This is a genomic window from Spongiimicrobium salis, from assembly GCF_043678055.1.
Lineage (GTDB): Bacteria > Bacteroidota > Bacteroidia > Flavobacteriales > Flavobacteriaceae > Spongiimicrobium > Spongiimicrobium salis.
Map to the genome: position 1 here is coordinate 975790 of NZ_JBHEQA010000002.1, position 57671 is coordinate 1033460.

A 57671-nucleotide genomic window follows, 5' to 3' on the forward strand; every position below is an offset into this window, starting at 1 on the left:
TTTCATTCTTCTTGTGCACAGAATTAGGGTCCACTCCTTCTTTCACAGATTGTTTGCGATTAGTGAATAGTTTATATTTAACTTCAATATTTTCTAAGTACCTGCACAACAGTTTTCTTCTTTACATTGGCAGTACTTTTGGTTATACAAATGCAACAATATCAGACCAATAGTGGGAAGGAAAATAACTTCCTCCTTAAGCTCCATTAAAGCGAATCGTTCATTCAAAATGATGAAGGCCAATAGCACCCAATTGCCCCATAAAGTATAGCCTATCCACAATTTAGAACTTTGGGTCACCGACCTGAATACGGCCAAAAAAGAAATCCCTAGGAAAATGATGTCCAAGCGGCTCCACCATAATGCATAATCCATTTTAGTGACAGACGCATTGGTATACCAGGTAAAAAACAAGGGGGTTGTTAAACAATGTATAAGACAGAGTGCACTAGTTGCACTGCCCCATATATTTGCTTGTTTGGTCCATTTTGTACGTAAAAGCATAATCATCGTATTGAAGATTTCAGTTTTAGTTTTGTTTTCTAAGGTTTCAAGGTGACGGTGCGTGTTACATCGTTAAAGGGTCCGGGAAGGGTATTCCCCTGGGCATCTATAAGTTCCAGTTGAATGCTTATCTCCCCCATGGGTAAGCCTTTTACAATATGGGGAGCCCATTCCGTAATTAAGAATTCTTCTCCCTGAATGGTAGCACGCACCTTATTTCCCGAAGGGGAAAGGGTAGTATTCAATACAAAAAAGTCCAATAGTACGCGCTCCGCATCCTTGCCGGTATAGGTGCCTTTGGGTCGACTATAAATCAAGGTAGGCGCGTTCATGTCCAGTTCCAAAAGATCTTCAGGATTATCCCCTACCACCAATTTCCGCACAACCACCGAGTTTTCATTCTTTACAGATTCATGGTATGAACGACTTAAAAAAGCAACCAAGTGATGAACACCTTCAGGCATTTCCTTTTTAAAAGTAGCATCGTAATGTGCTGAATAGGGCTGGTTATCCAGGATAAAATGGATGTGTTGTCCTTTGCCCGAATTCGCCAACAATGCGGCATTAGGCCCAGCGGTTTGTGCTTTCAGTTCATAATTTTTCACTTCAAATTCAAAATCGGCCTCCCCGGCTTCAGGGATGTTCATAGTTTCCGGAGTATCGAGCTTCAAAGCAGCATTCTCGTATGCGGGCGAAGTCGTTAACTTTTCCAGGGTAATTTTAGTCGTTTTCGCCTGTTCGGCTACTGGGGTTTCCTCTTTTTCCGTTGGCTGTTTTTTTTCCTGTTTACAGCTGGTTACCATTACTATGGTCATTAGAGCAGATACACTTAGGATTTTCATATTCATTTTCATCATTGTTGGATTTTAAAATTTAATAGATGTCTTTATAAAGTTCATGAAGGCGCCATATCGATTCAAAGCCGGTATTGGTAATCGTAAGATTCCCAAATCGCACCATACTGTGATCCGGATTGTTCAGTTGGCAATCAATTCGCGTAATTCTGCTAAATGGTATTGTGGCAGAGGGTTTCAAACGAAGCGTTATATCCCCGCTATCAATCGTAAGGACATCCACTTTTCTTTGAAGTTGTCTACAACCTAAATGACGCATTTCTTGTACAATGCGTTCATAATCTTTAAGGGTACAGACCATAGATATCGCAGTAATGCATTTAAAAAGCCGTTCCCGAGCATAGGTTTTCTGAAGAAAAGCCTCTCGTGTATATGTTTTGTTTTTTTGACCATACAAACGATCAAGAAAAGTTGGATTATAAAAAGCATACCAAGTATGTAGGGCCGTTCCCGCGCTGGGGGTATAGAAGGCCTTGAACCAGGTTTCTTGCTGATCTTCAATAGGCATACGCACAGTCTCCGTTGCGCTGAGAAAAGCTGTAGAATCTTTTTTTAATTTAGGTGCCACCCCCAAATGAAAGTGCTCTTCGGTTCTGTTTTGTAATGAAAACCCGATTCCACTTTTGCCTACAGGTTCATTATAGGAATTCTTTGGTCCCAAAATTTCAATATAATGTTGATGTCCTCTCAGGTAACAGGTAGTTGCAGCATGATCTAAAGGCGAAAAATGCGGTAAACCCATATCCATCTGCGCATAAGCGTTATGCCATTTGGGGTTTTTAGTGAGTTGGTCGTAGCTAATACTATCCAACACTAAATAGAGATGGTTAAAAAGCAATTGGGAGACATCCTTATGAAAAAGAGCATTGATTTTCTCCTTATCTATAACAGGTTTTTTGATCGTCTGCTTGCCATCCTTACAGGAAATAGAAAGTAAAAATGAAAAAGCAATACCATAAAAAATAAAACGCGCCATGCATCAACGGTTTAAAACGTATAATTGTTAATCCTTGAAAATGAAACGATATCATTTGCCGCTTCTTTTCATTCAGAGATGATAGGTCCTTAACGCTTCGTGGATTGAATATTGAACTTCTTCCAGGGGTAATAGGTAATTGTATGATTACACAATAACCCATGCCAAACAAACTAGCATGCTATTAGAAGAAAATCTGGGAAGGAAAGACCTTCGGAAGTATATATTATAGATGTGGCGGGGGCCTGGATAAGAGCGTACTCCAATTGTCGGAGTTTTTGTAGTTAATGCTCTCAAAATCTTCATTCAGGCTGAGTTCCTTGTATACGGGAGTTTCATTTGCTATGGCAACGGCAGGCACCAAAACTTCGGCCTGCTGACTATCAAGTGTCAATACACAAAGCTCACAGTGATTGCTATCATCTGAGGTTTCTTCATGTTCATACACATGAAACGCAGAGGATTTGATCAGCAGGAGGCTGATCAAAAGAAGCGTGCCAAAATGTTGCAAGAAATTTTTCACGTCGAAACAAAACTAAGGCTTTTTTTTAAATTTCTTACTGTTAAGAAAATCATAATATCCAAAGAATCTTAGAAATCGTATGCTATTGAAGAAAGTGCCGATCAATAGGTGCTTTTCTAGCGTAGCTGCTTTATTTGTTTCAACTCCTTACCTATAATGTTTGGTGGAGTATTTATTTTTTTACTAATAAGGCAGTGACGTCTATGGCAAACATCACTGCCCTTGAAATACTGTAATCTATACCACAAATCGTGTCACAAAACCATGATTGGTCATATCCATATACTGACCATGGGTAATGTCTGTATTACTACCTCCCGTGGTTGCTGCCATGAAATTGGAGTTTGGTCCGGTATGATTCAATCCTAAAAAGTGTCCTACTTCGTGTGCAACAATAATCCCCATGAGACTTCGTCCGCTTCCTGTAGAAAGATCTATTCCAGCCATATTAATGATGACCCCAGATCTACTTCCCCCTTTTCCAGTGGGACCATTCACCGGAGAGAACCCGCCTACACTGGCCGCACAGGGAGGCCCGGATAAACTCTCTACGATCCATACATCCAGCCAGGGGTCGTTCGGGGAACTCCAGTCATCGCGTAAATCATCAGCTTCGTCACTTCCCGCCGTACAATCACTATCCTTATTATCGTCCATCTCTATATCCCTAAACCTATGGAAATCGGCATGTGTTGAAGGCAAGTCAAAATTGGCACTTTCACTTATGTACAAATTTTGCTGCTCATAAATGGCACTGGCTTCATTGTCCACAACACTTTGGAATCGGTTTTTGGTGGTTCCTGAAAAATTCCCTACATAATTCAACGCTAACTTCACCTGTGCCATCGCGGCCCAAACATGGGAATCTATAACATCTCCTTCCGAGGTCTGTACGGTAAGTCGAATAGTGACATCCCCATAATTTTTGAATACATTATAAGTATTCCCTCCGAAAGACATATAAATCCCTATGTTTCTTGTGCTATTGGCGGGAATAGTAACCGTACTGATGGTAAAGGAGAAATTATCCTTTTCTGTTCCCCCATCTGTTACCCGGGCCCATACCAAGGGGCCCACCGTGACACTATGTTCAAAACCATTGGTGATCCGCAAGGTGGCATAGCAATAAAACCGGTTTTCAGCACCATTAAAATGTGCAGGACCTTCCCCAATGGTTCCCGAAGTTGAGGGCGTTACCGTCATCGAAATGGGATTGGGAGGCAAAGCATCCAAGGTGGTCTTATATTTTGAGGTATTGCCGCTGGTGGTATACAATTGTGCCTGCATCTCAATGGCTCCTGTAGTTGCAGCTACAAATCCTTCAATATATTTTTCTCCCTTGACAATATCTTCTTTGGTGAGCGTAAAATAACGCTCTTCCCAATTTGCTTTTGGAAACCTTGTCTTTAGCCGTAAACAAGCACCTTCTACGGCCTGTGGAATATGGAATTTTATACGGACACCAAACTTATTTTTTGCCCATATGATGCGGTCTTTGGCCGATAATTCCAAGATTACAGGGCTTGTAGTCGTTTCGGGAATCCAATATACATCTTGATATTTCCTTTGATCGCATTTTAGGCTCAAATTGAGCTTCCTTCCTAGTTTAGGGTGATACCCTTCATCATATTCCAGTACAAGTTCATTTTCATGAATACGATACACTTCAATATGGGGTTTTTCGCAAATAGAGTTTCCGATTGCCCTTCCTCTTAATTTTAATCGCAATTTCTTTGAGGCATGGTTAGGCAACACTTCATAAGACAAGGGATATACTTCGGTTTCCGTCGCCATTTCGGCAAGAATTTGATTGGCCACCACATCTTCTCCTCCAAAAGTGGACAACTCCACTCCTTTTACACTATTGGGTGTCGTTTGGGGGGGTACTCCCGTATGGCGCCCCAAAGGTTTTACAATATTCTCAATAGCCATGGTAGTCTGTGCTTTTCCTTTTTTCCTTGGACGCTTGGGCAATTTGCCGGTTTCTATTTGTTCAAGGGCGGCCGAAGCTCTATAACGCACTTCCACATCCGGGTCGCTTTCTACAATTTTACGCAATAAAGGGATGCTTTCCCGAATCCTCATATTTCCAATACCCCTAATAGCCTTTTCTCGAATAATGGGCAGTGGGTCGTCCATCAATTTTTCAATGGTCAAAGCTGCTTTTCGGCCCATTAATCGTATTAAGGATTCAGTGGCGTGTCCACGCACCTCTGGACGTTCATTGGGATTCAAAGCGATTTCCGTTATCACATCGGCAGTTCCAAAAAATGATAGGGCTCCTAGATACGATATTGCCCCTGAACGAAGACGTACATCTGTCTTATCACCTTCTTTAAGTAAAGCCAGTAATGCATCCTTAATCTGTTTCCTATAGGCAGTTAGGTCTTTCTGTGCAATGCCAAGGCGCTCCAAATTATCTAAATTTACGCCTTCCATACTTTGAAGGGCTTGCTCTATGATAATTCTGGCCCCAATACCCGGATGTTTATACCTATCAAAATCTTCCCCTTTGGGATACTTGTGTGCCGGAGCCTTCCATTTTGGCTCATTGTAATTAAATTCTGCTTGTTCCTTCATTTGTTGCTGTTTATGTTTTTGTTTACATTTTTATTGGGGGAAAACGCAATGATAGCGCCTATCATTTGGACTGGTCAGTAACCGATCAACACGGTTTTTTTATGATATATAGGGGGATATTTAAAACAAGATTTGTTTTAAATTGACAGAAAATACTACTATAAATTTATAGGAAGAATTCCCTTAGAAATACTGTAGATGTATGGATTGCCCTAATTCCTGTATAATTAGCACCTTATGATTTTCTTCCTTGGAAAAAAACATGGCAATTTCCGATATACATGAAAAATAAAATAGTCTCAAATATTTTAAAAAATTGATTATCAAGCATTTAATTATAAAAAAATACAATCGTTTTTCTATGTTCGATTTGTTTTTAAAATATGCCAAGGCTTATCTTTAACGGTAAGTATTCCCTGTAACCCCATTTGATATTTTCTTCTTGTTTTGGTTCTTTTGATTTCATTTTTACACGGAAGCCCCCACTAGGCTAATTATTGTGTCGTTCGTCGATTATCCTACTGTTTTGGCAATATAAGCGATAGGTTTATGTTACATAAACTCATAAGAAAACTAAACCAATTTGATTTTAGGTCTTGGTTTTTGCTTTTTCTAAAAAATTATTTTAGAGATAGCTTAAAACTCAAGTGCTTTTTTAGAAATCATGAAAAATACAATTCGACCAATTATCGGCAATTTGCTCTCTGCCACCCTTGGTAATTTTTTTGTCCTTGTACAACCACAAAAGGCCGATGAATTATCTAAAAAGGGAATGACGTTGATGCTGAACAGTTCTGACCTCAGCATCAAAGAACGCCTCATGCGCAGGGCCATTCTAAAGAAAACTGAAAAAAGGGGAAATCATGATGCCTTAGCATCTTTTCATCAAAATTACTGGATCAATAAAGGGCATGATTTCTTTTTGCGTAACAGGAAGAAACAGGAGCATATTTTTTTACCTGATTGTGAATTTATCTTCGATTTGCTTCAAGAACAATTGAGCAAAAATCCAAATTCATTTAACACTTTAGTAGAAATTGGTACGGGTGATGGCAATGTATTACAGCACTTAAGTACTAAATTCCCCCAAATAGAGCATTTTGTGGGCATTGATCTGAGTGAAGTGCAAACGGAGACCAATACCCAAACCTACAAAGAAAATCCAAAATTGCAATTTGTAGCCGCTGATGGTTTTGATTGGATCAAGGCCAATGGCAGCGCCAATATGATTTTTGTCACCTTTATGGGCGTTCTGGAATATTTTACAGAACAGCGTTTACAGCAATTTTTTGATATGTTATATGCTTTGGGGAATATCATGCTGGTAGCCATTGAACCCAATGGATTAGATCATGATTTTAGTAAGAACCCCAATTCCCAAACCTATGGCTTTGAGCGTTCTTTTTCGCATAACTATCCAATGCTCTTAAAGAATTCTGGTTTTGAGCTTTGGCACAATTCGAAAAAGACCTTAGAAGAAAATACAAATTTTATACGCTTTATCGGTGCAATGAATTAAACCTAAAGATGTTCATAAGAACATGAGCCATCGTAAAGTCCCCCACCCCGCCTAAACATTGGTTTGTTAAGGCCCTTTGAGAACCTAAATGAAGAATGTACAACGGATTAAGTTCAAAGAATAGTATTCTGTGGACAGCATAAACAATAATTAGAGAAATATAGTTACACCATCGTGAAGGATCAACAACAAATAACGCTTTTTAACAAAACCGATCTCGCTTTTCCCAAAGATAGGACGATCGTTGACTTATTTTTAGACCAAGTAAAACAGGTTCCGGAACATACTGCCGTGAAATTCAAGGAGCGCGAACTTAGCTATAAGGAATTGGATGCGTATTCCAATCAGTATGCCCATTACCTGATCAATACCCATCACATACAAAAAGGAGATTTCGTTGGATTGCTCCTAGAACGAAGTGAGTGGCTGATCGTAACTATTCTTGGGGTACTCAAAGCAGGAGCCGCATATGTTCCCATAGCAACAGATTATCCAGAGCAAAGAAAAAGCTATATCCAGAAAGACAGCAATTGCAAGCTTACCGTTGATGCTGAGATAGTGGAAGATTTTCGGTTAAAAAGAGAACAACTCCCTCTTACCCTACCCACAGCGCAAAGTCCAAGCCCAAATAGTCTTCTATATATTATCTACACCTCAGGGACAACTGGAAACCCTAAAGGAGTCATGGTTGAACATCGTTCTGTGGTTAACCTTATTACTTCCCAAACGCAGCTTTTTGGAATTCGTGATTCCGAAAGCATATTGCAATTCTCCAATTACTTTTTTGATGCTTCCATAGAGCAATTTTTTCTTGCCTTGTTGAATGGAGCTGCCTTGGTCATTGTTGGCAAAGAGGAATTGAAACATCATGAATTGCCTTCTTTTATGGAAAAACACGGCATTACTCATTTGCATGCTACACCGAGTTATCTGGAAACCTTGAACACGCTTTCCAATGTAAAAACACTGAAAAGAATTATTGCAGGAGGAGAACGATGCACTTTAAAACTCGCAGAAAAACTCGGAAGAATCTGTGATTTTTATAATGAATACGGCCCCACGGAAACTACGGTCACTTCTACAGTATATCACTATTCCAAAAAAGATGCTACACTAAAGGCACTGCCTATTGGAAGTCCAATAGGCAACACTCAAGCCCATATTTTATCCGAAACTCTAACCTCAGTGCCCATTGGGGAGGTAGGAGAATTATGTTTGGCTGGAGAAGGTCTGGCCAGGGGATATTTAAATCTTCCGGAACTTACAGCCGCCAAATTTGTAGACCATCCATTTGAACCGCATAAAAAAATATACCGTACTGGAGATTTTGCAAAATGGCTTCCCGATGGAAATATAGCCTTCATTGGCAGAAAAGACGAACAGATCAAAATCAGGGGGTATCGCGTGGAATTGGGAGAAATAGAAGCAGCGCTCAATGCCCTTCCAGAAGTGAAACGGGCAACGGTGGTGTTGAGTGACTATGGCGTAAAAGAAAAAAGATTGGTGGCTTATATCCAATCTACAGCAGGCAATACCGATTCTAACCTCTTTCGCAAGCAATTATTGGATGTGCTTCCAGAATATATGGTGCCTTCGCTATACATTCCTATCGCTAGTTTTCCCATGACCTCCAATGGTAAAATTGACAAAAAAAACTTACCTGACCCCGTGTATTCCAGACCAGATTCTGCCCCTGTTCTAAGAAAACCCAGGACGGCAATCCAAAAAAGCATTGCCGAAATATGGAGCGAACAATTGGGTATTCCAGAAATTGGCATTGACGACAATTTTTTTGAGATGGGGGGTACTTCCCTATTGACCCAAAAGGTCGCTGCCCTGTTGCGACAAGAACTTAAATTAGAGGTTCCAGTTACTAAAATATATCAATATCCCACCATTTCGGCATTATTGGAATCTTTGGAATTGAATTTAAATGCTGCGGAAAGAAAGGATATTTCAGCAAAAAAGAAGAAAAGACTAAAAGGAGATGTTGCCATCATTGGTATGGCGGGAAGGTTTCCCGGAGCATTATCGATCCCCGAATTATGGGAAGTACTCAGAGAAGGTAGAGAAACCATTTCTTTCTTTACTCCTGAGGAATTGGACAAGAGTATACCGGAATCTTTACGCAATGACCCTCTTTATGTTGCTGCTCGTGGCATTGTACCTTCGGCAAAAGAATTCGATGCCAAGTTTTTTGGCATCAACCCTAAAATGGCCGAAGCAATGGATCCCCAGCAGCGCTTGTTCTTGGAAATCGCTTGGGAAGTATTGGAACAAGCAGGACATTTACCTCAACATTATTCAGGGAGTATCGGTGTATACGCTGGTAGTGGTACCAATACCTATTACATTAACAATGTGCTGCCTAATACAAAACTGGTAAATCAGGTAGGCCCCTTTCAATTGACTACGGTCAATGATAAAGATTATATTGCCTCCCGTATAGCGTATCACCTCAACTTAAAAGGTCCTGCCGTAAGTGTTCATTCTGCCTGTTCCACTTCGCTGTTGGCCATAGCTGAAGCTGTTGAAGCTATTAGGAATGGCCAATGCGATGTTGCCTTGGCAGGGGCTTCGAGCATTACTTCACCAATGTATAGTGGTCATCTTTATCAAGAGGGCTCCATGCTCAGTGCAAACGGTCATTGCCGTTCCTTTGATGCGGAAGGAAAAGGAACTGTTTTTAGTGATGGTGCTGGTGTAGTCCTACTTAAAGGCTTGGAAGATGCACAAAAAGATGGAGATGTTATTCATGGTATTATCAAAGGTATTGGCGTAAATAATGATGGGGGCAACAAAGGAAGTTTCACAGCACCTTCCGTAGAAGGTCAAGCCGGAGTGATTCGCGGGGCATTGGCCGATGCCGGAATCGCAGCTTCCGATATTACCTATGTGGAAGCCCATGGTACGGCTACTCCCCTAGGCGACCCTATTGAGGTTGAAGGTCTTCATACCGCCTTCGGTGAACAGCCTTCTAATGCCTACTGTGCCCTAGGTTCCATCAAAAGTAATATGGGACATCTTACTGCAGCTGCGGGTGTGGCCGGACTGATCAAAACGATACTCGCTATGAAATACGGGGAGATTCCACCTTCCTTAGGATTTCAAAATCTCAATCCTGTCATTGATTTAAGCAATAGCCCATTTTTTGTAAACCAAAGCTTAAAAAAATGGGAAGCTGTTGGTCCGCGCAAGGCGGGCATCAGTTCCTTTGGTGTAGGGGGTACCAACGTACATCTTGTCGTGGAAGAATACAAAGCAAAGGCGGTTCACACTACCCCAGGGCGCCCGGTACAACTATTGACTTGGTCCGCAAAAACCGAAAATAGTGTAAACGGGTATAAAAATGCATTAAGAGATTTCATGCAAAACTCCCCTGAGGTACCTTTGGCAGATACCGCTTACGCCCTCCATACGACACGGAAATTCTTTAGTCATCGAAGTTTTGTACTTGCCGATAGTGTCACCGATGCCCTTGAAAATTCATTGTCTAAGGAAAAAAATACCGTCAAGACCAATGCCCTAAAAGTAGTGCCCAATGAGCTGGCGTTTCTTTTCCCCGGACAGGGCTCACAATATGTAAATATGGGGAAAGCACTTTATGATGGTGAAATCGTATTTAGAGAGGCTGTAGACCAGTGCGCAACCATTTTACAAAAGGAATTGAATCTGGATATCAAGGCTATTATTTTCCCAGACAGCCATAACCCCAATGCCGAAGACGATTTAAAAGACACAAAATTTACGCAGCCTGCCCTATTCGTTATCGAATATGCACTTGCACAATTATGGATGAGTTGGGGATTAAAACCCACGGTATTATGCGGTCATAGCATTGGAGAATTTGTAGCTGCACATGTAGCCGGTATTTTCACCTTGCCCGATGCCTTACGTTTAATTACCATACGTGGACAGCTTGTTAGTGCACTACCAGGAGGAAGTATGTTATCCGTACGAACTACTGTGGATATGCTCATGAATTTCCTTCCTGATACGCTTTCCATTGCTGCGGTAAATTCAGATCGTTTATGTGTGGTCTCTGGTCCAGATGCGGATGTTGAAAATTTTGCAGAAACCTTGAAATCCAAGAGTATTGCCCATATGCTGCTCTTTACTAGTCATGCATTTCATTCTACCATGATGGATCCTGTTTTGGAGGTATTCAAAAAAGAAGTGGAAAAAGTGAGCTTACATGCTCCTCGTCTGCCTATGATTTCAACCGTAACAGGTACTTGGCTTAGTGAGGCTGAAGCCACTAGTCCTGATTATTGGACAAATCATTTACGGGCTACGGTACGTTTTTCCGATGCCATGGAGACCGCTCAAGGTCTTGAAGATGCCATTTTACTGGAAGTTGGTCCCGGACGGGCGCTCACTACTTTAGCGCATCAAAAAAAGGGAGAAAAATCCCTACAGGCCATCGCCAGCTTACCCATTCCCAAAGAGAATGAGAACGCCTATCACAGCTTGTTGACCGCCCTGGGACAGTTATGGTCAAAGGGGGCAAGTATAGATTGGAAAGCATTTTACAAGGAACAATCAAGAGAAAAAGTGGGGTTGCCTTCCTATGTCTTTGATCGTAAACCCTGTTGGATTCCGGCTCCTTCCGTTGCCAAGGCCGGATTACATGATCGTGATGTTTCTAAAACCAGTACTCCTTTGGCAACGCCTGCGGTACAAACTGAAGACCATACGCAACAAATTCCCAAAACCACGCTTATGCGAAAAACCATTATCCTGCAAAAAATTTCAGAAATTATCATGGATACTTCCGGAATAGAACTGGAAGCTACAGATTATGATTACAGCTTTTTAGAACTTGGTTTAGATTCCCTGGTGTTGACACAAATGTCCATCACCTGTAAAAATGAATTTGGGATTCCCATTACATTTAGACAATTGAATGATGCCTTGGGTACGCCAAGCCTTTTGGCAGAATTCCTGGATGAAAATTTACCTGCGGAACGGTATGCACCCCAACAGCTTGCCACACCGCCAGCGCCACAAACAGAAATGCCTCAGGCGCCTACTATTACAAAGCTTGATCTTGTGCCCCCTCATCATCATCAAGATACGGCCTTAGATCTTATAGCACAGCAATTGCAATTATTGGGAAAACAAATTGCGTTATTACAAGGCAATGGAACTACCCAAGCGGTTCCCAGGCCTCAAGAAAAGATCTCAGCGCCTACCAATGATGCCGCTGTAAAAATACTATCGGAAGAAGAAAAGGAAGCCCATAAAAAACCATTTGGTGCCGCTCCAAAAATTGAACAACAGAAAGCCGATATAAGTTCCGAAAAACAGGCTTTTCTAGAACAACTGATTCGTCGTTATAATAGAAAAACTGCCCGAAGTAAGGCCTATTCACAGCAACATCGGGCTCACATGGCCGACCCTAGGGTAGTTTCGGGCTTTAAACCATTGACCAAAGAACTGGTTTACCCCATTGTTATAGAGAAGTCCTCGGGCAATCGCCTTTGGGATCTGGATGGTAATGAATATATCGATACCTTAAATGGTTTTGGCTCCTGTCTTTTTGGACATCAGCCCTATTTTATTAAAGAAGCACTACACCAACAGGTAGATCTTGGGTTCGAAGTAGGTCCGCAACATCCGTTGGCCGGAGAAGTTTGTGAGTTACTCTGTGAATTTACCCATCATGAGCGTGCTGCATTGTGCAATACGGGCTCAGAAGCCGTTTTGGGTGCTATGCGTATAGCACGTACGGTTACCGGACGTTCCTTAATCGTAGCGTTCTCACGATCGTATCACGGTATCAATGACGAGGTCATTGTGAGAGGCTCTCGTAAAATGAGAACATTCCCTGCTGCTCCCGGTATTCTCGCTGGAGCGGTACAAAATATGCTGATTCTGGATTATGGAACAGAAGAGAGCTTGGCCATCATTCGCGAAAGGGCACACGAATTGGCTGCCGTCCTTGTGGAACCTGTACAGAGCAGAAGGCCAGAATTTCAACCTATAGATTTCCTGAAAGAAGTACGGGAAATTACCCGGGCATCAGAGACCGTACTTATTTTTGATGAAATTATTACCGGATTTAGAATGCATCCAGGGGGAGCACAAGCCTTATTCGGTATTAAGGCCGATGTGGCTACCTACGGAAAAGTTATTGGTGGTGGGATTTCCATTGGCGCAATTCTCGGAGGAAAAAAGTACATGGACGCCCTTGACGGTGGGTTCTGGCAATATGGAGATGATTCTTTCCCTGAAGTTGGTGTTACGTACTTCGCCGGTACTTTCGTACGTCATCCATTGGCATTGGCAACAACCAAGGCATCACTGCTGCACATGAAAGAGCAAGGAGCAGATTTACAGGAGAAGCTAGCTGTCATGACCGAAGGTTTGGCTACGGAACTGAACACTAGCTTTAAAAAGCAAAGCCTTCCTCTTGAAATCACCTATTACCGCTCCCTTTGGCGTCTCAAGTTTTTGGAGGAGATTCCTTATGGTGAGTTGTTGTTTGTACTCTTAAGGGAAAAAGGGTTTCATATCTGGGATGGCTTTCCATGCTATATGACGGAAGCTTACAATGAGGAAGATATTGCACAACTTATCAATGCTTTTAACACCAGTATAGCAGAGCTCAATGAAGTAGGCATTTTTAGGTCCGCCCTACCTGATCATACCATTGAAAAAGATAAAAAACGTTCTACAGAAACATTAAACCAGCCTCCAGTACCAGGTGCACGCCTAGGTCTTGACGAACTTGGTAGTCCGGCCTGGTTTATTGTAGATGAGAAGAAAGACAATGAATATATAAAAATTGATCTTTAAAAAGCGGCTATATCATATATGTCACTTTTTAGGAAATATAACCTGTTGCTGAATGAAACAACCAAGCATCATAAAACAAAATAAAAACGCCTTTGACCCTTTTGCTGGGCCTGCTATTGAACGGGTGATGTATACCACACAGGCTCAGGCAGAAATATGGATTGCATGTAAATTAGGGGGAGAGGATGCCAATAGGGCTTATAATGAGTCCGTATCCCTTGTTTTAACAGGAGCGCTTAATCAAATTATCTTAGAGCATTCCGTAGAAGAACTTATACAGCGCCATCAGGCTCTGCGAGCAACCTTTAGTGCGGATGGACGTTTTATGTGTGTCTTTAAAGAGGTTCCCATAGACATTGTGAATCAGGACTTTTCTTCACTTCCAGAAAATGAAAGAGAAAGAGCCCTTGCCGCGTATCTATTGGAGGATGCAAATTATGTCTTTGATTTGATCAGGGGGCCATTGTTCAAAGTAGGTTTGCTAAAAATAAATCCCTTTGAACATCGATTGATCCTAACGGCACACCATATTATTTGTGATGGCTGGTCTACAGGAATCATGCTTGAAGAGTTGGGAGGTTTATATTCCGCCTATGTATCCAACAAAATCCCCACATTGCCCGAGGTGGATTCTTTTGATTCTTTTGTAGATGAACAACAGTCATTTATTGAAAGTGACGCCTATAAAAAAACCTTACGGTTTTGGCTTCAGCAATATGAGTCTTCTATTCCGCAACTGAGTTTACCGACAGATTTTCCCAGACCTGAGTTGAGAACCTATAAGAGTGAGCGGCTGGATTTTGCCATTGACCGAGACCTGCTCGCGGCCTTGAAAAAGACTGGGGTCAAGGCAGGTTGCAGTTTTGTAACCACATTAATGACAGCTTTTGAAGTATTTTTATACCAACAAAGTGGTCAAGATGATATTGTATTGGGCTTACCTTCGGCCGGTCAATCTGTACTGGGTAAAACGCAATTGGTCGGGCACTGCGTCAACTTATTGCCTTTGCGCACGAAGATTTCCCAAGATATTTCTTTTACCGATTATCTAAAACAGCGAAAATCGGCAATTTTTGATGCGTATGATCATCAACAATTAAGTTTTGGGCAATTACTTCAAAAGCTTTCCATTTCCCGGGATCCCTCGCGTGTTCCATTAGTGCCGGTTATTTTTAATATCGACATGGGAATGACCAACCAGGTTTCTTTTACCGATCTTTCCTATAAATTGATCAGTAATCCAAGAACATATGAAGCTTTTGAACTATTCCTAAATGCTACAGGAACCGAAGATGCGCTCATTTTGGAATGGTCTTATAATACTTCGCTTTTCAAAGCCACAACTATTGAACAAATGATGGTTTCTTTTAAAGAAATACTGACTAAAATAGTTGCTGCTCCCCATGCTGCCATTGGTACTATTGCCAAGGCCGATGATACCGCTTATCGCAAGCTAAACCAGACACAAGCTTCTTATCCGCAATTGTCCTTGCATGAATTACTGGCGAAACAGGCGCAACGATTTGCTAAAAGGCGGGCCATTATCTATGGTGAAACCGAGATTTCCTACGAACAATTTGAAGAACGGGTAAATCAATTGGCCCATTTGCTCACACAGAAGGGAGTTGCTACAGGGACCATCGTTGGGGTATCACTGCCCAGATCCATAGAACTTGTCATCACCTTGACTGCTATCATGCAGTGTGGAGGCGCTTATTTGCCTTTGGATCACAGTTACCCAAATCAACGTTTGGAATTTATGATGGACGATGCCGATGTGGGTGTTTTGATCAGTTCAAATACATTCTCGTCGACTCCAAAAACGGAGGCAACCACATTTTTCATAGAAGATCTATTTTCAAATCTCCATACTTTGCCTACTACTCCTTTGGCAAAAACGATTCCGAATGATCAATTGGTGTATATCCTTTATACTTCTGGTTCTACGGGGAAACCTAAGGGAGTTCCCGTAACCCATAAGAACTTGCTCAACTTTCTGTATAGCATGTTGGAGGAACCGGGCATTACGGAAAATGACAGATTACTTTCCATTTCCACCATATCGTTTGATATTGCCGGTTTAGAACTGTTTCTTCCACTTTTAAAAGGAGCAGAACTGGTCATAGCCAATGATGAAACGGCAAAAGATAGTCGTCTTTTACTGGAACTTCTTGTGAAAGAAGATATTACCATACTACAGGCAACACCTACCTCCTGGCAAATGCTATTGGATGCCGGTTGGGAGCAAAAACTACCCTTAAAAGCACTTACTGGAGGGGAGGCACTCCCTATGCGTCTGGCCAAGAAAATATTGAACCGTGTAAATGAACTTTGGAATGTATATGGACCTACAGAAACTACCGTTTGGTCTACCGTAAAGCAAATTACGCTAGACGATGATATCATTACCATTGGCCATCCCATTACCAATATGCAATTTTATATTGTTAATGAACAAGGGGTGCTCGTAGCACCGGGTACCATTGGGGAAATCTGTATTGCCGGGGATGGCGTTACCGAAGGATACTGGAAACGACCTGATCTGACCTTGGAAAAATTCATCCCAAATCCATTTAATGCTGCCCTTGGAACTACCTTATACCGTTCGGGGGATTTAGGACGATTACTTCCCAATGGAGAATTGCAATGTTTAGGGCGTATTGATCATCAAGTGAAGATAAGAGGACATCGTATTGAGTTGGGTGAAATTGAAGATGTTGTACATCGTTTGGAAGGGGTTCATAGCGCTGTGGTCCTTGTACATGACAATCGTCTCGTGGCCAATATTGTACCTATTGCTAAAGAAGAGCTGCCCGAGAACCACATGGTGCTTTGGAAACAGGAAGTCACAGCACAGCTTCCTCCTCATATGGTTCCTTATGACTTTAAGCTGTTTACGGAATTCCCAACAACCTTAAATGGAAAAATAGATCGGAAAGCACTATTAAAATCCGATTCGGAAACTACCGAAAATCATTCTTTTACCGGCCCTAGAAATAAAACTGAGGCCTTGCTCAGTCGTATTTGGGAAGAGTGTCTGGAAATGGAGAAGATTGATGTTTTTAGCGATTTCTTTGAATTGGGAGGACATTCCCTTCTCGCCTTAAGGATTATGACCCAGATAGAAAAAGAAACGGGAAAACGCCTGGCTATTTCTTCTTTATTGGAATATCCAACCATAGCGAAATTGGCTTCGTTCATCGCTATTCATGATGAACCAACCGCTCTGGATTCTCTGGTTCCCATAAAAGAGGGAGGTAACAAAACGCCTCTTTATATTGTGCATGGGGGCGATTACAATGTTCTCATTTTTCATGCCTTGGCAAAAAACTTGGATGATGACCAACCGGTTTATGGATTACAGGCCAAAGGTCTTAACGGCATAGATGAACCCCATGATTGTGTGAAGGAAATGGCTTCTGATTATATTAAAGAAATTATGAAGGCAAATCCGGAGGGTCCTTATGCTCTGGCAGGCTATTCCTTTGGGGGAGTCATTGCTTTTGAAATGGCGAGACAACTTACTGCCCAAGGAAAAAAAGTAAATACAGTTGCCTTATTGGACAGTTATGTATTTCCAAATTATTACTACGCCTCTCCTTTGAAGAAAAAAATGGTATCCGCATTGTATTTAGTAGGGAAAGTAGGTTTTGCTATAAAAACCATGTTTTACAGTGTATCACATTTTAAGCGAAGAATGCGCCTGCTTAAAAATGGCCTATACCATCATTATCTAAAACTTAAACACGGGAAGGAAAAACATCATGAAATGTTGTACAATTGGCCTTTGAAATTAGATACCATGCACCATCAGGCCATTTGTCGTTACCATATGGTTCCACAGGATATTGAGGTGGACCTATTCAGGGTCTCTACCAATGATATTTACTTTGCACATGACCCTAAGTATCTCGGTTGGAAAAAATTTGCCTTAAAAGGAGTTCAAAAGCATATGATTCCCGGAAATCATCAGGATATGTTTTCGTCTCCCAATGTGGAAACCATGGGAAGAACAATGCAAGAGATTTTAGATGTGCGTGATGGCAAAACCAAAGATAAAAGATAGTTATTTCATTCTCTTTTTTCTATAAAATGTGAAGCCTATGAGTATGGATGTGACTATCACTATACTTCCTATTAAAAATAGGTTATAACTCCTCAATGAAATCGAAGCATTATCACCTAAAATGTAAAAACTTCCCCAGTAAAAAGGATGGGACCTTGAAGAGGAGGCAGTATCAAGAAACGTTAATTTTGCATTTTGGAGAGCTTTTGATTTCGTGTATCCTTTCCTCAAGTTCTGGTAAAACAATTTCATCAATTCCGGAGCTACCTGATCCGAAACCTCCCAACTACTTAATAGTAAACTTTTGGTTCCTGCATATTGGAACGTATTTCCGAGACTCATAATACCTTCTCCCGAACTTACTTTACCCGTACCCGTATTACAAGCACTCAATACCGCTAAATCAGCAGGTAAATCCAATGCAAATAATTCATGACTGTATAAAAAGTTATCTTCAATGGTATCTGCACTTTGCGTAAAGTAAAGTTTGGAATTCTCTGGATTTACATGATCTACCTCTCCGTGCAATGCTAAATGCAATATCGCATATTTAGAAGCTTGAGATTTAAAATTAGCTTCTACCGCCTCTTTACCATAGTAATATGTTCCGTCAATAATTTTAGCGATTTCCTTTATTTCCGCTCTTGTACCTGGAAGATCGTCTCCGCTATCCCTTAAGGTGGAAAGCCTTAACACACTTCCTGAATCCACTTCAGTAAGGTCCGAAAAGGAGAATGCCAAACATTCGTTGGAAACACTCTTTTCCCTTTGAAAAGATCCGAAAAGAACATTCGCTGAATTACCATAGCTAATAGGAAACCGTTTCAAAAAATAAGAAAGTTCTTTAGGGTTGTTGGAGATATCCATTTGGGTTAACAGCAATTCGAAATTCAAGTTCCACAGTACTCCATCCGGAACAATAATTAATTCTTCCCCCCTCACTTCTTGAACAATGGGTTCCACTAGCATACGATATAATTCATGTCCTACCTCCTTGAACAGAACGATATCTTTATTTGTCATTGCATTTCTGAAAGATGTTATCTTGCTTTCTAAAAACTCAGTGTTCAACGCTTTGACATGAAATGCGTCTTTAGATACAACAAAAGCATAGGAAATACTATCTATTTGCACATATTCCAACAAAGAAGTTTTTGGAGGAAGTCTTTTTTGAATTTCATGTGGTCCCAACACATCATTCTTATATTTAAATTCAAAGTAATTGGGATATTGCACCTGAATACTTTCTAAAAGAGAATCGTGGCTACGATTGATTTTAAACAATTGTTCTTGATAACCTTTTAAGCTTTCCTGCTCAGAGGTGGAGAGCGGATTGTTCATGTTGACAATCTTTGAACTGTAATATGCTCTTTTCTTTTTTAAATTAAGTTCCGTTTCCAAAACTGTACTGGGCATGCCAGCAAAGGAACTAGCAGCATCTTCTTTAAGCAATTCCTTTAAAATATTGAATTTGCTTTTTTCTGCATAATAAAAGGCGTTTAGATTTGCCGAGTCATTTTCGGTACGGTTCATTAGACTGGTTCGTATGGCACTATGATAGATAAATTGCGTCTCTTTGGCATACCGTATTTTGTCCGAATACTGGCTATAGTATTTCCGCATATTATCAATTACCTCATCCGCCTTTCGATATTCTTTTAGTGCTTTATGAAGCATTTCAACATTTCCATCCTTTAGGTAGTTTTCCAAATGAATTTTTGCAGTTAACTTGGACAATTCAAGGTATTGTTCGTTGTAAACATACCTATCTTCGTCGCCATTATGTTCCAAACCTTTAAAATTTGAATGGGCTAATTCTACACTAGCCGTATCCAAATGCATTTTGGCTTTTGAAAATTGTTTACGTTTTAAATAACTGTGCCCTACTATAATTTCACTTGCAATACGCCTAGGATTTCCCTTAGGAAAGAGTTTTTTATTCATTTCTAGGCTTTTCTCCCAAAATATTTTGGATAAAGAATCTTGACTAAGATCATCATAACTTAACGCAAGCCCTTCATATATGCCTGCAATTCTATAATGCCCATCCGGATACTTATTTTTATAGATGTCCAATGCCTTTTCATAATAGGTTATCGACCTATTATACTGCTTGTTTTCTGCATAATAGTTCCCTAAATAATCAAAAGCGGATGCCGTTTTTTCATGATGTTCCCCAAGGGTTTTTCTATTCAATTCCAAAGCTCTTAAGGCATATGCAATAGCCTTATCAGTATCTCCCAATTCATGGTATATAATGGATAGGTTTTTTAGGGTGACTTCTGCATCAAAATGATCTCTACCATATATTTCATGCAACAAAGTCAGTGACTTTTCAGCGTATTCCAGCGCGTTCTCATATTGGTTTATTTTCCTATAATCATTTGAGATATTAATATATATTCTTCCTATAAAAGGATGTTTCTCACCATAAGCAACCAAACCTACTTCGAGTGCTTTTTTATTAAAAGCTATTGATTTTTTGTAATTGGAAAGGTTTTTATGCAACGCTCCCAAATTCATATAATTATCGGCTATTTTAGGATGTTTGGGTCCAAAAATTTGAATATTGATTTCATTTGCCTTTTCGAAATTCGGAAGGGCTGCCTCATAGTTTCCAAGTCCATTGTACGCAATTCCCAGGTTTGAATATAGATTTGCCTTTTGTCCATCGTTATCTATTTGCTTTTCTTCTAAAAGATGAATACCCTTGATAGAATATTCAAGTGTTTTTTGGAAATCCCCTTTGCGAATAGAGATATACGCTATATTGTTGATTTCTCTAACTACCGCAAGTTCTTCATTGGGCAACTTTTGAAATACTTCCAATGATTTTTCTAAATATTCCTCGGACGTATCAAAATCGGAAAGATCAAGTTCGTAGTAATATGAAATTAGGTCATATGCTTGACCTTCTTCATACGTTAATCTCCCTACCTCATTTTTAAGCGTTTTTAAACTTGTTCGCAATCTCGAATATGCCTTCTTATAATCGCGCGTATTTAGATAACAGTTGGCCTCTCCATTATAACATGATGCCCCTCTCTCCCATAATTTTGATGAAATATACCCATCAGCAGCTGTATTATATAACTCGGCTGCTTTTCTATACTTTCGTTCCTTGAATAAAGAATCAGCCTCCTTTTTCATGTTAAAAAATGGAATTGTATCCTTAGCGGTTTGGGCTTGGCTGCTTACCATACAATACATGAAGGTCATTAGCAGAAAGCTCAACCTATTTCTAGTCCGTTTATTCATATCAATTTTATAATTTTCAAGGTATTTCAAAGGCTATAAACCTCATAAAACAATAGAATTTACACTCCTTAAAATCACTTTTTTTATGCTATTGGAGATTTTTCATAAGCACTTTATACTGCAATGTTATTTTTAAGAAATGTATTCTTCTCAAAAAACTCATTACATTGATCTATTAATCAATGGTAATCAGCAATATAAAGATTAGTAATCTGTAAAAGTTTATCTCATTTTTTCAGATTAATCGTGTTGGGGTTGCGTTGATATCATACCTTATAATAAGAAACGAAGGTAGTGAATAATCTATAAAAAATGCCCGCTACATTAAATATGTTCTGAATATCTCCTCTATAAATGAACCTATTGTTTTTCTTCTTGTTAAAAATTTTCGCACGACAATTCATGGGTTTTAATTTCCTCCTTTAGCGATCCAGCCATAGTTTAAATTCTTGCGCCCTGCTATTGGAGGTAATCAAAGTGCTTTCCATAGTCCTTAAAATCACCTCTACCCTATTTTTTACATAGGGCCTGTATTGTATAATAAAATTGATGTTCACAATTTCACTGCGATTGATTTGAAAAAAATCTTTCGGATCCAATTCCAATTGGATATGCCGTAGCGATTTATTGATAATATGTTTCTGCTGTTGCTGATCAACGGCAAAGACAAAATCGCCTTGTGCTTGAAAATATGCAACCTCTTGTATTTGAAGAATATGTACTCCACTTCTTTTTTTTATTAAATAGGTATTTCTGTAGGTCCGTCCCTCCCCTTTATTTCTCATTATTTTGTTCAAATCTGAGATAATTTTGCCGTGTTCTCCTGAAAACAGTGTTTCATACTTATTCCAAATACGTAAAAACTCTTCTTCACTATAAGGCTTAAGTAAATAGGCGATCCCATTAGAAGTAAAGGCCTTTTGAAAATAGGCATTGTAGGCTGTTGAAAAGATAATGGGGCACTTTAAGGGATAACGGTCGAGCAGTTCAAATACGTTTCCATCCAATAATTCAATATCAGAAAAGAGGATGTCAGGGGAATATTTTTCTAAGTATCTTTCTAGGTCCACAACACTTCTCAACCAATGAATGTCAGCCCTCCAAGCCACTTTTCGAACAAAGCCGACCAATTTTTCATACGCCAATTTTTCGTCCTCGATTATAGCTATATGTTGGGGTAACTGCATTACTTGCTGAAGATTTTAATTTGAGGTAAATGAATGCTAAAAACAGCATCGTCTATAATTTTAATTGGACCTTTGGAAAGGTATTCATATCTCCCCATCAGGGAACTCAAACCCTTCCCCAAACGACCTTCAACCCTTTGTTTGGGACATTTCTTATGATGTACTATAATTACATCGGGCATGATTCTTATATAAATGTGAAGGGGGTTTTCCATACTCCCCGAATTGTGCTTGATCGCATTTTCTACAAGGCCTTGCAATGCTACAGGGGGAATAACATACCGGTCTATATCAACAACGGAAACTTCTTGATGAAAAATATACATTTCACCGTAGCGTTGTTGTATCAGATACGTATAATCTTCCAGGAAATTTAATTCTTTTCGCAAGGGCACCACATTTTCTTCTATCTCTTCCAAGGTATATCGATACAATTTGGATAAACTATGCAAGTAACGTTTTGACGCCTCAGGGTCTTTATCTATTAAAGTATCCAAAGCGTTTAAGTTATTGAATAAAAAGTGGGGGTTGATTTGAGATTTTAGTGCTTTAACCTCCATTTTTAGCTTTTCGGATTCCAATTTTTCAATTTTTGCCTTATTTCTAACGCGATCTTTTATGAACCAATAGAGGAAAGAAAGTACAAAAGCATTGAGCAATAACACATTTAGAGGACCAAATAGCATGCTGTTCTCTCCTAAAAACTCAGCAACGAAAAAAGTAGGAAAGCCATTGATGCCATTAAGGTAAAGGGCAAAAACACTTGCTCGAAAAGCCTCTCCTCCCAAGGCGAACAAAGCAAAATATCCAATATACAAATACCATTTCTTGGTATTACAGAAGTTGGGAGCCATCCAGAAGGCATTGCTATAAAAAATAAGGGGAACGGCCAAAGCCATATGTGGTGCAACGGACTGGGGCAGGAAGCTTTTGGAAAACCAAGTAGATGTCCAAGAAACATTGATACTCATAAAATACAGGAGCCAAAGGGCACTATGGATATACCATTCCGGTTCAAAAAAAATACGACGAATTTGTTTACTGGCCATTTCTAATAAGACGAAGAACAACTTACTTTGTAACAATACTTAATCGTCTTATACATCCAGTTCACTGCTCAAAATGCCCAGTTCAAGTAAAAGCTAAAACGCTCCTGTAACCATTACCCGATCAACTCGTGTAATCTACATGAGAAATACCATAGCCATCAAATTGATTTTCATTATGCTCCTATCCCTTTTAAGTCTAGGGAAAGAGCTTTATCCGATCCTGTCCCTATACCTTAAAACTAAAATGTGTCAAGTGCAGTTACACAAGCTCAGGGGGAACGTCCCAAATCCCCTTTTGAACAAAATCTTGGATAAAATTGACCTCAACGCCATGGAGCATAAAAAAATCGCCTACTGCCAATCTTTAAAACAAAACTTATGAGTTTATCGATACAAAATTTATCTAAAGCATACCCCAATGGGGTTACCGCTATTGACAATCTTTCTATTGAGATCAAGAATGGGATGTTTGGACTCTTAGGGCCAAATGGAGCAGGAAAATCTAGTTTAATGCGCACTATAGCCACACTACAAAAACCCGATCTCGGCACTATTCATTTTAACAATATCAATGTACTGAAAGACGAATTTAATTTGCGTAAGGTATTAGGGTACCTTCCACAAGAATTTAGCGTATACCCAAAAGTCTCCGCTGAAAAATTGTTAGACTATTTTGCGACTTTAAAAGGGGTTTCTTCTAGGAAAGATCGCCAACGCATAACGCAGTATGTCCTAGAATTGACCAACCTCTATGATGTTCGCAAAAAACATGTGAGTGGATATTCCGGAGGTATGAAACAACGCTTTGGTATTGCCCAAGTATTGCTCAACAAACCCGAATTAATTATTGTGGACGAGCCCACTGCTGGCTTGGATCCCGCTGAGCGTAATCGCTTTTTAAACGTTCTAAGGGAAGTAGGTACCACCAATACCGTTATTTTATCTACGCATATCGTAGATGACGTGAAAGAGCTTTGCACTGATATGGCCATCATGGGGAAAGGTAAAATTTTGTTGAAAAGCAGTCCGTCCGCAGCGACAGCAGCAATTGAGGGTCGTATTTGGCAAAAGTCCATAGCTCATGAAAAATTAGTCGCTGTATCCGACGAGTTCCATGTACTCTCATCGCACTATAACCCTGACAATACACTGAGTATTCGCATGTATTCAGAAGAACAACCCGATGAACATGCTATTCCAGTCACCCCCAATTTAGAAGATGTGTACTTCATAACCCTTCAAAATTTAACCGTTCCCCAATAATCTAAACCGCTTTCAAATATGTTCACTACTATATACACTTACGAATTAAAGCATTGGTTAAAAAAACCTATCGTTTATATTTTCTATCTGGTATTCTTTGGAATGGCACTTCTGGCCTTTGTCGGAAATTCGGGAGTTCTAGATGGAGTTTCCGCTACGGGAACGTCCGCACGTATTTTAAATTCGGAGTACGAAATTAATGGTCTGATACAGTATTTCAACAAATTCCTTCTCTTTTTACTCCCGGCTATTTTGGGGAATGCCTTCTATAAAGATTTTAGGAGAAATACCCATCACTTACTTTACAGTTTTCCTTTAACAAAAGGAGGATATCTCTGGGGCAAATTTTTAAGCGGATTTACCCTTATAACTTTCATAGCTTCTTCTGTAATTTTTGCCCTCATCATTGCGGCTTTCCTCCCTATATATCCCAAAGATAGTATGCTTCCGTTTCAGATCATGCGATATCTAAAGCCATTTTTTATGTATTCCTTTACCAATCTATTCTTCTACGGAATCTTTATTACGGCACTCGTTGTGTTATTTCGAAATATTTATGCGGGTTTTATTGGTGTTATTATCTTGCTTTTTATTCAAAATATCAGCCAGAATGTCTTTGATGGAAATGGATTCTTTATTGGACTATTTGATCCTTTAGGGAACAATACGACTAGTTTTTTAACACATGAATGGAATCTTTCCGCCAAAAATACCCGGGGTATTCCCACGTTTGGTTTGGGCATCTATAACAGGCTATTTTGGGGCGCCTTGGCCGGTATCATAGGTTTTTATACCCTCAAAATATTCTCATTTCGGTATCATGCCATTTTTTATTCACCATGGTTTCGCTCATATCAGGTGGCTAAAAAGGCTCCAGAGCAATTTCTAAAAGAAGAGTTAAACATTACATATGCCTATGGTTTTAAACAGGAACTTAAGGCCATATGGAACATCTCTAATTTTCACTTTCGTTTCATATACCGCAGCCGGATGTTCTATGTCCTCATAGTCTTGGGCTTATTTGCGGTAAGCTTTTCCATAGGACGAATTACCAATGCAGGAGAAATAGTATTGCTTCCCCTTACCAATATGGTACTGACCATTCCCGCATTCTTCTTCAGTACAATCAGTATGCTCATTACCTTTATTTATAGCGGTATGCTCATTCACAGAGAGCTTATGGGCAACTGTAACCACTTAGTGGACGCCACTGCGGCGAGGACCTCTACTTTATACCTCTCAAAGGTATTGGCATTACTCAAAATGCAATGCATTCTATTGACCGTGATGTTAGTAGCTGGGATAGGTCTTCAGGCTTATAATGGGTATACCAATTTTGAACTTGATCTGTATCTATCAAATCTCTTTTTTATTCAATTTTCTGGTCTTATGATATGGGCCTTCGCTTCCGTCTTCTTACATAGTTTAACACGCAACGTTTACCTCGGTATTTTTTTGTTATTGTTGGGATGGATCGGCGTTTCGGGAGCCGAACAAATTGGAATTACATCAAAATTATTACTTTTCAATTTTGCCACACCACTGCCCTATTCTGATCTATCTGGATACAACGGAGCGCTGGTAGCTTTTTTTCTGGTGAAAGCGCACTGGTTATGCTTTAGCATTATACTCTTAATTCTGGGTTACCTATGGTATCACAGAGGGTATCTTTCTGGTTTTAAGGAGAGTCTGCTTAAAATGAAGCTTAGAATAAATTGGGCAGTGCGCATTCTAGGCGGTATGGCCCTTGTAGGTTTTATCTGTGCGGGATATGCCATTTACCAAGGAGAACAGGGCCAAATTTCTTCAAAGACAGAAGATCTTTTATTCAAAGACTTTGAACGTCGTTTTAAAAAATATCGTCATATCACGAACCAGCCCATTATTCAAAAAATCTATTTAGATGCTGCCTTATACCCCCACTCACAGGCAATGGAAATCAAAGGACATTACCAACTTTTTAATCATACGTCCAAAAATATAGATACCCTACTTATCAAAAATGGATTTCAAGAACGTACCCATTTTAGTCTGAATACCGCATATGAAATTGTAGACAAAAGTGATTTTGTTCAGTTTTATGTAGTGAAATTAAAAGAACCTTTAGCACCTAAGGATAGTATTTCCCTTACTTTTCAACTTCAAAGTGATAGCGGCTCCTTGTTCAAAAATACTTCCAGGGTATTACATAATGGCACTTTTATTAAAAACAACGTTTTCCCCAGACTCGGTTATTTTTTGGACGACACTTTATATGAACCACATATGCCCAAAGCGAGGTACAGCAGCTATCATGGTCAAAACGCACATATGACCAGCATAGAAACCAAAATTAGCACCAGTAGTGATCAAATAGCCATAGCACCGGGAAAACTCCTTAAATCATGGAAAGCAAATAACCGAAATCACTATCACTACAAAACAGAAAAACCTGTTCGTAATGCTGTGAGTTTACATTCCGGAGACTTCGAACTTAAGAAAAAAAAATGGGGGCATATCGCACTTGAAATGTACTTGGACGCAAAACATAAGTTCAATGTGGATCGTATGATGAATGGCTTAAAAACTTCCCTAGCCTTTAACTCCAAATACTTTGGTCCCTTTCAATATGATGAGGCCAGAATTGTAGAATTTCCAATGATAGAAGGTTCCTACGCTACGGCGATGGCCAATAATATACCTACTTCCGAAATGCGGTTTATTGCAAATTCTGATGTGACCAAAAATAAAGTGGATCTGTCATTTTATGTTATTGCACATGAAACAACCCACCATTGGTTTGGGAAACAATTGAGTCCGGCCAAAGCCAAAGGGGCTACGATGCTTACCGAAAGCATTTCGGAATACATTAGCCTACAACTCTATGAAGCCCAATATGGGAAGGAAAAAGCAATTCAATTTCTTCGAAAACAACAAGAGCGTTATTGGGAAGGCAGTCTACGGGAAAATACAACAGAACCTCCATTATACTTAGCATTGCCCAGTCAACAATATATTACTTATGGAAAAGGGGCTATTGCCTTTAATGCGCTGGGAAATCGTATTGGACATCACAAGTTGCTGGACATCTTAGGTGCATTTCTAAATCAATATCGCTATCAAATGGCGCCCTACCCTACAACAACAGATTTTTTACTTTTTCTTAAAGAGCGGATATCTCCCTCCCATTGGCAATTGGTCCAGGACTATTTTGAAAGGGTCACCCTTTTTGAAACACAAATCATAGGAGCCGAAATGGGTTTTAAGGATGGAACTCATCAAGTGACTGTAGCTATTAGGGCTTCCAAGAAAATCAAAGGTCAAAAAAAAGCCAAGCCCCTACAGCAAGACATAGAACTTGGTTTCTATACTAAGAAAGGGAAATGTATTCGTTTGGAAACCTTTAGTCCAGAGACCATTGAAGTCCGAAAACAATTTACATTAACAGAAAAACCCTATCTTATCGTAGTAGATCCTCATCTGCTATTGCTGGAAAAGGACACACAGGACAATCGTTATAATTTTTAAAAACAAGGACCATGAAGTACATTAAAGCTCTATGTTTCAGTATTTTTATTCTGGAATCCTGTTTTGGACAAACACTGGTAAAAATTGAATCGCCCGCTAGTGTAGGGATATCGGCCAAATGCTTGCAGTTAGTGCAGGACAGTCTTCGCACCTATGTGGACAATGGCAATTTAGCTGGGATACAAACAGCCCTCATTAAAGATCAAAAACTCATCTATTTTGACAACTATGGTTATGCATCCCTTGCCCATCAAAGAAAAGTGGACGAGCATAGTCTTTTTCGTATTTTTTCCATGACAAAACCTATTGTTTCTGTTGCACTAATGCAATTGTACGAAGCGGGTAAATTTGATTTAAACGATCCATTGTCCAAGTTTTTACCTGAATTTAAACAAATGCAAGTCTATAATGCCCAAGGAAAGCTTGTCCCAAGCAAGAGGCCTATTCGTATTATTGATCTATTGCGGCATTCTTCTGGAGTGGGTTATGGCAACAGTCAAAACCAGGCACTAAATAGGTTATACCAAAAGGCGAATCCGCGTTCTGCATCAAGTTTAAAGGAGATGATTAACATCTTAAGTACTTTACCATTGGCCTTTGAGCCCGGTACCAATTGGGAATACGGCTATTCCACAGATATCTGCGGCTATCTAATAGAAGTACTGTCTGGAATGCGTTTAGATGAATATCTTCAAAAAAATATCTTTGGCCCTTTAGCCATGAACAGTACTTTTTTTAGGGTTCCCAAAGCCCGATTAGACGATTTCACGGTGGGTTATGGCTATGAAAACGGACAGCTAGTGGTGGTCGATGATCCATTGAAAAGCAGATTTACAAGGGAAATTACGATTCTTTCCGGAGGCGGTGGATTGGTATCGACAACGCTGGATTATATCAATTTTTGCAAAATGCTGCTGAACAAGGGTTCATTTAATGGAAAACAGCTCATTGCCCCAGAGACGCTGTCCTTAATGACAAAAGACCATACAAGACCCATATTGGAATATCGCAAACAATTGGGTTTTATTCCCGGGGAAACAGGTTTTGGTCTTGGTTTCTCCATTCGCAGTCGTAAAAAAGATGATGATCGGGGTATTTATGGCTGGGGAGGAGCCGTTGGTACGTACTTCCGAATTGATCCGGAAAAAGGAGCCGCCTATATTATGATGATACAACGTGCCCCATATCGGGATTTAGGCTTGCGCAATGTGTTTCAAAATCTAATCCAAAATGCGTTGGATTCATGTCATAAAATGGTTCACTAAGGTTATATTCTGAAACTATTAGGTTTATCAAAGTTGAACGAAGTTTCTATCGTAAAAGCGAAAAACCCAATCAGTTTTCAAGATTCTTTCCTAACCAATCTTCTTTTTGTATTCTTCTAGTTCCCTAAATTTCTTGAAGGCATTATAGATCCATTGTTTCTCCTCTTGACTAAATTTTTTCGCTTCAAACCAATCATGGGCTTCAATCTTTTCATTTTCGATTTGCGCATTGCGTATGGCCTGTAAAGAGACCAAATGCCAGTGTACCCCTTTTTTTCGGGATACAGAATAGCCAACACTCTCCATAATATACGACACCTTAGGCTGATTGATCAATCGTGTTCCATTTTTAAGTATGGCCAAGGTCTTGGTAAGTCCAACGACTTCTGAAAAGGAGTACCGGGCAAAATCGGTAAATCCATTTTGTGTTACATTATATACTTTATCACCAACTTTGAGTTCCCGCATATTTATCCTAAAAAATTACAAAAATAAAAGTAGCGTTCCTCCAAGAGGTCTTTCTCTTCAATTAATTATTAACAAAATTAAAATCCAAACACCCAGGCGGAACGCAGACCAATAAACGCCTGCTTTCGCTCCACTTTACAATCCTGACCAATGTCATTCTTAGCCTCCAAAGCATGGTTTATCTTGCCATGACATCACAAATCGTATAAACACCTGCTCATTACTGTATGAATTGGACTGTATTTCTTCTCATCCTCTATGTTGTATTGGCCATAGTAGTCGTATTTGGGCTATTGATCAATGGAGTGCGCCCCTCTAAAACCCTCGCCTGGTTGCTCGCAATTTTTACGATTCCCATTGGTGGCATTCTCTTTTATCTGCTCTTAGGAAGAAATCGGCGAAAAAATAGGTTATTAAAAAACAGAACCTATCTCAATACGGCAACATTGGCAGCACCCTTATGCACTGAATATGGCAAATTGCAGCAATTGATCTTAAAAAACTGTCATTTTCCTCCCACCTACAATAATGACCTTAAGATATTAAAAGACGGAAAAACTACATTCGAAAGCATTTTTGATGCCTTAGAGACTGCACAATCCTATATTTATATTCAGTATTACATTTTTGAAGAAGGCGAATTGGCAAATCGCCTATTGCGCGTATTTCGGGAAAAAATTGCCCATGGGGTCCAAGTTAAAATGATTTACGACAGTATTGGAAGTTATTCTTTGAGCAAAAAATACCTCAAGGAATTAAGAAAGATGGGCGTACAGGTCTTTCCTTTTTTACCCTTCCGATTTGGCCGCTTTTTGTCTTCTCTGAACAATAGAAATCACCGAAAAATTATCGTCATAGATGGTATTATAGGTTTTACTGGAGGAATCAATATTTCTGATAAATACCTAAAAGGAGATCCAAATCTAGGGCATTGGCACGATCGTCATTTGGAAATTGAAGGAGAGGCCGTTGAACAATTGGAGACTACTTTTATTCTGGATTGGAACTTGGTATCCGAACAGAAGCTTAGTTTTTCCAAACGAAAGACACATCCCCTGTATGGAGATGCCACCGTGCAGATCGCATCCAGCGGACCCGAGGACGACTTTCCCACTATAGAACAAGTCTATTTTTCCATTATCAACAATGCCAAAAGCTATCTTTATATCATTAACCCCTACATCATTCCCGGTCCAGAAATCCTGCAAGCACTACAAACAGCATCCCTCAGTGGTGTTGATATACGAATTTCTATCTCTCCACAAAGCGATAGTACTATTGTAGGATGGAGTGTTCAATCCTATTTTGAACCTTTACTAAAGGCCGGAGTCCGAATTTTTCTATTTCCCCATGGTTTTTTACATAGCAAAATTATGATTAGTGATGACAGGATAAGCGCTATTGGAACAGCCAATATTGATATTCGTAGTTTTGAGCATAATTATGAAGTCAATGCCATTGTTTACGATGAAGCCACTACCATAGAATTAAAAGAAGATTTCCTTGCAGACTGTATCATCAGTAGAGAACTCTTATATGCTGAGCACAAGAAAAGAGCACTGACCACAAAACTAAAGGAGGGTTTTGCCAAAATCCTTAGTCCGGTACTCTAAATACTGCTTTTTATTGCATTTGGTTTGGTTTTCAATCCCTCCGGGTTTCTAAGAATAAGGTCCTGGGATTCCAAGGATAGGACAATGAGTTTCACGTATTCCTGAACTGTTTTTGAGATGTTTTTGGGGTCTGTAATATGAATGACCCCTCTCCATATCAACTCCCGCTCCTTATCCATACATATACAGTATAAGGAAACTTCGGTATGGTATACCATAAATTGGTCATAATAGTCTGCTTCGTAATATCCCCCTTGATGGTACGAATAGTCTTCAGAGAACGTATCATAGAGTTTATCCAACATACTCATTTTTTCCCGAAAAGATTTTTTGGTTTCAGAGCCAATGACCTTCGTAAACAAGATTGCATCAAAATCTTTGGACAAAAGCTGTTTTTCAACATCATCTATCTCTTCTTCCGATTTTTCGGAGCTTGTAAATTTCACATCAAAAACATCCAAGCTCCGTACAGCTTCTACATTCCGTTTCCCAAACTCTTTTTGCAACTTTGTTTCAAACATTTCTCGTGCGGTAGTATCCTTAGTCATTCCTACCAGAAGTACTTTTTCAGCGTGGAATAGTACATGTTCTGGGTTTTTCCAGGTACTGACCAATTGAGTAGACCCACAACTTTGTATTATCAATGCGCCTACAAGGATTAGCATATGTTTTTTCATCATCTTTATATCAAAAAAATTATACAAAACAGTACGAAGCAAAAGGCCCTTGCAGCACCTTGTCCGTTCTCTTTTCGCTATCAAGCCACATCAAACAGCTACGAGTTTGCGCAATACGATGCACTAAACTTGTTTTTCAAGCTTTTTTAAGGGTTTCTATGATTTCCGTTTTCTTAATATACCACTGGCATACGAAAATATTTCTGCTTTCAGATTTTGAAAATCGGTTATACAATCTACAGTATCCGCAGTCAATATTTCATGTTTTTTATTGTAATTGGCACAACAGGCTTCAGTGGTACATTCCAATATCCCGCCTAAGTCATTTTCGTGTTTGGCAATACGTTCCTGAATTACTTTTTTTTGGGCATGAACCTGTTTTAAACGCTCTTGATATTCCTGCAAACGCTCAAATAGATTCGGCGTATCGGGTTCAAAAACATACGAGTTCAGCAATCTGTCAATGAAATTCAATTCATCTTCCATAAGCTGAAGATTGGACTTCCACTGCTGTGATTCCCAATGTAAGGATTCAAAGGTTTTATCGATTTTATTTTCCGAGGGTGTAAGCTTATAGGTATTCATATTTTTTTCCTTTATCCCTAAGATAACCCGATGCATCTGGCTATAAAATGACAAAAATCAGGAATTACTTTTTTCAAAAAACTTTCGCACTAAAGCTTTTACCTGATTATCGGTCATGCTATCTGCCTTGACCACAGCGACTACTTTTTCAGCAATATGTTTGTGACTGGCCCAAAGTTGGTCCCTAAATTTTTCATTGGTCTCTGCGGGACCAAATAATGCTATGGCTTGGGCTTCATTCAATTGATCTGCCAAGTTTTGAAAATAGGAACGCAACTGGTGTTTTTCCCGTTCAAGATAACGCCTGTCGTGAATCACATCCTGAGGTCCCCATCTGGTCTTGGACCGGGACCCCCCTTTGGGGTTAAAAAAATCTACCTTGGAATACAAGGTCTCAAAGCTTTCCGATTCTCCTGTTAATCGTACAATGTGTGCTTTTTCTTTATCTAACCAAATACCAACATTTTTCATAGAATACAATTTTAATTAGGTCTTATCATTCAATACAAAAACAGGAATCTTCGCCTCATATCCCATTTCCTTCACCAAGGGGTTGGACAAAATGCTACCAAAAAATAAATGTTTCTTATTTACAAATGCGATCATATCACTTTTGCGAATTTCCAAAAACATGTATATTCCTTGATGTACCTTAATGCCCTCTAACCGATGATGCTCATAGGGATAGGCGCCTAGGATATCTTCCAATAATTTTTTCTTTCTTTTCTGTGATGGAGTCAAAGATGATTTCTGTTCAATATGCAGAATGTGAATAGTGGCCCCATACATATCTACAATTTCTAAAAGATGCTGTAATTCCCTCCGTTTAAAATCCGTTTTATAGTTTGTTGGGAAAACAATTTCTTGAGGAGATGTAAATCGATATTCCTCGGGAATCGCCAATACAGGGCATTCTGTGATTTTCTCCATGGCCATCACTGTATTTGTTCCGAAAATCACCGCCTTGGCCCCTGTAGCCCCTTTGGTTCCCATAATAACAATATCAATATCTTTTTCGGCAATAATGCCTTTCATGGCATCCAAGAGGGAATTATAAGAGGAAACGGTATGATACTCATGTCTTTGGTTTTTAGGGCGTAAACTCAGGATATCCATAAGACGGGAAAAACCATCGGCAGATTCTTGCTTTGCTGCTTCATAGGCGTTGTCTCCAGGCTCTGGCACCATCATATTATCCAGACTGTACACCTTCACCTGATATACATTTAAAAAGTAAAATTCGCAATTGCGCCTAAGGTATAGGTCCAATCCAAAGCGAATGGCATTGAGCGCATTTTTGGAAAAATCAGTTGGAATCAAGACTCTTTTTTTCATGAATGATTTTTAAATTCTGTATAAATCTACTAGAGCTTCTTTGATACCGAAATGATATTTATCAGTCTTTATAGGGAAGGATCAAAAAAGGAACTTTTATAGCGCGACTTATTTTTTTAAATATGGGTTCACGGATCCATCGCTCAAGAATGCTTCTTGGGTGTTGCACCAATACCAAAAGGTCAATATGGGCTTCTTCAACAAATATTGCCATGATACCGGCCGAATCTGTAAAATGAGGGACCTCGTGCACGGAATATTGCCTTTGCTGTAAACGGTCTAGCAAAGCCGCCTTATTCAAGGTTTCTGTAGGTTTCAAAGGTTCCCTCCCATTGATGTGTAAAATTCGAATTGTTGCATCGGAGATTCGCTGAATTTCCTCAAGCGGCAGCAATAGCGCTTGGGTATACGGATAACGATAATTGGTAGGAAATGCAATCTCCTTAGGCGCCTTAAAATCAATATCCAAAGGGATAGTGAGTATGGGATATTTTTTCTGAGTATGCACTATACGAAGCGTATTACTTCCCATAAAAATCAGGGAAGAGGACGTTTTCCCCTTATTTCCCATCACTACAAGATCAATCTTCTCCTCTTGGATTATTGTATTTACCACCATACCCAATCTTCCTCGGATTGAAAGAACTTTGAACCGCTGAGTGGTTTCTCCTACATCTCTTTTGATTTTATGACAAGTTTCCAAGAGTCCTTCTTCAGATTCATCTTTTAGGTGACGTAAGAGGGCATGCCCTCCCTTTTTCGCAATTCTTTTGGTTTTTACCGGTGTTAATTCCGTATAGGCATTCACAATAATAAAGGTAGATGCCATTCCCTTGTACAACTGGGTACTATAATGTAAAGCGTGATATGCATTATCTGAAAAATCAGTAAGAACAAGTATTTTTTTCATGCCATTTTTATTTTTTTTCGAAAGGAAATACCAGAAACGGAATATTGACATGAAGTCCAATTTTCTTGATTACGGAACCTAAAAAAAGGCGTTCAAAAAAATTGTGTTTATTTCTGACCATGACCAGTAGGTTCATTTTATGTTCCCATTGAAAATTGTTGATTGCCGATAAGAGGTCATTGTCGGGTACATCATGACATAAATGTGTTCCCTTTCCCAAGACTTTCTTTAGGTTAGCCTTATTCCCCCATTGCATGTCCGTAAGACCTTGGGAAGAGACATGTAACACATGGATTCTTGATTTATGTAGTTGAATCAATTGAAGTAACATATTGAACTGCTCTTTGGTATAGTCGATCTCGTAATCCGTTGGAAATAGAATTTCCATAGGTTTTTCATAAGTAAAACCCTTGGGTATGGCCAATACGGGGCAATCCGATTTTTTAATGACGTGCACCGTAGTACTTCCAAATAAAATTTCCCTTGCCGCAGTAGCACCTTTTGTGCCCATGACAATACCATCAATATCCTCATGCTGTACCACCGCCCTAATTTCGTGTAGGACCGTATTAAAGGCAGCGCGACAGACAAACGTATGCCTAGGATTATTAAACTCCTTTTGTAACGTATCCTTTAAGGTTTCTAGGCGCATGGCAGCATTGGTTTGATAAAAATCGTCCAAGCCAATTTGAGAAGGGCTGTGCAAAACATATTCCGTATGATAGATCGGTGGGGTATAACTATGCAATAGATAGAAGGTAACGGTTTCGTCCTTAAATAGGTGTTGTGCATAAGCTATGGCATTCCTTGCATTTTCAGAAAAATCGGTAGGTAAGAGTATCTTTTTCATGCTACAATACTTTAGGTTGGCATTCAAAAGTAAGCAGGCCTATTTTCCCTAACTATGATATCCATCAGTTTAAGAAATATCATTTTTCTTGCTGTATCTTTGTAAAAAATAGAACAGATGAAAGGAAGCTTTTCTACTATAATTGCGTCAGAAACTCCAGTTTTAATTGACTTTTATGCAGATTGGTGCGGACCTTGCAAAATGTTATCCCCCATTTTAAAGGAAGTAAAAGACGAATTGGGAGATCGTGTTAAGGTGGTTAAAATTGATGTCGATAAAAATCAACCCCTTGCCAATACCTATCAGGTTAGAGGTGTACCTACGATGTTGTTGTTCAAAAACGGAAAACAACTATGGAGACAGTCGGGAGTTGTTCAAAAAAATGAACTGGTCAATATCATCAACTCCTTTAGTTGATCAAAAAAAGATAACCTATCATTCGTGAAGTACCAGAAATGGAATTTTGGTATGATAACTTATTTTTTCTACAGTAGGCCTAAACAACAGACGTTGTAAAAAATTGAGGTTTTTGGCTACCATGGCAATCATGGAAGTATGCTGTTTTTCACAAAAAGAATGCAAAACAACTTCCAATCGATTGCCATGAATTTCACGAAATTCATGGGGTATTTCTGTAAAGTGTTGATGAAGAAATTCTTTGTTTCTTTTAGCAGCAGGCGATAGTGCACTGGGTTCTTTTGACATATGCATTATTTGCAAAGAAGATCCATGTAATTCAATTAACTCCATAAGAGTGTCCAACACTTCAGTTTCATAGTTTAGGATGTAGTCCGTAGGAAAAGCAATAGACACCAATCCTGTAAAGGAGGCTTTTTCCGGGACCACCAATATGGGGCATTTCACTTTCGTGATCACATTTGCGGTATTGCTCCCTATAGTAGCTTTTTTTAAGCCCGTAGCACCCTTGGTTCCCATGATAATGAGACTTATATGGTGTTTTTGCTGCTTTTTTTGAATGGCTTCTACAAAAAAATCATGTGCCGCGACCGGAACAAAAGTGTGTTTTGGATTGAAATATTGTGCCGTTAAAACGGCGATAAGATCCTGTAGTCGCTTGGTACTTGCTTGCAGCATAACATCCCTACTTCCCATAAGGATAGTTTCTTCTCCGGAATAGGTGGAAATGGTACTGATATACATCACATAAAATGTACAAGGCACTTCTTTAAACAGCCTTAAGCCATATACCATAGCGTTCCATGCATTATCGGAAAAATCAGTTGGAATCAGGATATGTTTCATGATCAAAGAATTTAAGGGTATCTATTTTTATTAGGCCGATTCTGGTAAAACCAGGAAAGGGACTTTAATGCGGAACACGAGTTTTTTTACCACCTGGGATTTCCACATGCTCTCAAAAAAATGCTGACGACGATAAATCATGGCCAATAAGGAAATTTTCCGCTCTGTTATAAACCGATCTATTAGCTTGGGTAAAGGATCGGAAGAACGCACTTCTTCCATGGTATAGGGTACCTTTTGCAATCTTTTTTCCAGCAGTCCTTTTAAGGTTTTTTGATAGCCTGTCAAGGTTTCATTTCGCAGCACATGGACTACAGTTAATTTGGTTTTTTCTGTTTCTGCGATATCAATAACAGGCAACAATTCCGAGCGCTCATGAAAGTTCGAAAAATCGGTAGCGATCAAAATATGATCCTTTTCCAAAGGGCGATAGTCTTCAGGAACAAAAATCATAGGGCAAAGATCTATTTGTTGCAGGGCTCTTACCGCATTGCTGCCCATGAAAATTTCCCGGACTGCCGAGGAACCTTTTGTTCCCATAACAAGATAATCGATTTCTTTAGCCACTATAACCTTTTTCGTTGCCGAAATCAATTCATCGACCATAGGAACCGCTTCAAAACAATGCTTTGAATTCCCTTCTTCTTTTTGCAGCTTCGCTACAAGCTGCATTAGCCTGTTTTGTGCAATGTCTTTATTTTGAGATCCCATTTCAAATCGTTCATAAGCGTTACATAGGTAAAAAGTAACCGTACTGTTTTTGAATACGGATTTTGCATACTGAATGGCATTGAGGGCATTCTCCGAAAAATCTGTGAGCAAGAGTATTCTTTTCATTTTTTATTTGCTTAATGTCGTCTATTGCGGTACGTTGTCATCTAAAAAACCATATTGGGCATAACCAATAGCGGGACTTCGGTATGAAAGCCTACATTTTTAACTACGGCTTCCTGGGTGAGTTTTTCCATAAAAGTGTGCTTGTAATGCATTAGGGCCACCATTTCTGCATTTTGCGTTTTGGCAAACTGATGTATTCCTCTAGAAATATTGTCCTTTAAGGCTACCTCATGGTATTTAAAATTTATCCCCTTAAAGCGCTCTTCCAGCATTTTCTTATTTAATTTTTGGGCCTCACTTAAGGAAAATTCCTGTGCGATATAAAAAACATGCAATGCCGCGTCCCATAATGAAATCATATCCAATAGGGGTTCCAACTCGTAGCGTTCATAAAAATGAGTAAAGTCAGTTGGGAATACGATCTGTTTCAATCCTTGAAAATTATACTTTTCCGGTACGGCAATAAGAGGACAATTACGAACAGATTTCATAAGTTGAACCGTAGTACTCCCCAAAAAAATTTGTTTAGCTCCGGTTGCACCTTGGGTGCCCATAATGATGGTATCTATACGTTGTTTGCGTTGGGTGTTCTTTACAACTTCTACCAAGTTTCCCCTTGCTGAAATATAATCTATGGCATGCATTTCATTGCCGTAATGCTCCTCAAAATAGCGTTCAATTTTCTTCATTTCCTGAACGGAGGACTCCGCCATCGACTTTAAAAGCATCCCTACACGTACAGAAGTTTTAGACCCTAAACTATTGGTAGGATTTGGATCGTAAGCATTGAGAATGTAAAAATGACAGGGTACTTTCCCAAATAGTTTAAGGGCATAAAAAATAGCATTCCATGCATTATCCGAGAAATCCGTGGGCAATAATATATTCTTCATCACTAGTCGTTTTTCATGGTGATAAAGGTATTTTAGCGCCTACATATAAACTATGATAAATATCAGGATACTCCCATAATCACCAACTACCCATGAATGACATAAAAAGGAGTGGTGATCTGAAAACTCAGTTGTTCTATCGTAGAGTTAAACAAAGTCTGTTGTAAAAAATTCAGGTTCTTGGCTACCATCACAATCATATCTGCTTTATGGTCTAAAGCAAATTGCTCTATGGCCGTGGCAATTTTTGCCCCCATAGGCAAATGAAATTCATGAGAACCTAGAAATTCCTCCTTAAGAAAGTCCTTAAGATAGGTGTAGTTATGTTTTTGTTCCGAATTCCACACTTTACTTTCTTTAGCAACGTGTATTACGTGTAAACGGGCATTGTTCTTTCTTACCAATGTAGCAAGTGTATCCAACACTTTAAACGAATAAAAAATCGTATAGTCCGTTGGGAAAATAATTTCTTTGGGCAATCTGTACTGCGCCTGCTGGGGTATGATGAGTGTATTACAATGTACCTTCGTAATGACATCCCCGGTATTACTTCCTACAATGATTTTTTTAATACCACTGGCGCCTTTGGTGCCCATTACAATGGTGTTGATCTGCTTCTCCTTTACATGTCTTTTTAGTGCTTCTATAAAGGTTCCGAAATCCAAAATGGAATAAAACCGATGCTTTGTATTTTTGGAAGTTCTTTTTATTCGAATTAAAAAATCATTCAGATGCTGTTCAAAGGGAGGAATAACATCATTTTCCTTAGCTTCCGTGCCTGTTACAAGGCTAAATCCGTTAAGGCCAATGTCTGGTGCGTTGGTCACGTGTAGGACATAAAACTTGCATGGGGTATTTTTAAAAAACGCCATGGCATACACAAGGGCATTCCAAGAATTTTTGGAAAAATCGGTAGGAAATAAAATATTTTTCATGAAACTAGTTTCTACACCTCTTCAACAATTGAAAACTATTTCACTTTACAAGGACCTCAACCCATTTGCCGTTATGCTTTATCTTTCAATGCCTATCAGGTACTGCTCAAAACAAATGTATGCTTTGGCCCGTAGCCACCCTATGATAAAAATCATTTTCCTTTTCCCTTAATTTATATAACGAAGGGCTTCAAGGGCTACGATGCGTATATTTCTACCTTCCACGGCAATCAACCCTTCTTTTTTGAAATCAGATAATGTGCGTATAAGACTCTCCGTGGCAATACCGGCAACACTGGCCAAATCACTCCTGGATATCTTAATAGGGTCTTCGGTTCTTCGATTCAGGATTTCAGCAAATTGAAGTAAGGTTTGGGCGGTCTTTTTTCGCACAGAACTATAGGCCATTTGAAGCAATTGCGCTTTGATTTCCGATATGTTTTCTGTCAACAATTCCAATAGCTCTATAGAAATGTCTTGGTGCTTCGCCAAAATTTCTTTGAGCTCAATTTTGGATATTCCGGCAAGTTCCACCTCCTCTACCGCTGAGGCATTCTCTTGATGTGGGTTATTCCCCATAAAAGAACTAAAGCCTAAAAAGTCATCCGCGCGATGCAATGAAGTAATCAACTCTTTACCATCGGCATCCATCTTATGACATTTTACAACGCCTTTAATAATCAAATAAATTCTATTGGAATGTGTTCCCTCTGCATAAATCACTTCTCCCTTTTTAAACCTATAGGTTTTTCCATTGTCATCAAAGAAATTTTTAAGCTCATGGAGCGTATGCATCTGAACGCTATCCTGTGCCTGGGTTTCTCCTTCCTTATCCTGCCCCTGAGCCAAAATTTCGGCTTTGGCCAAGCGACTTTCAATGGCACTTACCAAATCTTCTTCTTCAAAAGGTTTTGTAAGATAATCATCGGCACCAAGGTTCATGCCCTTCCTAATTTCCTTATGCTCGGTTTTGGCAGAGAGAAATATAAAGGGGATATGTTTGGTGAGTTCATTGGTAGATAGGGTTTCAAGCACTGTATAACCATCTAGTACAGGCATCATAATATCGCAGATTACAATATCAGGAAGATGTTCTTTGGCCTGTGCAATTCCGATTTTTCCATTAGATGCGGTTAAGAGTTCGTAATTGTTTAACTCTAACAATTCTGCCGTATTTTCCCTTAAAACCGTATCGTCTTCAATTAGGAGTATTTTTTTCATGATAAATGCTTTTTATGACCCAAAGGAATGCTTATGCTAAATGTAGATCCTTTATCTACCTCACTTTGAAAAGAAATCTCCCCGTCTAAATTTTCAAGATGTTGCTTCACGATATTTAATCCAATACCCGTTCCCTGGTTTAAAAGAGCATTCTCTGCCCTGAAATAACGATTGAAAATATACTTCTGGTCTTCTTTGGGAATCCCCATCCCTTGATCCATGATATGAAGATCCAGTGTTTCCTCTTTTCGTTCTACCTGTATGGCAATATTGGTGTTTTCCGGGGAATATTTTATGGCATTATTAATGAGGTTTGTTAAAATCAGTTCCAAAATCTTCTCATCAAAATATAAGTTAAGGTCATCAATATTTTCAGGATACAGGATATGCTGTCCCGATTTCAGTAACATATTTGCATCATAGATCACCTCGTTAACTACTTTGCTCAAAGGGAAAAAGGTAGCTTTATAATTTACCTTACCCGATTCTAAACGTTCTACCGATAAAAAATCATTTAAGATATTATCCAGATACTTTACCTTATTCTGAATAGTGGCAATATGTTTATTGCGTTTTTCCTGTTGTTCGGTAGTTTTATATTTGGATAACAGGGCTGTAGAGGTAAGTATACTGCTCAAAGGGGTTTTAAATTCGTGGGAAACCAAAGATAAAAACCGGGTCTTAAGTTCATTCAATTCTTTTTCTTTGGTCAAAGCCAATCGCAATTGTTCCGTACGCTTTTTTACGGTTTCTTCCAAGCGTGTCATATAATTACGCCTTTCCGTGATGTCCAAAATAATAGCAAAAAATACCTTGGTATTCCCAGAAGTGGACAATTGCAGATGAACCTCTACAGGGTAGGTTGTACCATCTTTACGCCTATGAATAGTATCGAATACAATTTTTTCACGAGCCCCATCCAATAGCGGTTGTACCAGAGTCTTAAATTCCGTCAGGGAAAAATTGGGTTTAATCGCTATTGGGGTAAGTTCTCGTAACTCAGATACAGTATACCCAATATTCTGTTGGGCTCCTATATTCGCGTTTAAAAACTTAAACGTACTTACATCAAAAATAAAGATTTCGTTTAACGATTCATCGAAAATCTTTGCCCAGTGTTTCAATTCTTGCTCTGTCCGCTTCCGCTCTGTAATATCCATGATCAAGGCCATGATATATGTGGATCCTGAAATCTCAAAGGGGTTTAGCCCTACCTCCACAGGAAATTCTTCCCCTTCCTTTCTGATACCATACAAATCCTGCCCTTTCGCCATTTGGCGTTTCGCTTTCTTCTTTATAAAATGTTCAAAATGGTTTCCATGGGCATGATGATATTGTGAAGGAATGAGAACATGTAAAGGCTTGTTCCATAATTCTTCTTTCCCATAACCAAACATCTCCTCTGCTGAAGAGTTGACCCCTACGATCTGCTGCCTTTCGTTAACAACGATAACACCTTCCGAAATCCCTTCCGATAGGAGATTGAAAATATGGCTGTTTTTTTGAAATACCCTCATATTCCAAAATTACGCTATTGAGCTGATTTTAATCATATTTAAGTATGGTATTATACATTAGTTTTGATAGCATCGAAAACCCTTTATTATGCAATTGAGTTCACAAAAATTAGATCAAGAGTTTTACGAAAATCTTGGGAAACTATTTTATGCAATGGCTATGGCAGACAGGCGTGTTCATCCCAAAGAGATCGAAAAATTGCGCACGTTTATTCGGCAATACTGGCTCGATATCGATGCAAGCAAAGACGATTTTGGAGAAAGTGCCATCTATCAAATAGAAATCGTATTTGATTGGCTTATGGAAAAAGAAAAGGATTCTTCTTCTTGCCTCAAAGAATTTGAGGAGTTTTACTTGGCACATCCCCAAAAATTTTCAGTTCATAAGAAAATCCTAATCTTGGATACTGCAAACGCCATCGCTGCCTCTTTTTCAGGAAAAAACAAAGCTGAATTGATTTTACTGGGAAGGCTACAATTGCTATTTTCCTCTCCTAAAAAGCCTACATGACCAATGCGAGTCAAGACTTTCGTTGAAATACCTCTTTCCGCTTGCGCAATTGCTGTTCCAATCCATCCAAGGTTCCCACGAGGGCCTTCTCAAAATTGTCCGAAGTGGTCATCGCAAATAGTCTTGGCCCGGGAGCGCTTAATTCTATTTCGCAAATTTTTCCCAATCCTTCAGAATCATTAGCTTGTTTAAAACGTACTTTAGCGCGTATCAACCATTGATATCTTTTATTAAGCTTCTCTAATTTTGCACGAACAATCCCATTTAACGATTCACTGGTTTTCATACGTACATACTGAATTTCTACGGTCATATTATACTATTGTTTCTTCAAAACTAGAAGAAACAAATACGTATTAAAATGATATATATCAGTTTTTATCCGAGTGCAAATTTTGAATTTTGTTTCTAGGGAAAAGAACCGTTTTTTAAATCACATAAAATCCTATGAACTTCAGTTTTGCCCTTCTTGTCTATCTCGTATCCTATGGCCTAGCGGCTTTGTTCAATACGAACTTCCATGAAAGCAGTCGTAAAAAAATTAAGCAGGGTGACTAGGATGCGGGTTTCATTTCCACGACAATTTCAATTTCTACTGCCCAATTTCCGGGAATCACCATTCCAACTGCCGAACGGGCATGACTTCCTCCTGGAAACAAGCTGTTGAAAAAATGGGTAGCTCCATTGATTACCCCTGAGGTATTGTTGAAATCTTTCCCTACATTCACCATCCCCAACACTTTCACCACTTTAACAATATCATTGATATCTGCAATGGCTCCAACTGCTTTAAGGCAATTAAAGGCACATATTTCGGCGGCTTTGTACGCCGTTTCCAAAGCCACATCTTCCCCTACTTTTCCCTTGATCGGCGTTTGGGAATGGTTGGAAACCTGCCCTGAGGTATAAATTAAATTTCCGGTTCTTACCGCCTGGTGAAAATCCAATACTTCCAGAGGAGCGGGTTCGTATGCATACCCCAATTCCTTCAGCCTTTCAATAATCATATCCTTCTTGTTTAGGAGCTAAAATTATTAAAAAATATCGTAGTACAATGCCATCATACGTTTTGCGTTTGCTCGCTATACGTACTTTCAAATATTTTATCGGCATTGCCCGATTCAAAACCATCTCTGCGATGTTTTCTCTGAATAGTTTCCCGAGGTAAATCCTTGTACTGCAGAAGGGGTAAACGTTCTGCAAATTCAACATAACTCCCGGCAATCTTCATTTTTTCCCCTTGGGCAAATTCTGCCTCCACCATCTCTGCAACACTACTACTCTGTTTTAAGAGTCCATCAGGACTTGTCTTTATTTTTCCTCCCGAAGTATTTAGGACAAGGCCAATAGTTTCCAAAAAAGTATTAAACTGCTCCAAAGTATTATACTCCTTCGGTAAATCGTGTACACTAATCGTATAATGATTCAGGTAGTACCGATTGTAAATGACCCATGCGGCATATTCACTTTCTTTCAGTAAAGCCATATAATCTGCTTTCGTGGGAAGTTCCCAAAGGGGTTTATGGAAAAAAGCACCCACTTCCTCGGGCTTCGAAAAGTCCAATTGATCCACAGGGTCGGCCTTAATATTCCGGGTATATTTCTTGACAATGCCCTGAGTGCGTTCCGAAAAATCCTCCACTCGAAGCTCGCTGATAAAAATTCTAGGATAGCGTTCTTCCGGTGGTGCATACCAATGGGCATTGAGTTTCTTTTCCTCAAAGGAATACGCATCGCGTTTCTCGTAGCCATAGTGTAAGAAGATTTTTTCCAATGACGCCAATCCCAAATGTGGAACTCCTAAGGTTCTAAAGGCAATATGATCATTGTTAATTTCCATTTCATGGGCAATAATCCCTTCTGCAATCATTGCATCGCTTACTTTGTTTACATTCGGGACCCTATTTTTATAAGGTTGGAATATGGCATCCATAACCACTTTTAAATCTGTAATACCCATCACTTGCTGTATTTTATATCCTATTTCTTCACTACGGAAGTATAAGGGATCATAGTTCATATGACAAAATTAATTGTATTTTTGATCACAATCAATTCATATTAATGAACAAATGATAAGTAAAACAAATCAATTAGAATTACGACAATTGCGGTTTTTTGTGGCGCTTACCAAGACGTTACACTATCGTAAAGCTGCCGAAGATTTAGGTATTTCCCAATCCGCCTTAAGTCAACAGATCCATCATATGGAAAGCATGCTTGGAACCAAACTATTTGATCGCTCCAATAGGAAAGTGGTATTAAACAGGGCGGGTAGTCTATTTTTGAAGGAAGTTAAACCTATTCTGCAGCAGTTTGAGCAGTCCATGGTGCGTTGGGAATCTGTGATGAAGGGGCATTCTGGACAAATTACAATTGGTTTTGTGGGTTCGGCCATGCAAGCCTATCTACCTCCCATCCTTATAGCATTGGGGAAGACACATCCAGGCATTCAGTTACAATTACGGGAACTCACAAATTCCGAGCAACTTCTAGGACTAAAGGAAGGGCATGTAGATATTGGTTTTATGCGATCCAATCAGGTGACTTCAGATTTCAATATCAAAGAAGTATACCGTGAAAATTTTACTTTGGTACTGCCGAAAAATCATCCCGTAAATCAAAAAAACTTCAAAAATATCGGGCAATTCGCCAATGCGCCGTTTATCTTATTTCCCAATAACCAAAGTCAGCTCTACTATCAGCAAATTTTAAATCTCTGTGCCTCTTATGGCTTTAGTCCCCGCGTACAACATCAGTCCATACATGGTCCCACTATCTTTAGATTAGTAGAGAATGGCATGGGTATCGCCCTTATTCCGAATTCCTTAAGAGACAATCATAACTATGCCATTAAATACATTGAATTAACCGAAGTAGCACAAAAAACAGCATTATTTGCGGTTTGGAAAGGTTATAACGAAAATCCGGCACTACACCATCTCCTAAAATTCATTTAACTCCTAAGCTAAACGCTCCTAAAATTAATTGTTTACTAAACACCATGGGTTTTTGAAGCATCTTTGTTCAACTTAAATTTAAAATCCTATCGGGAATTGATGTACTTTTACGCGCAAAATATCCCTATGAGTATTGATAGAGAACTACAAAAGAGAAGCAATAATAGCTGTGAGCTTTGTGGAAACCAAGAGGATTTGGGAGTTTATCAGGTATTGCCTGCTAGAACAGGCTCCTTATCTGACAGCATAGTTGGGTGTGGCACTTGTATTTCTCAGATCGAGAATCCGGATACTACTGAAGAAAACCATTGGCGCTGTTTGAATGAGAGTATGTGGAGCGAGCAACTTGCGGTACAAGTAGTTGCCTGGCGCATGTTGTCTCGTTTGCGGCATTTAGGATGGCCACAGGATTTATTGGATATGCTCTATTTGGAAGAGGATGCTTTGGAATGGGCAAAGGCTACTGGGGAAGGTGAAGCTATTGAGGATAAGATTATCCATAAAGATAGTAATGGGGCCATTATCAATGCAGGAGACAGTGTTGTGCTTATTAAAGATCTTCCCGTTAAAGGTTCCAGTATGGTTGCAAAACGGGGAACGGCTGTAAGACGCGTGTCTTTAGATCACAATAATGCGGAATATATTGAAGGTAAAGTAGATGGGCAACATATTGTTATTGTCACAAAATACGTCAAAAAAATGCCGTCTTAAAACCTCTAAACATCTGCTTTACACTAATATATGTATCAATACGTTATATGGATGTATCCATTTTTGTTGAAATAAAATAAGGTATGTTTCATTTTTTCAGTAAGAAAAAATTTCTGGTCGATTCTTTAGAAAACCTGGTAGATATCCATAATCATATTCTTCCAGGAATAGATGATGGTGCCAAAACAACAGATGAAGCAATTGCCTTGATAAAAGGCTTTGTCGAAATAGGGATTCGCAATTTTGTGGCAACACCACATATTATGGGTGATCTTTATCCCAATACTTCAGAAACCATCCATAAAGCACTGAACTTGGTACAGAGTGAGCTTTTAAAGCACAATATTAAGGATATTGCTATAGAGGCCTCTGCGGAACACATGATTGACGTCGATTTTGAAAAATTATTAAGCGATGGAGAAGTACTGCCCTTAAGAAAGGAGTTTTTACTCGTAGAAATGTCGTATTTACAACCTTCCTTGAATTTTAAGGAAGCTATTATCAAAATAGCGGCTAAACGCTTCTATCCCATTTTGGCACATCCTGAACGTTATACTTTCTTTCATGGACATCTGTCTAGATATCAACGGTATAAAAACAAAGGCATCTCCTTTCAAATGAACTTATTATCACTCGGGGATTTCTACGGAAAAGAAGTCCAAAAAGTGGCCCATAAATTATTGAATGAGGGTTTGATAGACTATGTGGCGTCCGATGTGCATAATCTTCATCAATTGAATGCGCTAAAAGAGTTAGCTATAACACCCAAAACGGAGCAATTGCTACTTCCCGTTATCAATACTACCATTGAGACCTTTTACTAATTTCTTTAATTAAACGCTTCAATAAAAAACCCAGAATACAATGATATTCTGGGTTTTTTGTTTCTATTGGGCTCAGCCGTACTATCTACTGATTATCATCCTCAATTGATATTTTTCATTTTTTTCAGAGGTCATATGGATAAAATACAAGCCGTTGTCCATTGCACTAACATTAAAGCCATATCGTCCACTACCAACATTTACCTTGGCAGCATCATATTGTTTCACCAAACGCCCTGTAAGGTCAAATATCTGTATCGATCTCATTTGAACGGTGGTATCCGGAACCTCAATTTGAGCTTCAGCAATAACAGGATTTGGGAATAATCGCATTGTAGTATCCGTATTCGCAAAGGAAGTATTATCGATACGTGCAGCTGCTTGAGGTACAATGGTGAAGTTAAGGGCTATTGTAGGGCCTTGTGCTCCTCCTCCATTGGCGCCACTAAAGGATGTGGCACTTAGGCTATAGCTTCCAGACGGGAAGGGAACTCCTGCATAATTGCCCCCATTATCCCCAAACAAGGCATACGGTGCCACGTTTTCGGTTCTTGTGGTATTAATAGGGCCGGACATTGCCAATTGAACACTTCCAACAGGGATATTGGTATTGGCTCTAATGGCCAAATCTATCCCTTGAATAGTAAAGGCATTGATATCCATTCCGTCGGTCAATTGAATCAAATCCTGATTGGTTGTAGCATTTACCAAGGTAAAACTGACCACCCCATCTTGAACCGATGGAGCATCAACGGTTACGAGCGTTGAAGTAGTATCTTCCAACCCTTCTGTATCAACAACACGTAAGCTTACAGTATAAACTCCCGGGCTATTAAAACTATGTGTCGGATTGATTCCTGTTGAAGTATTTCCATCATCAAAATTCCACTCATAGGACACGATACCCACATCGTCAGAAGAATTACTCCCAACAAAATCGATTTCTAAAGGAGCTTCTCCGGACAAGGTGGATGCATTGATAACCGCAGAGGGCGGTATATTGGTATTGCCCACGGTATCCACAATAGAGAATTGAATGGTTAAGGTCTGCCCAGGTGTTCCTCCCAAGGCCGCCTGACTAAAAGAAGTGGCCGTAATGGTATAATTACCTACAGGGAATAAATTTCCTCCATAGTTCAATCCGGAATTGCTATCTCCAAAAAGGGCATAAGGAAAGATATTCTCTGTTTGTGTGTGATTTATGGGCCCAGATAAGGAAAAGGACACACTACCAACGGTAGCTGGGTTTGTATTGGCTCTGATCGACAATAGGTTTTGTACTGTCCCTGCTTCAATCTGCATTCCTTCCGTAAGCTCAAATAAATCGGTATTAGTATCTGCGTTGATCAAGGTAAAGCTCACCACTCCTTCTGGAGCTACAGGTTCCGTTACCGTAATTTGCACCGTAGCCGTGTTCTCGGCACCTTCATCGTCCACTACCCTTAAACTGGCATTGTATACTCCTGGGCTAGTATAGGTATGGGTAGGATTAATTGCCGTTGAAGTGTTTCCATCATCAAAATTCCAATCGTAGGTCACAATGGTACCATCATCCGTAGAATTGCCTCCTGTAAAATTGACTTCCAAAGGACTTGTTCCGGTGATTGGGGTAGCATCTGCCACAGCCACTGGAATCTGATTGCCTCCATCTTGTCCTATAACCGTAACATTATCGAAGGTATACACTTCATTATCAAAAGAAACGTCCGCTTCAATCACTATCTGTACGGTACTTCCTACTATGTTATTCACCGTAAATGTTTGGGGTTCGATATCATCCCGAACTTCACCAAATTGAATCAATGGCCCACCATCCACGCTATAGGATGCCCTGACAAAATCTGCTGTTTCCTTATTATTATCCCCATCGTTGACATCCACGGATAGGGATACCGTTCCATTGATTGCTATCAGTTCCGAAGTCCAGACACCGGGTGCATTACTATTCACTGAGGTTACAAAGACACCATTCTGTACTTCAAATTGCCCTGCATCCCTTGTTGAAGTCCAGGCAGTACTTCCATTATCTATAGTAGCCCCATTGGCCAAATCCTCAAAATCTTCTAACCAAATTATTCCCGCCGTAGGGATATCCCTATAAGTCGCATTAATGGTAATGTTAGCCGCCGGCATGGTCAATGATGTAGAAGCGCTATTAACATTCTGGATGCCACCGACATCCCCGGTCCACGCTAAAAATTCTTGTCCCGGCAATGGCGCATCGGCCGTAATGATGACTTCCTGTCCTGCTTCAAAACTACCATCTCCTGTACCATTTTCCACAAGGAGGTCAAAAAACACCGGTGGGGTGCTGTCTATCTGACCAAATACGGTAACATTATCTATTGTATAGAACTCCCCGCTAAAGGAAACGTCTGCCTCCACAATAATCTGTATGGTACTACCTGTAATATTATCTGCAGTAAACGTTTGAGGGTTAATATCACCACGCACCTCTCCAAACTGTACCAATGGTCCACCGTCTACGCGATACGATGCTCTTACAAAATCTGCCGTTTCCTTGGTATCGTCCCCATCATTGACATCAATGGTCAATGAAACCGCACCAGTGATAGGAATAATTTCTGAGGTCCACACGCCTGGGCCATTACTATTTCCATTGGTTAAAAATGCCCCGTTTTCTACTTGAAAAACGCCACCATTCCTTGTGGAACTCCAAGCTGTAGTTCCATTATCAACTGTAGTTCCATTGCCTAAATCTTCAAAATCCTCGATCCACACAATGCCTATCTCAGGCTCGTTAATGGTCCAAATAAAATCTATGGTCGATGTTCCTGTTCCCGATACCTGCACCTCCACATTATACGGACTATTTGCTGCGGCCCCATCGATCTGCGTTTGCGAAGACTCACTTAGTGCAGTCAATTGGGCATCTGAGAAATCAGGACCATCTACGCGATACAAGGCCATTTTATCTATAACGTGGCCCGCGGAACGTTCAGAAACTTCCATGGTATATGTTCCGGCATTCTCAAACCAAACGTAAATTTCATGGGCATCATTATCACTGGTCCTGGCCTGCCAATCATAAACTCCCGAGGACCCCCCACTTCTGTAAATCTTGAGATAGCCGTTAGCCGTTGCGCCCTCTGGTCTGGTTGCCGCAGTCTCTCTACCACTACCTACCGGAAAAACAATATTGTTTTGAGCGCCCTGCAAGTTGGAAATCAATGCCGCTTCGCTGATCGGATTCCCTTGGAAACCAAAGAACCATACTCCATTGGTATTTGGTAAACGCAACCAACTATCATTTTGATCCGTCGAAGAATTTCCTCCAAATAGATTTCGCCAATTAAAACGATATACCCCAGGCGTATTGATGGTTATTTCATAAGGGATCATACCTCCATTTTGATCATTAAAGTGATCTTCACTCGCTGTAATTCCAAGAGCTCCTCCAGTATTGGTCTGGGACCAGCCGGCCTCTAATTCTCCAGATTCCATTTCAATGACCAATACTCCATTTGCCTCATTAAAGGCCCCACCAGTAGTGGCACCGGAGATTGTACCCGAAATCAATCCTGTAGCGGCATCAATATTGAGTCCTGGAGGCAGGTTCGTTGCACTATAGGTCAGACCTCCATTGGCATTGGTAACCTGTATGGGTAAGGCAACTACATCTCCTTCCGTATTTTCTTGATTTCCTGGATTAACCACTTCAGGATCAACTATCAAGTCATCTGTTAAGTTAATAGAGATACTGGAATCTTCGCCATAGTTTATGGTCAACACCGCTGCATTGCCATCAAAGGTGCTATCTAGACCCACAGTAAGGGTATGGGAAAAACCGTTGGTGCGATCACCCGCGATTACACCAGTGTTCACTTCTCCACTTACCATAGAAAAATTGGCAGCGCTAGGGCCACTAATTTCCATCGATCGAATATATATCCCATAGGTATGTTCAAGAGCCGCTAAAGTAATGTCTGCTGTATCACCATTTGTAATTGTTACTGTCGCGGGTGCCGTTAAGGGTGCCGCAATATTGGTTTCTCCCACTGGAGCGTTCACTCCTAGAACTTCAAGGTTGCGTTGGTTTCCACCTCCTCGATTTGGCGATCCACCAAGGGTAAAAATACCATCTCCAGATAAAATCGCTTGGGTTCCCTGACGGGCATGATTTAAATTATCTATACTTCTCCATTCCCCGGAAGCTGTATCAAAAACTTCTGTGACATCAAAAGCGCCATTTTGTGCCAGTGACTCTCCTCCCAAAACAATCAATTGATCATTATAACCTACAGTGGCCGCTCCCGCACGTGGGGTCGGAATATTTTGATCTGCAGGTAAGGTCGTCCATTGATTGGTGGTAAAATCATAACGGTCTACTTCTGAAAGTACAGGGGCAAAAACGCCTCCATTACCACCAGAAAGTCGTCCTGCAGCAGCATAAAGCGAATCCCCGATCACCACGGCACTAAAATGGTCCCTTGGGTTTGGAGCATCCTCTAAAACGGTCCATACACCGGTTGCCGGATCATACTCATCGAACCAGGGAACAAAACCACCATCGTGACCATCTGTGTTTCCTCCTAAAATATAGAATCTATCATTAAACAGTGCCAAGCCGGCAGAACCTCGTCTTCGATTCACAGGAATTTCAGGGCCTTGAATCCATTCCAGATTAACCGGGTCAAAAATCCATATGTATTCCGCTGGTACCTCATTGGGAAAATTATTCGTCTGGAAAGCCCCGATAACCCAGATTAGGCCTTGGTATTCTGTAGCTTGGAAGTGGTTGAATTCCAATCTACGGGTTGGATCATTGGGGTCTAAAGGTGTGATATTGTTCAATGCCTGCCAACTATCGTTAGTATAGTCATATACATCTACCGTATTTGCATTTTCCCTACCGCCCATAAGGTAAAAACGATCTCCGGCCTGCACAAAGGAATTTTCATGGCGCGGGGTGTAGTTTTCGTTTTCGTTCAAATCTGTCCACAAAGGATTTATGATCCATTGGAATTCAACAACGGCATTATCTGAAGTGATCAAATCACTATCATCTACCGTAATAGAAACATTATAGGGACTATTGATATAGGCATCCGCAGCAATAGTACCTCCAATTTGTCCATTGGTTGGTTCAATAACAACGCCTGGGGGCAATCCCTCGGCCGTATATTGTAAATTGCCGTTTCCACCACTGGCGATTACGCCCAAACTACCATCCAAAGCGGTATTTACATCATTATTTTGATCAGGAATGGCGGTAACTTCTATGGGTATTTCTTCCGCAGTAGCCCTTAAAATTTCAATGGCGTTCAAAAATGGATTTTCCAATTGATGATCAAATACAATATCCAAGATGCCATCGGTTACGGGAACTTGGTAGGTCAATACTCCCCCGGTCAGGTCGCCAAAGGCAGCAATGGGATCAAAATCATCTTCCACCAGATTTCCTTCAATTAAAATATCGAAGAAACGGTCTCCTACCTGATTTGTTCCATCAAATCCGTTCCCCAAATATATTCGCACCACATAATCCCCATTTTCGACCACTGGAAAGCTATAGGTCATATCAGGTACAGCGGCATCCAAATCGAACCGTTCCGTATCAAATATGCTTAAAGGCGTGGTGGTTTGGTCAACTTCCGGAGTGAAGGTAGTAAGGGTAAAGCCAAATACATTATCCGTTCCCGCTTGGGACAAGAAAGGGGAATTGTTGACCGTAGTATCTTCTCCCCAAGCAATATCCCCATCAATTGAAGGAATTTCAGGGCCACCCGCATTTACCCTATAGAGCACATTGGAAGGCACATTAATCGTCCATATAAAGGTTGTCGAAGCGATATCTGTGGTATCGCCATCCGTATCATCTGCCGTCACCGTGACCGTATAGGGGCTATTGGCAGCCGCCAAAGCATCGATACTCCCAGTAAACTGCCCTGTATTGGCATTCAGTAACACGCCTGGGGGCAATCCTTCCGCACTATACTGAAGTGCGCCCTGGCCTCCCGTTGCCGTAACGGTCAAATTTCCATCTAGGGCAGCACCCGCAACATTCAGTTGGTCTGCAATGTCATCAATGGCAATGGGCGTGTTAGGTATGGTATTGTCTATAATTTCAATAGCATTCAGGAAAGGATTTTCCAACTGATGATCAAAAACAATATCCAAGGCCCCATCGGTTACGGTTACTTGATAGGTCAATACTCCACCGGTAAGATCGCCAAAGGCTGCAATGGGATCAAAATCATCTTCCACCAGGTTTCCTTCTATTAAAATATCGAAGAAACGATCACCCACTTGATTTGTTCCATCGAATCCATTTCCTAAATAAATCCGCACCTCGTATGCTCCATTATCGATAATAGGAAAAGAATAGGTCATATCCGGTGCTGCCGCACTTAGATCAAAACGTTCGGAATCAAAAATGCCCAAAGGTGTTGTATTCTGATCGATTTCAGGTCTAAAATTTGTAAGGGTAAATCCAAAGACATTATCGGTCCCTGCCGCCGCCAAGAAAGGGGAGTTGTTGAGGGTAGTATCTTCTCCCCAAGCGATACCACCATCAATAGCGGGTATTTCGGGTCCTCCAGCATTCACTCGGTAGAGTACATTAATGGGGTTGAATATGCTCCAAGTAAAGGTTTCTGTAACACTATCCGAAGTTGTAGCGTCACTATCATCTACCGTAATCACCACATTATATGGGCTATTCACCGCGGCCGACGCTTCAACGGTGCCAGTCAACTGCCCTGTAGTAGGATTCAATACTATACCGGGAGGCAGTCCTTGGGCCGCATATTGCAAAGCTCCTTCCCCCCCATCGGCCACTACAAATAAAGTACCGTCCAATGTGGATCCGGCTGCTGAATTCTGATCGGCAATAGGGGCTATGTTAATCAAAGAAGGTGGCGTAGGTATACTTAGAATTTCGAGGGCATTTAAAAATGGATTTTCCGTTTGATGATCGAATACAATATCTAAAACACCATCCGTAACTTCTACTTGAAAACTTAGCACACCTCCGGTAAGATCCCCAAATGCTGCAATGGGATCAAAATTATCCTGAACCAAGTTTCCTTCAATCAAGATATCAAAAAAGCGATCTCCTATTTGATTTGTTCCTTCGTAACCATTCCCCAAATACACTCTTACTTCATAATTTCCACTTTCCGTAATAGGAAAAGAATAGGTCATATCTGGAGCCGCGGCACTCAAATCAAAACGTTCTGAGTCGAATATATCCAATGGTGTCGTGCTTTGATTCACCTCAGGGGTAACACCGGTCAATGTAAAACCAAATACATTATCGGTTCCTGCCGCAGCAAGAAAAGGAGAATTGTTGAGTGTAGTATCTTCCCCCCAGGCGATTCCGCCATCAATGGCTGGGATTTCAAGGCCTCCCGCATTCACACGATACAATACCTCTGCCAATCCCGAAACCAAAACTGTAAAGGTTTGGGCAATTGAATTCCCTTCCGCATCCGTGGCCCGGATCGTTATTTCCGCTATGGCTGCAACATCTGGATAACTTAATGTCAGTGTGTTTCCTACAATGCTGGCCCCTATTCTGGTATCCGTATTTCCTTCAATGCTATAGGTCAGGTTCGCTGTATTTTCCCCATCGGCAAAAAAGGTATTTAGATCCAGCGTTTCATTGTCCGTTCCAACGGTCCGCTCAATATTGGCAATATCCTGTACAATAGTGGGTTGTCCATTAGTAACATTGAGGAATCCCCAAGTTCCTTCAACCTCGACACCTGGGGCATTGGAAGTACCGATAAATCCAACCGCCAAATCTTGCGCATTGCCTTGAATGGCATTGAGGATACTTCCCTGAGCCATCACAGTTCCAATGGTCGTGCGCTCCCCTCCATCTGCCGCAAACTGTAAATTCACCGATCCGGTGGATGGGTCAACTACAAAATACAGCACCACGCTCCCTTGGGGGCGATCTAGAGTAGGAATAGGAAAATCTACAGGAGCCTGTGGCACATCATTAATTTCCTGAAGTGCGGTAAACCCATTTTGGGTAAGTACAAATTTGATATAATTGCTTTGCGTGCCATCCCCAATAAAAAATCCAAGTTCCGCATTGGGCGCGGAAACATTTCCGTACAATTGTAATGGAGCATCAAAATTGACGATATTTCCAGCCACCGTGAAAACACCAACACTTTGATCTACCTGTACCCCGTATTGAAATCCTTTTTCCTGTGTATTGGTGCCTCCCAAAGCTGTACCCGAGGTCATTTGCATGGTCATGGCGCCAATAGCACCCCCAAGAATATCATTGGGATTGGGGTCATTGGGATCATCTCTTCTGTCGATCCAGTTCAACCAATTTTGATTGGTATCCCCATTGTTCATTAGTCCTGTCATACCAAGCCCCAAAAAACCTCCTAAGGCGGTATCCGAAAATAATTCATTGCTTATGGGAACGGTAAAAGCATCAGAGCCTCCCAGCAAGGGATCTCCCAATTGAAAGGGGTCATTCGCATCCAAGATACCATCATTATCATCATCGGTATCGTTCAAATCGGAAATTAAAGCACCTCCCGCAAGCTGGTCAAAATCATTGGGTTGAGATCCTCCATTACAGATATCCGTCCCATTATCTATTTCGTCTTGATTGCTATAGCCATCATTATCATTATCTGCCAAAGGATCATATCCAGGATCTCCAGGTTGTAAACATTCTATAAAATCTTGAGGCTCCAAAACAATAAGTCTTCCATTCAAGGTACCCACCCAAATGGTTCCTGGAAAAATATCCGTATCGCTATTACAGCTAATGCCCAGTGCATTTCCTCCCAAACCTGAGATAAAATTGGCGCTGAATCCTCCTCTGCCCCCACTGGCATTCAATTGTAATCTTCGCAATAGACCACCATTGGTACCCGCAAGTAGATCTCCTTGCATGGCCCCTCCAAAATTAGAAGCCGTATACTCATCGATACCATTGGTATTGGTACCCCAGTTGATGACATTATTATCTCCGGGACCATCGGGATTTGGAACACTGGGACCTCGCCAGTCCCCTTCATCTGCATTGGCCATGTTCAAGGGAACAGGGGGCCAGTTGGCGGGAAGGCCCAAATTTGGATCTGTGGTAGAACCGGGGGTAGAACCATCTGGATCATAAATTTGTGTTCTAAAGACTGCACCGGTATTTCCATCTTGTAAAGGTGCCGTGTACAAGCCTGCCCCTAAGGGATTTGCCCTAACAGGGTTAGGATGTCCCCCATATAGCGCTCCAAAATTATAGTTTTGTATATCTGTGGTCACCAATTGTAGGTGATCCACATTATCTATAAGTTCTCCACCAGTAGCCACGTTACTTCCCGGTTCGGCAGGATCATAATTGTTGGTCACAATACTGGTTCCCGTACCAGGGTCTAACAAACCTTCGTTCGCAGGGAGTCCTCCCCAACCCCTATTGGCACCATTATCAGTAACATATACAGCTCCACTTTCCGTTAATACCAGATCATAGGTATTTCGATATCCAGGAGAAAAAATTTGTACGGGACCATTGGGAACCAACATCGCCTGGTTTAGCCCATCATTTCCTCCAAAGGGGTCATTGACATCTATTCCATCATAACCCGGAGTATCTGGATCATTTATGCCATTAGCATTTGCCCGGGTGGGATCATCCAGGGTTGGGATATCATAAATATAGGCCCTTCCATTATCATTGAGAATGGGCATGCTTTCCAATTGTGTAAGATTAACCGAGAGTACGGCCCCTGATAATGCATATTCACAGGTGAAGACAAAATTTATGGAAGGTGCTCCGGCATTGGTATGTCCCCCTTGGGCAACAATTAAATAATCGATACCATTGATGGTTGCAAACTCCAAACCATTGGTAGCGTGGTTTTCTTCCGATCTTGGTAGCCCTCGGACCATATCCACCGCTTCCCATACACCATTATTCAATGTAAGTCTGGTGATGATACCGGAATTGGTATCCAATCCCAAATCTCCACTTCCACCTCCACTACCGGCCCCAATTCTAAAATCGCTGGAACTAACATAAATTATGGGATTTTCTGCAGTTCCCACAACCGTTAATCCGGTGGTTTCCCTCAAGGTACTAGAATCTGTAGTTCCATCATCATTGTGATTTTGGATCTCATTAATATTCGTCAGCGTTTCTGAAGCCGTTACTACATAATTGCCCGGGCCATTTCGCTCAATAGTCAACACTTTTATGGTTCCCGTGACCTCGGC

General features: G+C 40.2%; 37 protein-coding genes (1 of these 37 running past the window's edge). 12 read left to right on the forward strand and 25 right to left on the reverse strand.

Annotation, left to right across the window (positions count from 1 at the left end; all coding sequences use genetic code 11):
* Positions 1 to 93: 93 nt before the first annotated feature.
* The 5 genes from ACEXOE_RS13555 to ACEXOE_RS13575 form a co-directional block, all read right to left on the reverse strand.
* Positions 94 to 504, reverse strand: coding sequence for a MerC domain-containing protein (locus ACEXOE_RS13555; protein WP_394749349.1), 411 nt, complete (start codon positions 502 to 504; stop codon positions 94 to 96).
* Between the two features lie 38 nt (positions 505 to 542).
* Positions 543 to 1361 carry a hypothetical protein gene (locus ACEXOE_RS13560; RefSeq protein WP_394749350.1) on the reverse strand — a complete coding sequence of 273 codons (819 nt, stop codon included), beginning with the start codon at positions 1359 to 1361 and terminating at the stop codon, positions 543 to 545.
* Between the two features lie 16 nt (positions 1362 to 1377).
* Positions 1378 to 2334: a DUF5829 family protein gene (locus ACEXOE_RS13565; RefSeq protein WP_394749351.1), complete on the reverse strand. Its 957-nt coding sequence runs from the start codon at positions 2332 to 2334 to the stop codon at positions 1378 to 1380.
* A 226-nt stretch (positions 2335 to 2560) separates the two neighbouring features.
* Positions 2561 to 2857: a hypothetical protein gene (locus ACEXOE_RS13570; RefSeq protein ID WP_394749352.1), complete on the reverse strand. Its 297-nt coding sequence runs from the start codon at positions 2855 to 2857 to the stop codon at positions 2561 to 2563.
* 237 nt (positions 2858 to 3094) lie between these two features.
* Positions 3095 to 5437, reverse strand: coding sequence for a HEAT repeat domain-containing protein (locus tag ACEXOE_RS13575; RefSeq protein ID WP_394749353.1), 2343 nt, complete (start codon positions 5435 to 5437; stop codon positions 3095 to 3097).
* Positions 5438 to 6101: 664 nt separating this feature from the next.
* Between ACEXOE_RS13575 and ACEXOE_RS13580 the strand changes: the two genes are divergently transcribed.
* From ACEXOE_RS13580 to ACEXOE_RS13590, 3 genes are all read left to right on the forward strand, one after another.
* The gene (locus tag ACEXOE_RS13580) at positions 6102 to 6956 is read left to right on the forward strand and encodes a class I SAM-dependent methyltransferase (RefSeq protein WP_394749354.1); all 855 of its coding nucleotides are present in this window, start codon (positions 6102 to 6104) and stop codon (positions 6954 to 6956) included.
* 174 nt (positions 6957 to 7130) lie between these two features.
* Positions 7131 to 13757, forward strand: a complete 6627-nt coding sequence (locus ACEXOE_RS13585; protein ID WP_394749355.1) for an amino acid adenylation domain-containing protein — start codon at positions 7131 to 7133, stop codon at positions 13755 to 13757.
* Positions 13758 to 13809: 52 nt separating this feature from the next.
* Entirely contained in the window at positions 13810 to 17823 is a 4014-nt protein-coding gene (locus tag ACEXOE_RS13590; protein WP_394749356.1) for a non-ribosomal peptide synthetase, read from the forward strand.
* On the opposite strand, the gene ACEXOE_RS13595 is transcribed toward ACEXOE_RS13590, so the two are convergent.
* The 3 genes from ACEXOE_RS13595 to ACEXOE_RS13605 all read right to left on the reverse strand — a co-directional run bounded on the left by ACEXOE_RS13595 (position 17824) and on the right by ACEXOE_RS13605 (position 23317).
* On the reverse strand, positions 17824 to 20973 hold the full coding sequence (locus tag ACEXOE_RS13595) for a CHAT domain-containing protein (RefSeq protein ID WP_394749357.1): 3150 nt from the start codon (positions 20971 to 20973) through the stop codon (positions 17824 to 17826).
* Between the two features lie 530 nt (positions 20974 to 21503).
* Entirely contained in the window at positions 21504 to 22268 is a 765-nt protein-coding gene (locus ACEXOE_RS13600; protein ID WP_394749358.1) for a LytR/AlgR family response regulator transcription factor, read from the reverse strand.
* On the reverse strand, positions 22268 to 23317 hold the full coding sequence (locus ACEXOE_RS13605; RefSeq protein WP_394749359.1) for a sensor histidine kinase: 1050 nt from the start codon (positions 23315 to 23317) through the stop codon (positions 22268 to 22270). The genes ACEXOE_RS13600 and ACEXOE_RS13605 overlap by 1 nt, the downstream gene beginning before the upstream one ends.
* Before the next feature lie 378 nt (positions 23318 to 23695).
* Between ACEXOE_RS13605 and ACEXOE_RS13610 the strand changes: the two genes are divergently transcribed.
* From ACEXOE_RS13610 to ACEXOE_RS13620, 3 genes are read left to right on the forward strand one after another with little or no spacing between them, the layout of a single operon-like run.
* The gene (locus tag ACEXOE_RS13610; protein ID WP_394749360.1) at positions 23696 to 24580 is read left to right on the forward strand and encodes an ABC transporter ATP-binding protein; all 885 of its coding nucleotides are present in this window, start codon (positions 23696 to 23698) and stop codon (positions 24578 to 24580) included.
* An 18-nt stretch (positions 24581 to 24598) separates the two neighbouring features.
* Entirely contained in the window at positions 24599 to 28087 is a 3489-nt protein-coding gene (locus tag ACEXOE_RS13615) for an ABC transporter permease/M1 family aminopeptidase (RefSeq protein WP_394749361.1), read from the forward strand.
* An 11-nt stretch (positions 28088 to 28098) separates the two neighbouring features.
* Positions 28099 to 29352 (forward strand): serine hydrolase domain-containing protein, encoded by a 1254-nt coding sequence (locus ACEXOE_RS13620; RefSeq protein WP_394749362.1) that lies wholly within the window; start codon positions 28099 to 28101, stop codon positions 29350 to 29352.
* Between the two features lie 90 nt (positions 29353 to 29442).
* Here the strand turns inward: ACEXOE_RS13620 and ACEXOE_RS13625 are convergent, their stop codons facing one another.
* Positions 29443 to 29820, reverse strand: a complete 378-nt coding sequence (locus tag ACEXOE_RS13625; RefSeq protein ID WP_394749363.1) for a pyruvate kinase — start codon at positions 29818 to 29820, stop codon at positions 29443 to 29445.
* 227 nt (positions 29821 to 30047) lie between these two features.
* Between ACEXOE_RS13625 and cls the strand changes: the two genes are divergently transcribed.
* Entirely contained in the window at positions 30048 to 31433 is a 1386-nt protein-coding gene (cls, locus tag ACEXOE_RS13630) for a cardiolipin synthase (RefSeq protein ID WP_394749364.1), read from the forward strand.
* Here cls and ACEXOE_RS13635 read toward each other — a convergent pair.
* From ACEXOE_RS13635 to ACEXOE_RS13660, 6 genes are all read right to left on the reverse strand, one after another.
* Entirely contained in the window at positions 31430 to 32098 is a 669-nt protein-coding gene (locus tag ACEXOE_RS13635; RefSeq protein WP_394749365.1) for a hypothetical protein, read from the reverse strand. The two genes, cls and ACEXOE_RS13635, sit on opposite strands and share 4 nt — an antisense overlap.
* A gap of 168 nt (positions 32099 to 32266) precedes the next feature.
* The gene (locus ACEXOE_RS13640; RefSeq protein WP_394749366.1) at positions 32267 to 32695 is read right to left on the reverse strand and encodes a hypothetical protein; all 429 of its coding nucleotides are present in this window, start codon (positions 32693 to 32695) and stop codon (positions 32267 to 32269) included.
* A 57-nt stretch (positions 32696 to 32752) separates the two neighbouring features.
* Positions 32753 to 33166, reverse strand: a complete 414-nt coding sequence (locus tag ACEXOE_RS13645) for a hypothetical protein (protein WP_394749367.1) — start codon at positions 33164 to 33166, stop codon at positions 32753 to 32755.
* A gap of 15 nt (positions 33167 to 33181) precedes the next feature.
* Positions 33182 to 34030, reverse strand: coding sequence for a universal stress protein (locus ACEXOE_RS13650; RefSeq protein ID WP_394749368.1), 849 nt, complete (start codon positions 34028 to 34030; stop codon positions 33182 to 33184).
* 61 nt (positions 34031 to 34091) lie between these two features.
* The gene (locus ACEXOE_RS13655) at positions 34092 to 34940 is read right to left on the reverse strand and encodes a universal stress protein (protein WP_394749369.1); all 849 of its coding nucleotides are present in this window, start codon (positions 34938 to 34940) and stop codon (positions 34092 to 34094) included.
* Between the two features lie 7 nt (positions 34941 to 34947).
* Positions 34948 to 35790: a universal stress protein gene (locus ACEXOE_RS13660; protein WP_394749370.1), complete on the reverse strand. Its 843-nt coding sequence runs from the start codon at positions 35788 to 35790 to the stop codon at positions 34948 to 34950.
* A 117-nt stretch (positions 35791 to 35907) separates the two neighbouring features.
* Between ACEXOE_RS13660 and trxA the strand changes: the two genes are divergently transcribed.
* Positions 35908 to 36207 carry a thioredoxin gene (trxA, locus tag ACEXOE_RS13665; RefSeq protein ID WP_394749371.1) on the forward strand — a complete coding sequence of 100 codons (300 nt, stop codon included), beginning with the start codon at positions 35908 to 35910 and terminating at the stop codon, positions 36205 to 36207.
* An 18-nt stretch (positions 36208 to 36225) separates the two neighbouring features.
* Here trxA and ACEXOE_RS13670 read toward each other — a convergent pair whose 3' ends face one another.
* From ACEXOE_RS13670 to ACEXOE_RS13695, 6 genes are all read right to left on the reverse strand, one after another.
* Positions 36226 to 37053 (reverse strand): universal stress protein, encoded by an 828-nt coding sequence (locus ACEXOE_RS13670; RefSeq protein ID WP_394749372.1) that lies wholly within the window; start codon positions 37051 to 37053, stop codon positions 36226 to 36228.
* Between the two features lie 30 nt (positions 37054 to 37083).
* Positions 37084 to 37890, reverse strand: coding sequence for a universal stress protein (locus ACEXOE_RS13675; protein ID WP_394749373.1), 807 nt, complete (start codon positions 37888 to 37890; stop codon positions 37084 to 37086).
* A 41-nt stretch (positions 37891 to 37931) separates the two neighbouring features.
* On the reverse strand, positions 37932 to 38783 hold the full coding sequence (locus tag ACEXOE_RS13680) for a universal stress protein (RefSeq protein WP_394749374.1): 852 nt from the start codon (positions 38781 to 38783) through the stop codon (positions 37932 to 37934).
* A gap of 86 nt (positions 38784 to 38869) precedes the next feature.
* On the reverse strand, positions 38870 to 39718 hold the full coding sequence (locus ACEXOE_RS13685; protein ID WP_394749375.1) for a universal stress protein: 849 nt from the start codon (positions 39716 to 39718) through the stop codon (positions 38870 to 38872).
* Positions 39719 to 39886: 168 nt separating this feature from the next.
* Positions 39887 to 40939 (reverse strand): response regulator, encoded by a 1053-nt coding sequence (locus ACEXOE_RS13690; RefSeq protein ID WP_394749376.1) that lies wholly within the window; start codon positions 40937 to 40939, stop codon positions 39887 to 39889.
* On the reverse strand, positions 40936 to 42456 hold the full coding sequence (locus ACEXOE_RS13695; protein WP_394749377.1) for a sensor histidine kinase: 1521 nt from the start codon (positions 42454 to 42456) through the stop codon (positions 40936 to 40938). The genes ACEXOE_RS13690 and ACEXOE_RS13695 overlap by 4 nt, the downstream gene beginning before the upstream one ends.
* Positions 42457 to 42544: 88 nt before the next feature.
* Here ACEXOE_RS13695 and ACEXOE_RS13700 point away from each other — a divergent pair, with 88 nt between their 5' ends.
* Entirely contained in the window at positions 42545 to 42967 is a 423-nt protein-coding gene (locus tag ACEXOE_RS13700) for a hypothetical protein (protein WP_394749378.1), read from the forward strand.
* Between the two features lie 10 nt (positions 42968 to 42977).
* Here ACEXOE_RS13700 and ACEXOE_RS13705 read toward each other — a convergent pair whose 3' ends face one another.
* The 3 genes from ACEXOE_RS13705 to ACEXOE_RS13715 all read right to left on the reverse strand — a co-directional run bounded on the left by ACEXOE_RS13705 (position 42978) and on the right by ACEXOE_RS13715 (position 44987).
* Complete coding sequence (locus tag ACEXOE_RS13705) at positions 42978 to 43280, reverse strand: HPF/RaiA family ribosome-associated protein (RefSeq protein WP_394749379.1); 303 nt, start codon at positions 43278 to 43280, stop codon at positions 42978 to 42980.
* A gap of 241 nt (positions 43281 to 43521) precedes the next feature.
* A complete protein-coding gene (locus ACEXOE_RS13710) occupies positions 43522 to 43974 on the reverse strand; it encodes a RidA family protein (protein WP_394749380.1) in 453 nt (150 codons plus the stop codon).
* A gap of 53 nt (positions 43975 to 44027) precedes the next feature.
* A complete protein-coding gene (locus ACEXOE_RS13715) occupies positions 44028 to 44987 on the reverse strand; it encodes a DUF1338 domain-containing protein (RefSeq protein WP_394749381.1) in 960 nt (319 codons plus the stop codon).
* Positions 44988 to 45039: 52 nt separating this feature from the next.
* On the opposite strand from ACEXOE_RS13715, the gene ACEXOE_RS13720 reads away from it, so the two are divergent.
* From ACEXOE_RS13720 to ACEXOE_RS13730, 3 genes are all read left to right on the forward strand, one after another.
* On the forward strand, positions 45040 to 45927 hold the full coding sequence (locus ACEXOE_RS13720) for a LysR substrate-binding domain-containing protein (RefSeq protein WP_394749382.1): 888 nt from the start codon (positions 45040 to 45042) through the stop codon (positions 45925 to 45927).
* A gap of 126 nt (positions 45928 to 46053) precedes the next feature.
* A complete protein-coding gene (locus ACEXOE_RS13725) occupies positions 46054 to 46638 on the forward strand; it encodes a PhnA domain-containing protein (protein WP_394749383.1) in 585 nt (194 codons plus the stop codon).
* Between the two features lie 83 nt (positions 46639 to 46721).
* Positions 46722 to 47462 (forward strand): tyrosine-protein phosphatase, encoded by a 741-nt coding sequence (locus ACEXOE_RS13730; RefSeq protein ID WP_394749384.1) that lies wholly within the window; start codon positions 46722 to 46724, stop codon positions 47460 to 47462.
* An 81-nt stretch (positions 47463 to 47543) separates the two neighbouring features.
* Here ACEXOE_RS13730 and ACEXOE_RS13735 read toward each other — a convergent pair whose 3' ends face one another.
* Positions 47544 to 57671, reverse strand: the 3' portion of a protein-coding gene (locus ACEXOE_RS13735) for a malectin domain-containing carbohydrate-binding protein (protein ID WP_394749385.1). It continues 183 nt past the right edge of the window; 10128 of the gene's 10311 nt are visible here — the last part of the coding sequence; its start codon lies beyond the right edge, outside the window; its stop codon occupies positions 47544 to 47546.

Excerpts from the sequence above, each read along its gene's own strand:
- ACEXOE_RS13675 (WP_394749373.1), bottom strand. The coding sequence starts at position 37,890 with ATGAAAAGAATACTCTTGCTCACAGATTTTTCGGAGAATGCCCTCAAT.
- ACEXOE_RS13725 (WP_394749383.1), top strand. The coding sequence starts at position 46,054 with ATGAGTATTGATAGAGAACTACAAAAGAGAAGCAATAATAGCTGTGAG.
- ACEXOE_RS13685 (WP_394749375.1), bottom strand. The coding sequence starts at position 39,718 with ATGAAAAATATTTTATTTCCTACCGATTTTTCCAAAAATTCTTGGAAT.
- ACEXOE_RS13700 (WP_394749378.1), top strand. The coding sequence starts at position 42,545 with ATGCAATTGAGTTCACAAAAATTAGATCAAGAGTTTTACGAAAATCTT.
- ACEXOE_RS13720 (WP_394749382.1), top strand. The coding sequence starts at position 45,040 with ATGATAAGTAAAACAAATCAATTAGAATTACGACAATTGCGGTTTTTT.
- trxA (WP_394749371.1), top strand. The coding sequence starts at position 35,908 with ATGAAAGGAAGCTTTTCTACTATAATTGCGTCAGAAACTCCAGTTTTA.
- ACEXOE_RS13655 (WP_394749369.1), bottom strand. The coding sequence starts at position 34,940 with ATGAAAAAAATACTTGTTCTTACTGATTTTTCAGATAATGCATATCAC.
- ACEXOE_RS13730 (WP_394749384.1), top strand. The coding sequence starts at position 46,722 with ATGTTTCATTTTTTCAGTAAGAAAAAATTTCTGGTCGATTCTTTAGAA.
- ACEXOE_RS13650 (WP_394749368.1), bottom strand. The coding sequence starts at position 34,030 with ATGAAAAAAAGAGTCTTGATTCCAACTGATTTTTCCAAAAATGCGCTC.
- ACEXOE_RS13555 (WP_394749349.1), bottom strand. The coding sequence starts at position 504 with ATGCTTTTACGTACAAAATGGACCAAACAAGCAAATATATGGGGCAGT.
- ACEXOE_RS13640 (WP_394749366.1), bottom strand. The coding sequence starts at position 32,695 with ATGAATACCTATAAGCTTACACCCTCGGAAAATAAAATCGATAAAACC.
- ACEXOE_RS13575 (WP_394749353.1), bottom strand. The coding sequence starts at position 5,437 with ATGAAGGAACAAGCAGAATTTAATTACAATGAGCCAAAATGGAAGGCT.
- ACEXOE_RS13605 (WP_394749359.1), bottom strand. The coding sequence starts at position 23,317 with ATGGCCAGTAAACAAATTCGTCGTATTTTTTTTGAACCGGAATGGTAT.
- cls (WP_394749364.1), top strand. The coding sequence starts at position 30,048 with ATGAATTGGACTGTATTTCTTCTCATCCTCTATGTTGTATTGGCCATA.
- ACEXOE_RS13595 (WP_394749357.1), bottom strand. The coding sequence starts at position 20,973 with ATGAAAAAGGAGGCTGATTCTTTATTCAAGGAACGAAAGTATAGAAAA.
- ACEXOE_RS13710 (WP_394749380.1), bottom strand. The coding sequence starts at position 43,974 with ATGATTATTGAAAGGCTGAAGGAATTGGGGTATGCATACGAACCCGCT.
- ACEXOE_RS13625 (WP_394749363.1), bottom strand. The coding sequence starts at position 29,820 with ATGCGGGAACTCAAAGTTGGTGATAAAGTATATAATGTAACACAAAAT.
- ACEXOE_RS13560 (WP_394749350.1), bottom strand. The coding sequence starts at position 1,361 with ATGATGAAAATGAATATGAAAATCCTAAGTGTATCTGCTCTAATGACC.
- ACEXOE_RS13590 (WP_394749356.1), top strand. The coding sequence starts at position 13,810 with ATGAAACAACCAAGCATCATAAAACAAAATAAAAACGCCTTTGACCCT.
- ACEXOE_RS13680 (WP_394749374.1), bottom strand. The coding sequence starts at position 38,783 with ATGAAGAATATATTATTGCCCACGGATTTCTCGGATAATGCATGGAAT.
- ACEXOE_RS13635 (WP_394749365.1), bottom strand. The coding sequence starts at position 32,098 with ATGCTAATCCTTGTAGGCGCATTGATAATACAAAGTTGTGGGTCTACT.
- ACEXOE_RS13690 (WP_394749376.1), bottom strand. The coding sequence starts at position 40,939 with ATGAAAAAAATACTCCTAATTGAAGACGATACGGTTTTAAGGGAAAAT.
- ACEXOE_RS13660 (WP_394749370.1), bottom strand. The coding sequence starts at position 35,790 with ATGAAAAAGATACTCTTACCTACCGATTTTTCTGAAAATGCAAGGAAT.
- ACEXOE_RS13565 (WP_394749351.1), bottom strand. The coding sequence starts at position 2,334 with ATGGCGCGTTTTATTTTTTATGGTATTGCTTTTTCATTTTTACTTTCT.
- ACEXOE_RS13645 (WP_394749367.1), bottom strand. The coding sequence starts at position 33,166 with ATGAAAAATGTTGGTATTTGGTTAGATAAAGAAAAAGCACACATTGTA.
- ACEXOE_RS13620 (WP_394749362.1), top strand. The coding sequence starts at position 28,099 with ATGAAGTACATTAAAGCTCTATGTTTCAGTATTTTTATTCTGGAATCC.
- ACEXOE_RS13615 (WP_394749361.1), top strand. The coding sequence starts at position 24,599 with ATGTTCACTACTATATACACTTACGAATTAAAGCATTGGTTAAAAAAA.
- ACEXOE_RS13610 (WP_394749360.1), top strand. The coding sequence starts at position 23,696 with ATGAGTTTATCGATACAAAATTTATCTAAAGCATACCCCAATGGGGTT.
- ACEXOE_RS13705 (WP_394749379.1), bottom strand. The coding sequence starts at position 43,280 with ATGACCGTAGAAATTCAGTATGTACGTATGAAAACCAGTGAATCGTTA.
- ACEXOE_RS13715 (WP_394749381.1), bottom strand. The coding sequence starts at position 44,987 with ATGAACTATGATCCCTTATACTTCCGTAGTGAAGAAATAGGATATAAA.
- ACEXOE_RS13600 (WP_394749358.1), bottom strand. The coding sequence starts at position 22,268 with ATGCAGTTACCCCAACATATAGCTATAATCGAGGACGAAAAATTGGCG.
- ACEXOE_RS13580 (WP_394749354.1), top strand. The coding sequence starts at position 6,102 with ATGAAAAATACAATTCGACCAATTATCGGCAATTTGCTCTCTGCCACC.
- ACEXOE_RS13695 (WP_394749377.1), bottom strand. The coding sequence starts at position 42,456 with ATGAGGGTATTTCAAAAAAACAGCCATATTTTCAATCTCCTATCGGAA.
- ACEXOE_RS13670 (WP_394749372.1), bottom strand. The coding sequence starts at position 37,053 with ATGAAACATATCCTGATTCCAACTGATTTTTCCGATAATGCATGGAAC.